This window comes from Streptomyces sp. NPDC049541, from assembly GCF_044465725.1.
Taxonomy (GTDB): domain Bacteria; phylum Actinomycetota; class Actinomycetes; order Streptomycetales; family Streptomycetaceae; genus Streptomyces.
The window spans coordinates 465,747-522,459 of the sequence record NZ_JBITLY010000007.1; the positions used below are offsets into that span (position 1 = coordinate 465,747).

Genomic DNA, 56,713 nt, shown 5'->3' on the forward strand with positions numbered 1-56,713 from the left:
CCGCGAGGCCCGCGAGGCCGTAGTACACGGCGATCTGCAGTCCGATCGCCGAGATCGCGTCGGAGAGGATCTCACCCACGGAGCCCAGTGCGTTGGAGGCGATGAACATCGCGAGCGCCACCGCGCCGACCACCGTGATCGCCACCCACGGCGTGTTCCAGGTACGGTGCACCCGGCCGAGCGCGGAGGGCATCGTACGGTCCCGGCCCATCGCGAACAGCGAGCGCGTGACCTGGATGAGGGTGGTCTCCAGGGTGGCGATGGTGGACAGCATCACCGCCACGATCAGCACCTTGCCGCCCCAGCCCGGCCAGATCTCCGCACCGAGCGCACCCAGCACGTTCGCGTCGTTCGCCTCGATCTGCTTCGAGGTCAGGATGACGTTCACCGCGATGGTGAACACCTCGAAGAGCAGGAAGACGATGCCCACCCCGATCAGCCCGGCGAGCCCCGTCGTACGGCGGCTGTTGCGGGTCTCCTCGCTCAGGTTGCTGGTGACGTCCCAGCCCCAGTAGTAGAAGGCGGCCACCAGCGCGCCGGACGCGAAGCCCGACACCCCGTCGAAGTGGGAGAAGCCGAGCCAGGACCAGTCGAACACGCGGGCGTTGCCGGTGTGGAAGACGGCGAGCACGGCGAACAGCGCCAGTATCGCCAGCTCCACGCCGGACATGACGAGCTGGGCCCGGACCGTGAGCCGGGCGCCGCCGAGCACCACGAGCAGCATGATGATGAACCAGGCCGCGCCGACCACCGTCGACAGCGCGGTGTTGCCGGCGAGGCCGTCGTCGAACAGGGCCAGTGTCATCGACCCTGCGGGCAGCGAGCCGGCCACCATGAAGATGGTCGCCGAGATGACCAGTGCCCAGCCGCTGATGAACCCGAGAAAGGGATGCAGGGTGCGCCCCACCCAGGAGTAGCTGGCGCCCGCGTTCACGTCGATACGGCCGAGATAGCTGAACGCCAGCGCGATGCCCAGCATGGGTATCGCGCAGTACAGCAGCGCGGCCGGGCTGGCCAGGCCCACCGCGCCGACGAGGACCGCGGTGGTCGCGGCGATCGAGTACGCCGGGGCGCTGCCCGCGACGGCCATCACCACGGTGTCGAACGTACCGAGGGCGTTGGCCTGCAGCCCTCTGCCCCTGCTGTTGCTCATGGTTGCGCTGCTTTCCGTCTTGCACGACGCGAGGGCGACCCGCCCCGACGGCGTAGGGGGAGGTGGGGGGTGATGAACCCGCCCCGGATCCCCGAGGGTTGGCCTCGGAGCAGATCAAGGGCAGCGAATGGACAAAGGGGTGGTGGAGAGTGCACGGCTGCCTGCGTTGTCGTTCGGTCACACCGTGTGTGCGAGTGATGATAGCCCTACTCCTTGACCTTTCAAGATTGACCAAGAAGTAACCTCCTGCGCCGCCGGGGACTGCCGTGGTTGGACGGCGCCCAACGGGAAACGCGGATCGGGACACCGTACTCAGAACGACCCGCCGCAGCGCGCGAGGGAGGCATTCATGGGCAGCGAACGCACGAGCCCCGAACCGATGGCCGACGACGCCTACCAGCCCACCGGGACGAACGAGGAGCAGGAGGACGCGGCGCCGCTCGACCTGCAGGACGCCGTCGACGAACGCACCTACGACGACACCCTCGACGAGGGCTACTCCCCGCCGGAGAAGCCGCTCGGCGTCACCAAGCACGGCACGACGGCCGCCGAGCAGCGCACCGGCGAGAGCCTCGACGAACGGCTCGCCGAGGAGGTCCCCGACGCTGCCGTGCCCGCCGGTGACGAGGTCGGCGACCTCCCCGGGGGCGAGGGCGAACCCGTCGACCCCGAGGCCGGCACGGAGCGCGCGGGCCGACTGGTCGCTCCGGACGAGGGCGCCCACCCCGACACGACCAAGGAGACGGTCGCCGACGACGTGGGCATCGACGGCGGAGCCGCCGGCGCCGAGGAGGCCGCCGTCCACGTCGTCGAGGACGAGACGCAGCTGCCCGACGCCGAGCAGGACCGCTGACACCGGCCCCTCAGTCGCCGATCCGGTCGATCTGCCGCAGCTTGTTGGTGGCGTCGAGGGCGGCGACCTTGTAGGACTCCGCCAGCGTCGGGTAGTTGAAGACCGCGTCGACCAGGTAGTCGACGGTGCCACCGCAGCCCATCACCGACTGGCCGATGTGGATGAGCTCGGTGGCACCGGTGCCGAAGCAGTGCACCCCGAGCAGGGTGCGGTCCTCGGGGGAGACCAGCAGCTTCAGCATGCCGTGCGAGTCGCCGATGATCTGGCCGCGGGCCAGCTCGCGGTAGCGGGAGATGCCGACCTCGAACGGCACGCAGTCCTCGGTGAGTTGGTCCTCGGTCCGGCCGACGAAGCTGATCTCCGGGATGGTGTAGATGCCGATGGGCTGCAGGTTGTGCATCTGCCCGACCGGCTCGCCGCAGGCATGGTAGGCGGCCGCCCGCCCCTGCTCCATCGAGGTCGCGGCCAGCGCCGGGAAGCCGATCACGTCGCCGACCGCGTAGATGTGCGGCACCTCGGTGCGGTAGTGCTCGTCGACGGTGATCCGCCCGCGCTTGTCCGCGGACAGTCCGGCCTTGTCCAGGTCGAGTTCGTCGGTCAGGCCCTGCCGGCCCGCCGAGTACATCACGGCGTCGGCCGGTATCTTCTTGCCGCTCTCCAGGATGGTCAGCGTGCCCCGCGGATGCCGCTCCACCGCGGCGACGGTCTCCCCGAACCGGAACGTCACGGCGAGGTCCCGCAGGTGGTACTTGAGCGACTCGATGACCTCGACGTCGCACATGTCGAGCATCCCGGCACGCTTCTCGACGACCGTCACCTTGCTGCCGAGCGCCGCGAACATGGACGCGTACTCCATGCCGATCACGCCCGCGCCGACGATGACCATGGAGCGCGGGACGCGTTCCAGCGCCAGCACGTTGTCGGAGTCCATGATCGTACGGCCGTCGAACTCGACACTGTCGGGCCGGGCCGGACGGGTACCGGTGGCGATGACGATGTGCTCCGCGCTGAGCAGCCGTTCGTTGCCGGTGACCTCGCGCAGCGCGATCGTGTGCGGGTCGACGAAACTGCCGGTGCCGGCGAAGAGGGAGACGTGATTGCGGGAGAGCTGGTTGCGGATGACGTCGACCTCCCGGCCGACCACGTGCTGGGTGCGCGAGGTCAGGTCGGAGACGGTGATGTCCTCCTTCAGCCGGTAGCTCTGCCCGTACAGATCCCGCTGGGTGAGACCGGTCAGATAGAGGACCGCCTCGCGAAGGGTCTTGGAGGGGATGGTGCCGGTATGGATGGAGACCCCGCCGACCATGTCGGGGCGGTCGACGACGGCGACCCGGCGGCCGAGCTTGGCCGCGGCGATGGCGGCCTTCTGGCCGCCCGGGCCGGATCCGATGACAAGCATGTCGAAGTCGGGCACCCTCCGGAGTCTGTCAGCCCGGGGCCCCGCTTCGAAAGACTGAACGGACAACGATCGCCCACGAAGTGACGGGGCGTCCCCGGCAGTTGCCGAGCCCTGTAAGGGGCGCGGGGCTGCATCGATATGCGGCTCCGCCGCGTGGGCGCGATCAACCACGACGAACCGGCAGACAACCGACGGCACATCGCGGCACACCCCATCGCCGCACAACCCGGCGGAGCGATAATGCCGACATGGGCCACCGACTCGCCGACGCGAGCACACCCGCCCGGCTGGCCGCCCCCGACGAGGGCATCGGCCGGGACGAACTGGCGCTCGCCACCCGCAACCACGGCCTCCCGCTCGAGGCGCTGCGCTACGACGTCACCCCGCCGGGCCTGCACTACCTGCTCACGCACTACGACATCCCGTACGTCCCTGACGACACGCCCTGGCCGCTGAGCGTCGGGGGCCGGGTCCGCCGGCCGCTCCAGCTGGACCTGGCCGAACTGCGCACCCTCCCTCAGGTCACCACGCGCGTCACCATGGAGTGCGCGGGCAACGGCCGCGCCCTGCTGACGCCCCGTCCGGTCAGCCAGCCCTGGCTCGTCGAGGCGGTCGGCACCGCCGAGTGGACCGGCGTACCGCTGCGGCTGCTGCTCGCCGAGGCCGGCGTGGCACCCGATGCCGTCGACGTGGTCTTCACCGGCGCCGACCACGGCGTGGAACGCGGCGTCGAGCAGGACTACCAGCGCTCCCTGCCGGTGGACGCGGCCATGTCCACCGAGCCCGAGGTCCTGGTGGCGTACGCGATGAACGGCGCCCCGCTGCTGCCCCAGCACGGCCGCCCGCTGCGTCTGATCGTGCCCGGCTGGTACGGCATGGCCCAGGTGAAGTGGCTGCGCGAGATCACCGTCACCGACGCGCCGTTCACCGGTTTCCAGCAGGCCGTTGCCTACCGGCTGCGGCAGGACCCCGCCGACGAGGGCAGGCCGGTCACCCGCATCGAGCCGCGCGCCCTGCTGATCCCGCCCGGCTTCCCGGACTTCATGTCCCGCTCCCGCGTGCTGCGGCCCGGCCCGGTGACCCTCGAGGGCCGCGCCTGGTCGGGGCGGGCACCGCTCGTACGGGCCGAGGTGAGCACGGACGGCGGGCGCAGCTGGCACGAGGCCGCACTGGAGCCCGACGGCGGGCACCGGTGGGCGTGGCGCCGCTGGCACCTCGACTGGACGGCGACCCCCGGCGAGCATGTGCTGAGCGCGCGGGCCACCGATGCCGAAGGACACACCCAGCCGCTGGAGCAGCACTGGAACCGCGGCGGCTTCACCAACAACCTCGTCCAGCGGGTGCCGGTGCTGTGCCTGGAGCCCGTCGAGGCGGACTGAACCGCGCCGGCTACGGCAGCAGTTTTTCCATGGCGGCGGGGCCTTCCGTCTCCAGCTTGCGCCGGGCCCACTCGAGGTTGTGGGGGGTGATGTCCCTGCCCGTCGCGAGGACGAGGTCCTCCGGGGACACCTCGGTCCCGGTACGGGTGTGGAGCAGGTCGTCCGGGGTGACGCGGTCCTCGGACGGCCTGGACGCGTCGGGCTGCAACGTCGGCATGATCTCTGCTCCCTCGGGTCAGGATCGCTACTGCTAACACCATTCATCGCGGGAGCGCTGCGTGCATCCGGAAGCGCACACAAGTGCCACGAGATGCCGGAGTGACAGGACGGGCGTCTAATGAGAGACGTGTCACCTGCCCGCACCGACGAGGGGGGCGCGGGGGCCGTCACCGGAGGGGTACTGCGGCGGCTGGGGGAGTGGTGCGCCAGGCACTTCGTGATCGTCATCCTGGCCTGGCTGGTGGCGCTCGTGGCGCTGCAGACCCTCAACCGGTCCTTCGGCGGGGAGTACTCCGACAACTTCTCCCTGCCGGGCGTGCAGTCCCAGCAGGGCCTGGACGTCCTGAAGAAGCACGACCCGGCGGCGGGCGGCTACAGCAGCCAGATCGTCCTGCACGACGGGCAGAAGTCCCTCAGCGCGCTGAGTTCGCAGATGTCCACCGCGATCGGCGACGTGCAGAAACTGCCGCACGTCCTGTCGGCCCAGAACCCGCTGTCCGCCCCGGCCTCGAAGGTCGGCCCCCTCGCCTCCGACGGGAGGACCGGCTACATCACCGTCCGCTTCGACGTCCAGCCCTCCACCCTGGGCGACAACTACCTGAGCGGCGTGGACAAGGCGGTGCAGCCGCTGCGTTCGGCCGGCGCCCAGGTCGAGTACGGCGGACCGCTCGGCGAACTGGGCCGGCCCGCCGCCGACGACCGGGTGAGCGAACTGATCGGCTTCGCTGTCGCGATCGTCGTCCTGCTGATCGGCTTCGGCAGCGTGATCGCCGCCGGGCTGCCCCTGTTCACGGCACTGGTCAGCGTCGTCGGCGGCCTCGCGATCCTCGGACTGCTCGCGGCGGCGTTCACGTTCGCGACCGTCTCGCCGACCCTGGCGACCATGATCGGGCTCGGTGTCGGCATCGACTACGCCCTGTTCCAGCTCACGCGGCACCGCCAGGACCTCATGAACGGGGTGCATCCGGTCCATGCCGCGGGCCATGCCACGTCCACCAGCGGGCGGGCCGTGCTCGTCTCCGGCTGCACGGTGATCATCGCACTCGCGGGCCTCTACGCGTCCGGGGTGAGCTTCATCGGCAAACTCGGCCTGGCCGCCGCCATGACGGTCGTCTCGGCGGTCGTCGGCGCCCTGACGCTGCTCCCGGCCGTGCTCGGCCTGATCGGCAGACGCATCGACCGCTACCGCGTACGGCGACCCGTCGCCGAGACCGACGCCGAGCCGGGAACCGAGCCGACCGGCACCTGGCACCGCTACGCCCAACGTGTGGAGCGCAGACCCTGGCAGTTCCTGGCGGCAGGCATCACGACCGTCGTCGTCCTCGCCATCCCGCTGCTCTCCATCCAGCTCGGCCACATCGGAGACGGCGCCGACCCCACCTCCTTCACCGACCGCCGCGCCTACGACCTGATGACCGACGCGTTCGGCCCCGGCTCCAACGGCCCGCTCACCGTCGTCATCGACCAGACCTCCGTACCGTCCTCCCAGCGCTCGGCCCTCTCCTCCCAGGCCCAGAAGACCCTGAACGCGGTGGCCGGCGCCTCCACCGTCACGCCCCTGACACCCACCAAGGACGGCGACGTCCTGGTCGGCACGGTCTACTCGAAGCAGTCCCCGCAGAGCGCCTCCACCACCGCCCTGACCAACCGCCTGATCCACCACACCCTCCCCGACGGGGTCTCCGGAACGAAGGCCCACGGGTACGTCACCGGCACCACCGCGGCCCAGGTCGACTTCCGCGACATCGTCGCCGGCCGGCTGCCCCTGATCATCGGCGTCGTGGTCGGCCTCGCGTTCCTGATCATCCTGGCGGTCTTCCGCGGCCTGCTCGTCGCGGTCAAGGCGGCCGTGCTCAACGTGCTGTCGATCGGTGCCTCGTACGGCGTGGTGGTGGCCGTCTTCCAGTGGGGCTGGGGCGGGCCCGCGCTCGGCGTGCACGGCAAGGTGCCCATCGAGAGCTATGTGCCGATGATGATGTTCGCGATCATCTTCGGCCTGAGCATGGACTACGAGATCTTCCTGCTCTCCCGCGTCCACGAGGCCTGGCTGCGCACCGGCGACGCCAAGGCCTCGGTCGCCCACGCCCTGGAGATCACCGCCCGGGTCATCACCTGCGCCGCCCTGATCATGGTGAGCGTCTTCGCGGCCTTCATCGTCAGCGACAACATCGTCGTCAAGATGCTCGGTCTGGGGCTCGCGGTGAGCGTGCTGATCGACGCGACCGTCGTACGGCTGCTGATGGTTCCGGCCGTGATGACGCTGCTGGGGCCGAACGCCTGGTGGACGCCCCGCTGGCTGGACCGGATCATGCCGCACATCGACGCCGAGGGCGACCAGATGGCAGGCCCCGCGTCCGAGGTCAGCCGCCGTCCGGCGACGCGGGCGTGAGGACGAGCATCGTCACGTCGTCGTCGACGGCAGGGCAGTACCGCAGGAGATCCGCCCACACCCGGTCCGCGAGTACGGCCGGGTCGTCGACGGCCAGTGCGGAAAGGCGGGCGGTCAGCGGGTAGAAGGTGCCGGAGGGGTCACGGGCCTCGCTCACCCCGTCCGAGGCCAGGAACAAGCTGTTGCCGGGCTCCAGCCGCACCGTGAGCGCGGCGTTCGGACCGCCGTCGGACAGGCCGAGACCGAGCGGCGTCCACGCGGCGAGCTCGATCTCGGTGGCCTGCCGGCCGCGCAGCAGCACAGGCGCCGGATGCCCGCAGGACACCATCCGCACCGACCTGGCGTCGGGCGAGAACTCCAGCAGCACGGCGGTCGCGAACAGCTCGGCGTACCGGGACGACGCCGAGTCCAGCTCCAGCCTGCGGTCGAGCCGGGCGGCGACCGACTCCAGGTCCGGCTGGTCCAGCACCGCCTCCCGGAAGGCCCCCAGCAGGGAGGCGACGGTGGAGACCGCCGCCAGCCCGTGCCCCTGGACGTCGCCCATCACCGCCCGTACCCCGTGCGGTCCCTCGCGTACGTCGAAGAAGTCCCCGCCGACCAGCGTGCCGCGCTGCGCGGCCCGGTACAGGCCCACGCAGCGGACCGGGCCGACCCGCTCGGGCAGCGGGGGGACGACGGCGCGCTGCGCGGCCTCCGCGACGGTGCGCTCCAGATCCAGCTGGGCGTCGCGGCGGCTGCGCACATAGGACACGAACACGCTCAGCACGGCCACGAAGGAGATGGTCAACAGGTCCGTGTTTCCGGGGTGGTTGAGCTGGAAGGCCGGGATGTTGAGCACGGCGACGACGGCACCGCCGAGGAGCGCGGTCGCCAGCGGCCCGTACGAGAGGACGGCAAGCGGTGGGATGGCGCCCAGCAGAAAACCGATGTCGAGGGGTTCGTGGCTGGCCAGGGTGGCCGCGCAGATGCCCCCGATCAGGACGAGCGGGAGCATCCGCACCAGCCGGGGCGGTGGCGCGCCCCGCAGCCAGCCCCGCCGGTCGTGGTCCTGCCGGCGCGCTGACAGGAGGTGCACCTTTCCCACACCACCACGCTCCTACGGCGGGACGCGGCCCGCACGCCGGACCCGTTGTCAGTGCCGGGTGGCATGCTGATCAATGGCGTCATCGGTGGCTGACAAGGGGGAGGCGGCATGGGGTTCCTGGGCGAGGTCTGGCGGGTGCGCAGCGGCGCGGAACCGGTCGGGGAGATCCTGATCGACGACGCCGACTTTCCATGGCTGTCCGGCCGTTTCACCGCCGGTCCGGCCTTTGAATCAGTCCGGGATCTGTTCGCCCGGGAACTCGCTCTGATGGACCAGGACCATGAGGAGCACTGGCAGGAGTGGGAAACGACCTATGACGAGATCACCAGACGGGTGTCCCTGTCGTCGCCGGACGGACCCGTTGCCGAGTTCCTGCTGCACATCGAGGGCGACCGGGCCTGGTTCCGCTGGAGCGACGAACCGTTCGCGCATGCGTAGGGACGCGGAGGCGCGTGGCGTGCGGGTGGTGCTGATCGGGGGACGTGCCGGCCGGTCGCGCCGAGCGGCCCTGGAGAACCCCGGAGCGGGAGGTGCCCGCGCATGTCGCCGAGCACTCTGCGTCCCTGACGGCCGACGAAGCCGTGCTGCGCGCCCGTGTGCAGGCCCGGGCCTTGCTGTGATGCCGGGGGCGCTGGTCGACTTGGTCTCGCTGTGGTCGAAGAGCCTGCGGCGGAGGAGCCGTGACATCGCGTCACCCGACCGCGTCCTCCAACAGGGCCCTGGGACGGTGCGCCCGTCCGCCGTATCCTCGCGGACTGTGTGCGCGCCGCTCGCGGCGAGGACGACGGGGCCGTCCTCGGCGACCGCGAGCCGGTCTCGGCTCGGTGGTGGAGGCGGGCGCCGAGCTCCTGCGCTCGACGGGGCCACGCCCTATGCAGGGGGTTGAAGGCCAGCCCTCGAGGACCGTGCCGGGGCGCGGGGCGGGTCTGCGGCTAGTCGCACGACTCGATCCTCGCCGTGGCCAAACAGGCCGCGTCGAAGGGATCGTGACGCCGCATCAGCCCGTGGCGCCGTCCAGCAGCGCCTGGGCCTCGACCAGGATCTCGGTGACCCGCTGGCCGAAGGCGGCGTCGCATGCGTGTGGTCGGCCGGTGCGGGCGGCGGCGAGGAGTGCGTCGGCGGCGTGTCCGAGCGCGGTGACGGCTCCCCCGGCGCTCTGCGGCAGCACCGACACCCCTGCCGCGCCCCGGAGTTCGGCCGCGGCGCACGAGGCCGCGGACGGGGCCGACAGACTGAGCGTCAGGGTGCTCGAGGCGCCGCCGGCGTGGTCGAGGACCAGATGGACCGTGTCGCCGGGACCGGGCGCCGCGGCCACCACCCGCCGGGCGTCACCGAGGACCGGCAGCAGCACGGACAGGGCATGCGGGCCCACGTCCCACAGCGCACCCTTCTCCCGCCGCCACGGCGAGTTGGCGAACGGGCTGTCGCTGTCACCGCCGAACAGCGCCCCCAGCCACTGGGCGTGAGCCGTGAACCAGCCCCCCACCTCCGCCTGTTCGGTGATCCACGCCTCGGTCTCGGGCAGGAAGCGGCTGGTGAAGAAGACGACCGAGGCGACACCGGCCTCCTGGACGGCGTCGACCACGGCCTGCCCCTGCCCGACCGTCGTGGCGAGGGGCTTGTCCAGCAGCAGATGGCACCCCGCCCGTGCCGCCCGCACCGCCAGCTCCGCCTGCACGGCCGGCGGCAGGGCGACCGCGATGGCGTCCACGTCGGCGAACAGTGCGTCGACGTCGTCGTAGGCACGCGTGCCGAACCGGTCGGCGAGCTGCTTCGCGGCCTCCGTACGGCGGCCCCACACCCCCACGAACTCCAGCTCCGCATGTGCGTGCAGGGCGGGGGCGTGCGCCATCTCCGCCCAGGGGCCGGTACCGAGCAGTCCTGTGCGCATGCCGCCGCCTCTCCACTCCGTCGCCCGTTGCGGCGACCGGTCGCCAGTGAGCCTCGCACACCGACCGGCCGGCCGCGCAAGCAGATCCGGCGGAGGCGGCGATTCAGCGGTGCGGCTGCTGAATGCGTTCACTTTCCTCTATTGGACTGCGGCCCGTGGGCGGGCCAGGCTGGAATGCGGTTGGGCTTTGCCGCGCCCCATGTGCGGTGGGCCGAACGCCATTCGGTACCGTGCAACAACCGGAAGAGGTCACGAGCACATGCAGACCCGCCGCATCGGTGACGTCGAAGTCAGCGCGATCGGCCTGGGCGGGATGCCCATGTCGATCGAGGGACGGCCGGACGAGGCACGCTCCCTCGCCACGATCCACGCCGCCCTCGACGCCGGCGTCACCCTGATCGACACTGCTGACGCCTACCACCGGGATGCCCACGAGGTCGGTCACAACGAGACCCTGATCGCCAAGGCCCTCTCCTCCCACGACCGCGGCCGGGACGTCCTGGTCGCCACCAAGGGCGGCCATCTGCGTCCCGGCGACGGCAGCTGGACCCTGGACGGCAGCCCCCGCCACCTCAAGGAGGCCTGCGAGGCGTCCCTGCGCCGGCTCGGCGTGGAGGCCATCGGGCTCTACCAGTTCCACCGCCCCGACCCGAGGGTGCCGTACGCCGAGTCCGTCGGTGCGATCCGGGACCTGCTGGACGAGGGCAAGATCCAGCTGGCGGGCATCTCGAACGCCGACCCCGGCCAGATCAGGCAGGCGAACGACATCCTCGGCGGCCGGCTGGTCTCCGTGCAGAACCAGTTCTCCCCGGCCTTCCGCTCCAGCGAGCCGGAACTCGAACTGTGCGACGAGCTCGGCATCGCCTTCCTGCCCTGGAGCCCGCTCGGCGGCATCTCCCGGGCGCGTGAACTGGGCTCCGCCTACGCGCCGTTCGCACGGATCGCCGAGGCTCACGGGGTCAGCCCGCAGCGCGTGTGTCTGGCCTGGATGCTCGCCAAGTCGCCGGTGGTCGTCCCCATCCCCGGCGCCAGCCGCCCGGAGACCATCCTGGACTCCCTCGCCGCGACCGAACTCACCCTGGACGCCGGGGAACTCGCACAGCTCGACGCCGTCTGACCCGGTCCGCACCCTCGGGTACCCGTTCCGCGCCGACCGCCGCAACCTGATCGCGGCGGTCGGCGTGTTCACGTCCTGCCCCAGGGCCTGCGCCTGCTGCTCGGGCCGGCTGGCCACGGCGGCGGGGCGTGCACACAGTTGCACGGCGGACAGGTCGCATGAGCCGTCGTGCGTGCGCCCCGCGGCTGCCTCCTCAGGCGGCGCTGCTGCGGCGCATACCGTGCGGGCAGGTCGAGTCGTGGTGGATGCCGAGGCTCGTCCACCACCGTTCACAGCACGCGGCGTCCAGCTCACCGCGCACGATCTCGTCGGTGGCCGTGCGCGCGGGGTGGCGTGCCACGACCGCGGCCCTGCGCAGGTCGCGGATCAGGGTCTCGCGGACGACGGCGATGACCGGGACCAGGCTTGCCGCGGCGAACAGACATGCGGCCCACCGGGGGCCGTGGAGGAATTCCAGGACCGTGACCCAGGTGAGTTCGGCGCTGGTGGTGAGGTAGAGGGTGCAGAGGAGGCGGCCGGAGCGGTTCATGAGCTTCACCGTTCGTGCTGAGGGGGTTACCCTCTGTTCAACGCCTCGCAGCGCGCTGGGAATCGGGTCGGACGGCGGTTTTGCGTCAATTGAGGCCCGGGGCACGGAAGATGCGATTGGTCCGGGCCTGACCGGGAAGGCGAGGCGCAACCAAAGAGAGGGGCACTTCGTGCTCGTTGCGGACCCGAAGGTCGTCAGAACGTTGCTCACCAGATACGCGTCGCTGCGCATCGCGCAGGCGGAGCGTGAGAAGCCGCAGGTCGCACAGGAGTTGGCGGACGTCAGCCGCGCCCTGTGCGCCGCCATGGGAGCCGCGAGCGTCGAGGACGCGATCGCGAAGGCGGACGCCCTGCTCATCGCCTCACGAGGGGCCGCAGGCGGGGACGGCGGCCTGTCACTGGCCGTCTGACGCGACGACAGCTTCGTATGAGGTACATCCGGACAGTCACAACCGCCGTGTCGGCGTCAAGTGCTCCTGGAGAATTCACACCCTGGTATCCCGGGGCGCATACACTCGACAGCCGTGCCCATGCGCATGGGCCACCACACGAAAGGCGCGTCGGTGTTCCAGGATTCCCCGATCTACGACCGACTCGTCGCCGAGCGCGGCGACGTCCCCACTCAGGCTCGCCGGGAGGCCGAGCGCGTGAGCCGGGAACTGGAGTACGCCATGCGGCCGCTGCAGTCCTTCGGCTCCGTACCCGTCGCCCCCGAGCGCCACTCCTCCCCGGGGGCCGGATGGCAGCGGACCGCGCTGCTGCCCGGCTCGCTGCCCCACTGACCACCGCCCTCAACACACCGTGGTGCTGGAGCCGTTGACTCGTGTCTGCGGCTCCGGCCCGGGACGGGCCAGCCACTCCGCTATGGTCCGGGCGATCGGCAGCCCCGTTTCCACCTCGACGAAGCCGAACTGCCCCGACTGATTGCACTCCAGGAACCACCAGGTCCCGTCGGCGTCCTCGGCGAAGTCGAAGGCGCCGTAGGCAAGTTCGGCCTCACGCAGATAGGAGCGGACGGCGTCGGCGATGCGGGGCGGAACGTCGGCCGCACGCCACGGTGTGTCGGCCGAGGCGAAGCGCACGTCCACCGTGCCGGGATCGTCCGGATCCGCGTCGTCGGCAACCGCCTTGCGGGCCGCCAGCAGCTGCTCGCCCACCACGGTCAGCCGGATGTCGGCCCGCTTGCCGACCCGCCGCTGCAGCAGCGTCGGCCCGAACGCCACGGCGGAGAAGTCCGTGTCCGGGGCCACCCTGCTGGTCGGCACCGCCCGCGGCGGATCCTGCGGATGCGCCCCGGAGACCGGCTTGACCACCAGATCCGGATAGCGGTCGGCGAACTCCCGGGCCGCCTGCGGAAATGTCGTGATCAGCGTGGCCGGCACGGGCAGTCCGCAGCGCTGGGCGAGCCGCAGCTGCCACGGCTTGTGCCGGGCCCGGCGGGCCGCGTCGGGATGGTTCATCCAGCGGGCGTCCGAGCCCCGCAGCATGCCGTACAACGCCTGGGCGGACTCCTCGGTCAGCCACGCGGAGGGCTGGGCCGCTCGCGCGGCCGCGTCCCCCGGCCTGCGCACCCAGACCGACCGCAGCCCGGCGATGCTCACCAGGCGGCCCGCGGACTGGAGGTGGCCGCGGAAACGGCCGTGCACGTACTCACCGGACAACGCGACACCGCCGGGCAGGTCGGCGGGGTCCAGGCGGACCACCGGGACCCCGGACGCGTTCAGGTGCACGACCACCATGTCGGCGGTCACGTCCTCTTCACAGGTCAGGATCAGCACGGTCATAGTGGGCGGTTCCGCGTTCAGTCGTCGAAGTGTGTCTTGGAACCCGCGGTGGACGTGGTGGTCCCCAACTCCCGGAGCAGCGCGAGGTCACCGGCGGCGACCCGGCCGTCACTGAGCACGTTCAACTGCAGCCCGGAGTCGTAGACGTACGGAGTCGTGGCTTCCAACTCCACCGCCGGACGTGCGTAGTTGAGCGCGAACGGTTGCATCGTGTCTCCCTCGTCAGTGCAGCACCGACCCGGCGGTCCGCTCCCCGCGGCGCCGCCCGGCCCGCCGACTGCATTGCCCTTCCAGTCACTTATACGAATCGAACGAGTGATTGGTTTCCTTACTCTGCGTAGTCACAGGGAGGATTCATGACGATTCGGCCCGTCCAGAGGGCCGCGCAGGCTGCGCAGAGCAAGGAGAAGGACGCCGATGTCGTCCAGGTAGACAGGGTCGGGCAGCAGGTCGGTCGGCAGCAGGAAGTACAGGACGGCACCCCAGAAGACCCAGCGCCGGCCGGTCGGAAGGCCGGCACGCATCAGATCGCGCCGCGTCCGCACCAGCCGCACCAGCAGGGCGACGGCCACCGCGAGGGCGAGCGCCGCGAGCGCAACGGCGACCACGATCACCGTTGTGGTCCATTTCACGGTCCTCCTCCATCCGGCGTGCCGAACGGCGCGCCCCTTGTCCCGGATTCCCCCTTCCGGCGTTCGTACGTCCTCCGTCACCCCGTCAGAAGCGCGATGGGGCCTCACACCTGTGGCCCATCCCGACTGGCACGGGCCGGAAGCGGCACCTAGTAATGGCACTGCATCGCAACGTCGTGAAAACGCGCCGGGAGATGCGAGAGCAGGTGAACCGTTCCGTCTATTCCATGGAGGAGAGTCATGAGCATCCGCTCTTCATCACCCCGTCCCTACGACCCCTCCATAGTCGGCGCGCACGACGACCCGGCCAGCGCCCTGGTGCATGCCGCCATCGCGGACCGGCCACTGGAGGAAGTCGCCAACCTGATCACCATGCTGGAGCAGTCCCCGGAGTATGCGAAGGCCACCGTCGACGCGCTGCGTGCGGTGGGCACGGACCGCTCCGTGGAGGACGTCACCCGTCTGGTCACTCTGCTGACCCAACCACCGCGGGACCCTTCCAGTGCGGACGAGGTGATCCGTGCGGCGGCCGAGAACCGTCCGGTGGAGGAAGTGACCCGGCTGATGGCGCTGCTGCACCTGCCGTCGACGGAGCGCCGCTTCGGACAGGAGGCCGCAAAGGCGGTCGCCGCGGCGCGGTCCGTGGAGGACCTCGTGGAACTCATCGGCCGGCTGAGCACGGAACGCGGTGCCCACCCCGCCCCGCCGAAGGCGGAGCCGTCGCTTCCGCAGGCAGGCGAGGCGGAATGGCGCCCGGAAGGCACCGGCACCGGTCTTCCGCCGTTCCCGACGGTCCTGCCTTCCTACGCTGGCGACACCATGCCGAGGCAGCCCGTCGGCGCGCCGCGCCGCGCCGCCGAGCGCCCGCCGTGGGCGGGTCTGCTCGTCGCAGCCGCACTCTTCCTGTGCGCGCTGCTCTGGTTCCCGATGTACAAGTCGGGCACGTCCGTCGACGTGTACGCCTCCGGCATCGCGGTGTCGATCCTGTACGCCCTGTTGGCCGTCCTGGTGACCCTGCGTCCCGTCCGGGCCGTGCTCGTGGTCGCGGCCGTGCTGCCGGCGCTGCTGGCCGGGGCCGAGCTGTACCGCGGGTTCCGCTCGCGGTCGCTGTTCCGGGCGCTCGACCTCACGCTCGCTCCGGGCTGGCTCGCCGGCCTGGTCGCCGTGATCGCGGCACTGACGGCAGTGACGGCCCTGGTCCTGCGCGCAGCAGCGCGCCCTCCCGCTCTGGGGGGTGCTCCTGCTCGTCCTCTGGCCACGGCACGGCGTCTGGACTGATGCGCCGCGTCCCCGACGCCCGCACGGCGTCGCGGCCCCGCGCCCGCGGTTCTCCGGACCGCGGGCGCTTCGACGCCCGGTGGACACACCCCGCGCAGGGGTGGTCCCTGCGCCCAGGTGCTCAGCGGCCGGAGGAGTCCGACCGCTCGACTGCGCCGTCCGCCTCCCGCCCGCTGTCCGGGGCGGATGTGGGACGCAACGCCTTGGCGGTGTCCTTCAGCCGCTCCAGCCTCCGGGTCAGCTGCTGGAAGGGCGATCCCTGGAGCGGAGCAGGCGGCTGCGGCCGGGCGGGCAGCCCGTCGCCGTTCTCGCGGTAGACGGCCAGCGCCTCGTGCGCGCGCTCGGCGGCCTCGCGGTACAGATCCCGGGACTTGGTCATGGCCTCGAGCGCCTCGGCGTACATGGCCACGAGCCCCCGTGCGTGGGCGAGTTCCTCCTCGAGCGTCCTCAGCCGCCAGTCGTCCCGCAGGGCGGTGACGGCCTCCTCGGCGCCGTCCGGCAGCGGAAGCGGCAGTGCGGCGAAACGGGTCAGGGCGTCGACGAGTTGCGCGGGCCGTGAGCCGTCGAGGAAGACGGTGCGTACGGAGAAGTCGTCCGCGTCGAAGCCTTCGGGGGCCGGCGTGGTGGGCAGCAGGACGGCACCGCCGCGCGGGACCTGCACCCCGAACTCGCGCAGGACCCGGTTGACGATGCGCAGCTGGTCCGGTGCGGCACGGTGCTCCAGCACGCGATGCCGCAGGCTCGGCGGCAGCAGCGGGCCGAGCGGCCGCCGGCCGCGCGCGTCGGGCGTCATCGCCTCGTGCACGACGAGGTTGATGTTCCAGCCTCCGCGCACGGAGTTGCGGAGCAGCCGCCGGATGTCCTTGTCGTCCGCGGGCAGGCGGTTGGCCTCCCGCAGGCGCAATCCCGTGCCGGGCTGGTGGTCCCAGGGTGCATCCGGCTCCGCGGGCCAGAACATGGTGGCGGGGGAGGGCCACCCCTGCTCCCAGGGGCGTTCCGCCTCCGCCGCCAGCACCCATGCCACGCCGGGTTCGTCATCGCGCGTCAGGGTCAGCCGGGCCCGCACGGTCACCGACTCGGCGACCGTCCACCGCGCCTCGAGGACGCAGTCCGGACTGCTCGCGGAGGTCTCGGAGACGGCCACCTCGAGATGGTCGTCGATGGTCCCCTCGTCCTTGAGCCGGTGCAGCGTCCGGCGTACGACGTCTTCGGCATCGGGCCCGGTATGGCGGCCGCGGGCCAGCCACAGGGTGGGGGACGGGGTCGGTCGGACGGAGGGCGAAGTACGCATGAGTCCATCTGAGGGCGGGGGCACGTGTTATCCACCAGTATCGTCGCCGCGCGCCGGCGGGGTGCCCCCGGGGGGTGCCCGCACGGGAGGCGCGCGGTGCACTCGGGGTGCGAGGAGCGCACTCCAGGACACCCGGTTCACCCGTATCCCCGGCGGACCGGGACCGCCACAATGGCGCCCGCGAACAGGGCCCGCCCACCATCCGCTTAGGGGCGGGTCCTGTTCGTGTCCCACCACGCCGCATGACTCGCCCTTGCGTTATATATCGGAAGCCGAGATATCATGGCGGCATGGCATCGAGGAGCATGACTCAGGCGGCGTTCTTCGTCCTCACCGCCCTGGCCGACCGGCCCCGGCACGGCTACGGGATTCTGCGGGAGGTCGAGGAAGTCTCCGACGGCGCCGTGCAGTTGCGCGTCGGCACCTTGTACGGCGTCCTGGACCGGCTCACCGCGGACGGGCTGATCGTCCTGGACCGCGAGGAGGTGCACGAGGGCCGGCTGCGGCGCTACTACCGCCTGACCGACGAAGGGACGCGGGCCCTCGCCGCGGAGGCGGAGCGCATGGCGGCCGGCGCCAGCGCCGCCAAGTCGCGCATCGCCGAAGGACGCAAGACCCCCGGCGCGGTCGCGAAACCGTCCGCAGGCCCCGGACTCGCCGGTGGTGTGGCATGACGACGCTGCTCGAGACGCGCTACCGCACGGTGCTGCGCCTGCTGCCCGCCTACTACCGGCGGGCCCGGGAGGAGGAGATGGTCGAGGTCTTCCTGTGGGAGGTCGACCAGGAACTGCAGGACCAGAGCAGGCCCACCCTGGGCGAGGTGGCGAGCATCGCCGCCCTCGCCGTGCGCAGCAGGCTCGCCGCCACCGGGGCGCCCCGGCCGTATGTCCTGCTCGGGTCGGCCGTCCGCAATTTCGCCCTGTTCGCCGTGCTGCTGCAGGCCGCCGCCGCGGTCGTCGACCGGGCCCTTGAGCTGACCTGGGCGACCACGCACGGAGCACGCGAGTGGGACATGTTCCTGACGGGATTCACCGGCCGCGGGCCCCTCATCAGCGTCGTCGAGGCCGCCCGGTGGACGCTGCCGCTGCTGTGGACGGTCGGATACTTCGCCCTCCTGCACGACCGCCGGAGCCTTGCCCGGACGTCGGTGCTGCTCGCCGCGCTGCCCACGCTGTGGCCGTTCGCCGGTCCGCTGGTGAGCGGACTGGAGCCGTGGGACCCGTGGTTCGCCACGGCCGGCGCGCTCTTCGCCTGGCTGCCGGCGCTCGCCCTGTGCGCGGCCCACCACCGGGACGCCCCCGCGGCCGTGCTACCCCTCGGCACACCCGGCCTCGTCTTCGCGGCCTGCGGTGTGGTGATGGGCGCGTCCGAGGTGGTGCTGCCCGCCGTGCCCGACGCGGTCTGGGCGCCGGCCACCTGCTTCGTCCTCGGGGCGCTCGGCTGGCTGCTGCTGCGCCGTCGCCGCCAGGACATGAGCCCTGCCTGCGGCGCCATGGCCCTGGCCGCGCTGGGCCTGCTGCTCCTGGCGGTGCGGATCGCCGCGCTGTATCCGTGGCTGCGCCTTCCGGTGCCCGCCGCCTTCGTCGGCGCCGCACTGGGCCAGACGGCCGCGCTCGCGCTGCTGACCCTGGCGCTGACGGTGGTGGCCGGGCGGGACCTCGCCGGGCGCACTGACCGCCCTTGATCTTCAGCGCTTGCGCCCGTCCGTGGTCAGTGCGGGTAGGCGCGCGGGGGCCGCTGGCGCATCGGCCCGGCGCGGAAGTCCTCGATGAGGGAGCTGATCTGGCGCATCAGCGCGGTGTTCTCCAGCCGGTCCAGGTAGAGGTTGTGGCGGGCGAGGCCGGATGCGTCCACGCAGAAGTACAGGGACATCAGCGGGTTGATGAACAGTTCGCTGCCCTTTGTGCGCCGCGTGAAGCGGACGTCGCCGAAGTCACCGCGTACGGCTGCCGCCACGGAGCCGTTGACGATGCTCGGGTGCTCGGGCGTGCTGCGCTGGGCGTGGGCGACCGCGTCGAGGTAGAGGGAGCCTTCCCGGCTCTCGCGCGGCAGCGAGAACGCGCCCAGGTAGGCGCCGTCCCGGTCCAGCGCGGCCAGGTTCTCCAGCACCAGGGAGTGGCTGACCCCGTGATGGGCGTCCACGCCGAACCCCAGGCAGGCGACGAGCCGTTGGGGTATCTCGTCCAGCCCGTTCACGGCGGCCAGGCTCGCCATGTCCTCCTCCGGTGTGCCCAGGCCGTGCTCGTCACCCCGCATGAGGATGTCGGTCCCGCCGTCCACCAGCACCAGGGCGTCCACACCGCCGAGATGCTCGACGAGCGCGCGGTACGCGGCGCGCAACGGTCGCACACCGGTCTGCGGGAACGCGTACACCGTGGCCGGCAGGCCCTGTCCTTGCAGCCACCGGGCGAGCGTGCGCTCCGGGAAGTAGTCACCGCGCGCCGCGGTGTCCGGCCCGATGGCCGCGACGTCCGCCTCCAGCCACACGTCCAGGTCCAGCCCGTACAGGTCGGCGAAGGACAGGTTGGCCAGATGGACCTCCTTGCCCGCCGAGCGCAGCGCGAGGGCCAGCGGTAGGCCGGCGTACACGTCGAAGCCGCCGCCCGCCCCGGCGACGAGGACCCGCCGGGCATCGCGCAGACGGGTGAAGAAAGGGGGCTCGGTGAGGGAGAACACCGGGCGACGGTAACAGGCTGAGGCCGTGTCAGGGCCGTGCCTTTTCCGGCCGCCGGCCGGTGCCCGGCACGCTCACACGGTCCCGGCCGCCTGTTCTTCCAGGATGTCGGATTCCCACTCCAGCAGACGTATCAGTCCGTCCTCCCCGGGCCGCGCGGGAGTCGTACCCCGAGGGCCGGCGGGAGACGGGGCGTGCGTGCCCCGGGAGATGTTCCCGCTCACGGTGATGTTGTGTTCGACGCGTGGGCGGCGCAGCTCCTCGTACAGGCTGAGCGCCGTGTCGGTGTCGGGTGCGTCGCGCAGGCACTTCGCGAGGATCACCGCGTCCTCCAGCGCCATGGACGCGCCCTGACCGGTCGCCGGGGAGGCGGCGTGGGCCGCGTCGCCGATGAGCAGGAGGCGACCGGAGCGCCAGGGCGTGCCGGCGGGTATCTCGGTGGCGTTGGTGACCATGACCTCGTCACCGGCGGCCGCGACGATGTCCGCGGCCGGAGTGGCGTCCTTGCGCAGAAGCGGAACGAGCAGTTCACGCCAGTCGGCGGGCGAACCGTCCGCGATCTCGTCGGCCTCCAGCGGCTCACCGCCCACGCGCGCGAACCAGTACGCCTCCCCGTCCGGCGAGACGGCGTAGCCGAAAGCCGCCGTACTGCCGCGCACCATGGTGATGCGCGCCTGCGGTCCCGTCCGCTCCGTGGCGCCGGTGTAGCCGTAGAAGACCCGCTGACCGGCGTAGCACGGCACCGTCTCGGGACTGATGTGCCGGCGGACCGTGGAATTCAGGCCGTCGGCGCCGATCAGCAGGTCGCCGGTCGCGGTGCTGCCGTCGGTGAAGTGTGCGGTCACGCCGTCGGCGCCGTCCTGGACGGAGGCGAGGCGGGCGCCGTGCCGGATGACGATGCCCCGGTGTGCCGCCTCCGCCTGCAGGGCCGCGGTGAGGTCGCCGCGGCGCAGGCAGCGGTACTGCAGGAGAGGGTCGGCGGCTTCACCGAGGGGTACTTGTGCCAGCTCGGCGCCCGAGTCGTCCAGTACCCGCATCGAGGTCAGCGGGAAGCCGAGCGCCGTGACCACGGCGGAGGCGTCGAGCTGCGCGAGGGCGCGCATGCCGTTGCTCGCGAGGGTCAGGAACGCCCCCAGGTCCTCGGCCGAGCCGGGATGCGCCTCGTGCACGGTCACCTCGAAGCCCGCCTTGCGCAGGGCCAGAGCCGCCGCCGTGCCGGCTGTGCCGCCGCCGATGACCAGTACGCGTGCCACGCCCCACCCCGCTCGTCTCCGCACGGCCCCCGCGGTCGTACGCACACAGGGAGGAACGCATGAGCGACAGCAGGGGTTCCGTGCGAAACCGACGCCGGTCGTGCCGTGCTCCTGCGGGGCGTGGCACGACCGGCGTTCGTCCGCGTCAGGCGCCGCTCGCGCCGAGCATGTCCTCACGCTCGACGATCTTCACGCGCTCCCGGCCCTGCGGCTCGCCCAGCGCCTTCTCCGCGGCGTCCAGCTTGTACCAGCCCTCCCAGGTGGTGAAGCGGACGCCACGCTCGGCGAGGAACGCGTCCACGGCCTCGGGCTCCGGTGAACCCGGCGTCTGCAGACGGCCGTTCGCGTGGTCGTCCAGCAGGTTCGCCACCGTCTCGTTGGCGTCGCCCTTGGTGTGCCCGATCAGGCCCACCGGACCGCGCCGGATCCAGCCGGTGACATACGTCGACTGCAGGTGCTCGCCGGACTCCTGGACGACCCGTCCGCCCTCGTCCGGGACGGTGCCGGAGTCGAGGTCCCAGGGCAGCTTGGGCAGCTTGTCCGAGAGGTAGCCGACCGCGCGGTAGACCGCGCTGACGTCCCAGTCCTTGAACTCGCCGGTGCCCTTGACGTTGCCGGTGCCGTCCAGGGCGGTGCGCTCGGTGCGCAGGCCCACGACCTTGCCGTCCTCGCCGAGGATCTCGGTGGGCGACTCGAAGAAGTGCAGGAACAGTTTGTGGGGGCGGTCGCCGACGTCGCGGATCGCCCAGTTCTCCAGGGTCTTGGCGACCATGTCGGCCTGCTTGTTGCCACGCCGGGTCTCGATCGAGCCGGCGTCGTAGTCGATGTCCTCGGGGTCGACGATGACCTCGATGTTGGGGGAGTGGTCCAGCTCCCGCAGCTCCATCGGGGAGAACTTCGCCTGCGCCGGGCCGCGCCGGCCGAAGACGTGGACCTCCAGCGCCTTGTTGGCCTTCAGGCCGTCGTAGACGTTCGGCGGGATCTCCGTCGGCAGCAGCTCGTCCGCCGTCTTGGCGAGGATGCGGGCCACGTCGAGCGCGACGTTCCCGACGCCGAGCACGGCGACCCTCTCCGCCTCCAGCGGCCAGGTGCGCGGCACGTCCGGGTGGCCGTCGTACCAGGACACGAAGTCGGCGGCGCCGTACGAGCCGTCGAGGTCGATCCCGGGGATCGGCAGGGCACGGTCGGCCGTCGCACCCGTGGAGAAGATCACGGCGTCGTAGAAGGCGCGCAGGTCGTCCAGGCTGATGTCGGTCGGGTAGTCGACGTTGCCGAAGAGGCGTATCTGGGGCTTGTCGAGCACCTGGTGCAGGGCCGTGATGATGCCCTTGATACGCGGGTGGTCGGGGGCGACGCCGTAGCGGATCAGGCCGAACGGGGCGGGCATCCGCTCGAAGAGGTCGATGGACACACCGGGGTCGGCGGCCACCTCTGACTTGAGCAGGGCGTCGGCGGCGTAGATCCCGGCGGGGCCGGCTCCGACGATGGCTACCCGCAGGGGGCGCGGCATGATCAGGTTCCCTTCGAGCGATGACAGGCGACTCGAACGGGAAGCCTAAGCTAAGGCAAGCCTAAGTCGGTACGCGGGTCCGCTCTATGAACTCATAAATCAATTTTATGAGCGGGGAACGGGAACTCGAACACGGGCATCGGCGCACAGGAGTCGACCATGCCCGCGCCTCGGCCCGCCCGACGACTCCGACTCCGGCGCCTGAACGGCGGCAGCGCGAAGAAGATCGACGGAGAGCGGCAGCACGGGCTGCCGTACCGGGGGACGGTACGGCAGCCCGGCGCACCGCTCAGCCGATGTGGTAACTGTCGCCGTACACCTTCCAGTTGAGCGGCGTGTCGAGACACAGGTTCCCGTTGCGCAGGAAGACCCGCTGCTCCGTGTCGACGCGGCTGGTGTCGCTGTGCGCCTCCTCCTGCTTCATGGCCCACACCCGGGCATCCAGGAACGCGTTCAGGTAGGCCACTTCGTCGCCGCCCTGCGCCGGCGGCTTGGCCTTGTTCAGGGCCCGCTTGCGTATGTTGCGGAAGCTGGTGGGGTCGTCGCCGTCGCCGTGCATGACGATGGCGTCGTAGTACGCGAACTGCCCCAGCGTCCCGATCCGGTCCGCCTTGCCCTGCCGGACGGCCGGGTTGAAGTACACGCGGTCGCGCTCGTCGTTCTGCGCCTGCTGGAACGCGGTGTCCTGGGCCGCCTTGCGCCAGTCGCGGGGGAAGTCGGGGTCCAGCCCCTCGTGCGAGTCGGAACCGTTCACCGCACGCAGCGCAGGAAGGTATTTGGCAAGAACGTTGCCGGGCTTGCGGTCGGTGTAGAGCTGGACGAGGTCGAGCATGTCGCCGGTGCCGGAGCAGAAGCCGATGATCCCTGCGGTGTAGCCGCGGCCGTCGCCGATGTCCTCGATGTACTTGTACTGCGCCTTCCAGTCGAGCGAGGAGTTCTCCGCGCTCGACACCAGCTTCATGGCGATCTCCTTCTTCGCCGGGTCGTCGAGGCCCACGCAGGCCGCCGCGGACGGGGTGGCCGAGGCGTGGGAAGGCCGCAGGAAGGGCGCTGCGGCCAGGGACGCGCCGGCCGCCACGAGGACGGTGCGGCGTGCGATGCGGGCTGGACGTGCCGGGTCGCTGGAGGGGTGCGTCACGGGGGCTCCAAGTGGTGGTGGGGGGTGGGGAGTTGGCCTGCCTGACACTGATAGGAAGGTTTCCTATCAGAGCGGCGACGTGACGCACACCCGTCGCGGAACAAGTTCGTAGGGACGTACGAACCAGGTACGGACCAAAAGGGGGTGAGTCAGGGCAGTGGCTGTTCCGCCCAGATGACCTTGCCCTCGGGGGTGTACCGGGTGCCCCAGCGGTCGGCGAGCTGGGCCACCAGGAACAGCCCGCGGCCCCCCTCGTCCGTCATCGCCGCATATCGAAGGTGCGGCGAGGTGTTGCTGCTGTCGAAGACCTCGCAGATCAGGGTGCGGTCGAACAGCACGCGCACCTGGATGGGGTCGGCGCCGTAGCGGATCGCGTTGGTGACCAGCTCGCTCAGGATCAGCTCCGTGGTGAACGTCAGCTCGTCGAGTCCCCATTCGGTGAGCCTGCGGCTGACGGACGCCCGTACCTCCCCGACGGCCGCCGGGTCGTTGCGCACCTGCCACTCGGCGATCCGGTCGGCGTCGAGTCCGCGGGTACGGGCCACGATCAGGGCGACGTCGTCGCTCGGCCGGGCCGGCAGCTGTGATTCGAGCACCACCCGGCAGGTGTCCTCCGGCGACTCACCCGCGCGCTCCAGTGCCCCCCGCAGGAGCGCGAGCCCCTCGTCGATGTCCCGCTCCCGGTCCTCGACCAGCCCGTCCGTGTAGAGCACGAGACGGCTGCCCTCCTCCAGCACGAGATCGGCCGTCTCGAACGGCAGGCCGCCGAGGCCGAGCGGAGGACCGGCGGGCACGTCGGGGAACTCGACCTCGCCGTCGGGCCGGACGAGGGCCGGCGGTGGATGGCCCGCCCGGGCGATGGTGCACGTGCGCGACACCGGGTCGTAGATCGCGTACAGACAGGTGGCGCCGGTGACCGGGGCGTTGCCGCCGTCCGCCGTCTCGTCCTGGTCGATGCGGCCGACCAACTCGTCGAGCAGCGCGAGAAGTTCGTCGGGCGGCAGGTCCAGGGCGGAGAAGTTGTGGACCGCCGTGCGCAGCCGCCCCATGGTGGCCGCGGCGTGCAGCCCGTGCCCGACGACGTCGCCGACCACGAGGGCGACCCGGGCACCCGACAACGGCAGTACGTCGAACCAGTCCCCGCCCACTCCCGCCTGCGCCGGCAGATACCGGTAGGCGATGTCCAGCGCGGTCTGCTCGGGCAGGCGGCGGGGCAGCAGGCTGCGCTGCAGCGTCACAGCCATGCTGTGCTCACGCGTGTAGCGCCGGGCGTTGTCGATGGAGACCGCGGCGCGGGCCACCAGCTCCTCCGCCAGGGCCAGTTCGTCCGCGTCGAAGGGCTCGGGCTTCTCGGAGCGCCAGAAGCTGACCACCCCGAGCACCAGCGAGCCGGCGCGCAGCGGCACGGTGATCAGCGAGTGGATCCCGTACTCGACGACCTGCGCGGTGCGCTCCAGATCCTGCGCGTGCCAGCCCGGCGCCGCACCGAGGTCCGGCTCCAGCACGGCCTGCCCGGAGTGCAGGCTGCGGGCATGCGGCGAGGAGTCGACGAACTTGATCTGCCGGCCCACCTTGTACAGCGGGGCGTCCTCACGGATCCCGCTCGACGCGGTACGGCGCAAGGAGGCCGTCGCCTCCGGCTGGCCCCCGCCCAGCACCGCGTCGAACAGGTCCACCGTGGCGAAATCGGCGAACCGCGGCACGGCGAGCTCCGCCAGCTCCTCCGCGGTACGGGCGACGTCCAGGCTGGTGCCGATGCCCACCCCGGCGTCGTACAGCATGTTGAGGCGTTCCCGTGCCGTCTCCGCGCGGCCGGACAAGGCGCGCAGTTCGGTCGAGTCGCGCAGCGTGGCGACGCTGCCCGGCGGGCCGCCCTGGACGTCCGTGGGCCGCTGGTTGACCGCGAGGAGCCGGTCCTTGACCAGGTGCACCTCGTCGGTGGCGACACGCCCGGAGGCCAGCAGCTCCGCCGTGTCCGGGGCGAGGCCCAGGTCGAGGGCGTGCCGGCCCTCGGCGTCCGCGGGCAGGTCGAGCAGGCGGTGCGCCTCGTCGTTGGCGAGCAGCAGCCGGCCCTCGCCGCTGACGATGAGCACGCCCTCGCGCACGGCGTGCAGCACCGCGTCGTGGTGCTCGTACATGCGGGTCATCTCGTGCGGGCCCAGGCCGTGGGTCTGGCGCAGCAGCCGTCTGCTGACCAGCGCGGTGCCCCCGGTGGCCAGGGCGAGTCCGCCGGCCGCGGCGAACAGCACGAGGGGCAGCTGCCGGTCGGCGGTGCCACCCACGGTTGCCGTCGTGATGCCCGCCGACACCAGGCCGACGACCTTGCCGTCGGGATCCTTGATCGGCACGACCGCCTGCACCAGCCGTCCGATCGTCCCGTTGATCTCCTCGGTCACCGTCCCGCCGGCCAGCGCGGGTGCGATCGTCCCGACGAACTTCTTTCCGATGCGGTCCGGCTTGGGGTGGGTGTAGCGGATGCCGTCGGTGTTCATGACGACGATGAAGTCCACGCCGGTCGCCTTGCGGGCGGCCTCCGCCCGCGGCTGCAGAATCTTCGTCGGCTCGGGGCTGCTGAGCGCCTCACGGGTGCCCGGCGCATTGGCGAACGCCTGCGCGACGGCCACCGACCGGTTGCGGGCCTCCTGCGTGCTGTCGTGCCGGACCTGCAGATACAGCGCCACCACCGCGGCGACCACCAGCAGCAGCACGATCACCACCTGCAGGACGAACACCTGCCGGGCGATGCTGCGCCCGGTCAGCGCCGACCGCAGTGCGCTGATGCGGCCCGGTTCCGGCTCGGCCGGGTGTCCACTCGGGCGGGTGGCCGCACTGTGCGGCGTCCGCGTCGTGCGCCGCCCGTGCGCTGCGTGGGCGCGATCGCTCGCGCGGCGGGCACGGGGACCGCCGGGACGGCGGTGCGACCGGGTCCCGGAACGGTCCGGAAGTCGGACCATGTGCCCATGTCTACACTGCCGGGCCGCGTGAGGCGAGAGGCGTCACAGCGGGTGACGAAGATCGCCCTCTGTCCGGGTGCCGGTCACGGGCGGTGGACGGTTTCACTGCTGGTTCCCGTGCGCCGCACGGCGCGTGGCGAGCAGCAGCGCGATGTCGTCGGGGCGGTCCGCGGAGTGCCGGGCCGTCGCGGTGAGGCGGTCGGCGACCCCGGCCAGCGGACGGCGGCCCGGGCGGGCGGCAGGCGCACCGACCTTGGCCAGGGCCACCCGCAGGGCGGTGATGCCCTCGTCGATGTCGACACCGGGCCGCTCCACCAGCCCGTCCGTGTACAGCGCGAGGACGGCGCCGGGCTCGATGCGCAGCTCGGCGACGGGGTACTGGGCGTGCGGATCCACGCCGAGCACGACCCCGCCGGGCAGGTCCAGCACCTCGGTGTGGCCGTCCGGGTGCCGCAGCAGCGGCGGCGGATGCCCGGCGCGGGCCGCTCGCGCCAGGCCCGAGGCCGGGTCCAGCCGGATGTAGCAGCAGCTCGCGAACTGTCCGGGGTCGAGGTCGATCAGCAGATGGTTCGTGCCGCTCATCACCTCGTCGGGCGGTCGGTCACCGAGCGCGAACGCCCTTACGGCACTGCGCAGTTGCCCCATGGTGGCCGCCGCCTGCACGCCGTGTCCCTGCACATCGCCGATGACCAGCGCCAGACCGTCCCCGGCCTCCACGACGTCGTACCAGTCGCCGCCCACCTCCATGCCCTGCGTGCCGGGCAGATAGCGGCCGGTGGTCTCCACCTGCGGATGGGCCGAGAGCCGGCGGGGGAGCAGGGCCTGCTGCAGTCCGCGGGCGAGCGCCGCCTCGCTCTCGTAGCGCTTGGCCTTCTCCATGGCGTGGGCGATCAGCCCGGCAAGCGCGGTGAGGGCGGTGCGCTCCTCGGTGCTGAAACTGCGCGAACCGTCGAAGCCCAGGATGCAGGAGCCCACCGGACGCCCGGAGGCGATCAGCGGCAGGAAGGCGCGGGCCCCCTCGTCCGCGTCCAGCGGAATGCCCGGATAGGCGGCGGCCAACTGCTCCATCGAGTCGAAGAAGATCGGCCGGCCGCTGGTCAGCGTCTCGACCCCGGGCAGATGGGCGTCCAGGCCCACGCCCTCGAAGGGGCTGAGGAACCCTTTGGGGAAGCCGTTTTCCCAGGCCAGGTACAGGTGCCGGTCCTGGAGCAGATAGATGGCGAGGCGGCGGCCGCCGAACGCGGGCAGCAGTTCCCGCATGACCACGGCTGCCACCTGCCGTGCGGTGACCGCCTCCGTCAGCGCGATGGCGAGCACGATGGGGCGGTACAGCGGCGCCATCGACGGGACCCCCGCCGAGGTGGCGGTGGCCGGGTCCCGGGTGAGTTCGGCGGCAGCGTCGGCCACCCGGTTCGCCGGGCAGAAGGTGCAGGTCAGCACGTCCGGTCCGGGGTATACACAGACGTCGAGCCAGGCGCCCTCGTACGAAGGGTCCTCGTCCTGCGCACCGTCCGTGGCGGGCCGCGCGACATGGAAGCGCACCGGGTCCGGGGACAGAAGTGCGCTGCGCAGGTGGTCCTCGAAGGCGGGCTGGTTGTTCAGCCACGGCACGCTCTCCCAGAGGGGACGGCTGAGCAGCTGGGTCCGGGAGCAGTGCAGCAGCTGTCCGGCGCGCGGGTTGGCGTAGAGGACCAGCCCCAGCCGGTCCAGGCAGAGCACCCCGTCGGGCAGCAGATCGGCGGCGTCGGCCGCCGCGCCGGGCCCGGGATCGACGATGAAACCACGGACCGGATGCGCGCCGGACGGAGTGCCGGGCGGGGCCGGGGCGGCGTACGGGCTCCACAGCTCCACCAGGCGCAGTGCGCCGTCCTCGGCCCGCACGTACAGCGGCAGCGGCGGCGGTCTGCCCGCGGCCGTCTCCCGCAGGGCGGCCAGGACCCGCTGGGCCTCGGCCGGGGCCACGGCGTCCGCGAGCGCCTCCACGGACGTGGCGAACGCGTCGATCGGCACGCCCAGCAGGGCGGGCAGGCGTTCGTCCACGGTCACGACGTCCGTCACCGGGTCCCAGGCGAAACCCCCGGCACGCCCCGCGGGCGGGCGCGCGCCGGGCGGCCGTACGGACACGGGCTCCCCGTCCCAGGCGACCGACGACCTGCCGCCGTCCTCAAGTCGCCACAGGGCCGTGCCCAGGTCGTCGGCCAGCCGCACCATGCGGTCGCGGTGGTGGAGCAGTTCGGTGGCGTCCGTGGTGGAGGGCCGCAGCACGCTCAGCACCCCGAAGGTCGTCGAACCGCAGCCGATCGGTACGTGCATGGACCCGAACTGGAACGGCAGGCCGGCCGCGAACTGGGGATAGCGGCGCATCGTCTCCGCGGCGTTCGGCAGGACCACCTGCACGCCCAGCCGGTAGGCGTCGGCCACCGGGAACGGGCGGTCCACATGCAGTCGCCACCAGGGCCGGAACAGCGGGCCGGGCAGCCCCGCGAGCACCGCCAGCCGCAGCAGCCCGGGCGTGCCGGAGCGCAGATAGACCGCGCCCGAGTGCCCGCCGGCCGCGCCGATCGCCTCCGTCGAGGCGTCGATCAGCAGTGCGGCCAGCTGTCCGGGCGTCCGGTGTGCGTACTCCGCGCGAGTCATCGGCCCTACCTCGTCCGTACGCCGTCCAGCGGGCGACACAGCAAGAATGCGCCACTACGGGCGTGTGGCGCACCTGGGCGGAGGGAAACGCCGGACAGACCGGGATGTGACGTGAAGATCTCCGGTCCGGTCATCGGGCGGAACTGTAATGGGCATGTATCCGGGCGTTCGTCCCCGCGCCCACGAGGAGTGATCACTTGCTGAGCACCCTCACCGGCGCCCTCACCGGCACCCTCAGTGTCCAGCAGGCCGTCGCCGCCGGGCCGCCCGAGAGCGGTTCGCTGCATCAGTATGACGACTTGCCCGTCGGACGCCGCGAACACCGTCGCGCCGGGCGCCGTACCGCTGGACGACGTGGGCCCCTCCGGGCGACCGGCATCTGCTGGAAGGCCGATCCGCAGGACCACGGCTGCCGGACCGCCTTCATCCTCAACTATGACGAGGACGACCCCTGCGGGGCCAGGTGGCCCGCAGACCACCGGCACACCGGACGAGTGCAACCAGGGCCGGCCCGTCGGCGCCGGCTCCCGGGTTCCGACTGGCGGCGGGTTGTGGGAGCGCTCCCAGTTGTGGAGGATGGCCCGGTGACCGCGCCCCCCGCCATCCGCCCCTACCGCCCAGAGGACCGCGAAGCCCTCGACGACATCTGCATCCGCACGGCACACAACGGCCAGGACAGCCGTCCCGTCTATGCGGACCCCACCATCTTCCCTACGATCTTCGCGGCGCCCTACGTCGTGCTGGTGCCGGAACTGGCCTTCGTCCTGGACGACGGGCACGGCCGGGCGGTCGGCTACATCCTCGGCACCGCGGACACGCACCGCTTCGTAGCGGAGTTCCGCACGAAGTGGCTGCCCGTGGTCGCGGACCGCTACCCGGAGCCGACCGGACCGGCGACGATCCCGGACGAGGAGATGATCCCCCTCCTGCACCACCCGGAGCGGATGCTCGTCCCCGAGGTCGCCGCGTACCCGGCCCATCTGCACATCGATCTGCTCCCCGCATGGCAGGGCCAGGGGCACGGGCGCGGGCTGATGCGGGCCTTCCTGCGGGCGCTGTACGACCAGGGCGTCGACGCCGTGCACCTGTCCATGGTCACGGCGAACACCCCGGCCAGAGCCTTCTACGACCGGCTGGGCTTTCACCGCATCGACGTTCCGGACCCGGGGCCCGTCACGTATCTCGGCCGCTCGACAGGGGAGTTGGACACCCTGTGACGCCCCGGGAACGTCAACTCCGGCCTCATATCCAGGTGTCCAGCCACATCCGGGCCCGCCAGTCACCGTACGGGATCGTCGTGCCCGTGTAGAGCGGGTAGAAGTAGATGAAGTTCCAGGCGATGAGCAGCACCAGCACGCCCGCGCTCACCGCGCCGACCAGCCGCCGCCGCTCGTCGGCCCCCGACGGCCCCAGCAGGGCCCCGGCCGTCATCGCCACGGCCAGGCACAGGTAGGGCACGAACACGACGGCGTAGAAGGAGAAGACCGTACGGTCCTGGTAGTTGAACCACGGGAGGTACCCGGCGCCGACCGCGCACAGGACCGCGCCCGCGCGCCAGTCGCGGCGCAAGGCCCACCGGAACAGCAGGTAGAGCAGTGCGCCGCAGGCCGCCCACCACAGCAGCGGCGTGCCCAGGCCCAGGATCTCCTGCGAGCAGCCGGTGGCGGCGTGGCAGCCCTGCTGCCCGGCCTTCGGCGACTGGTAGTAGAACGCCACGGGGCGCCCCTGGACCAGCCAGCTCCAAGGGTTGGACTGGTAGCGGTGCGGGGCGTGGAGGCCGATGTTGAACTGGTAGACGGCGTGTTCGTAGTGCCACAGGCTGCGCAGCGGAGCCGGAACCCAGGACCAGGTGCCGCCTCGGCCGTCCGCCCAGTGCCGGTTGTAGCCGTTGTCGGACAGGAACCAGCCGGTCCAGGTCGCCAGATACGTCAGCACGGCGACCGGCACCAGGGAGAGCGCCGACCAGCCGAGATCCTTGCGCAGCACCGCCCGGTACGGGTGGCCCGCCCCGGCCACGCGGCGTGAGCCGACGTCCCACAGGAGCGTCAGGGCCGTGAAGAAGACCAGGAAGTAGAGGCCGTTCCACTTGCTCGCGGCGGCGAGCCCGAGGAGGACACCGGCCGCGAGCCGCCACGGACGCGCGCCCATGCCGACCTGTTCGCCGGTGTACGCATCGGGACGCGCGAAGCCGTCGTCGCCGATGGGCAGGGCCGCTGCCAGCCGGGCACGCGCCTTGTCCCGGTCGACCAGCAGGCAGCCGAACGCCGCCAGCGCGAAGAACATCACGATGAGGTCGAGCAGGGCGGTCCGGCTCATCACGAAGTGCAGGCCGTCCACCGCCAGCAGTGCTCCGGCGAGACAGCCGAGCAGCGTCGAACGGAACAGTCGGCGCCCTATTCGGCACAGCATGAGCACCGACAGGGTGCCCAGCGCCGCCGTCATGAACCGCCAGCCGAACGGGTCGAGTCCGAACACCCCCTCCCCGAGGGCGATCACCCACTTGCCCATCGGCGGGTGCGCGACGAAGCTGCCGGTGTCGGAGAGCGGGATCACCTGGGGGTGCGCCAGGATCTGCGGGTCGGCGATCTTGCGGTCCGGCCAGCTGCCCTCGTAGCCCAGCCGCAGCATCGCCCAGGCGTCCTTGGCGTAGTACGTCTCGTCGAAGACGACGGCCCGCGGTTGCCCCAGCCGCCAGAACCGGAGCGCGCCGGCCAGCATGGCGACGAGGACCGGCCCCAGCCAGCCCATGGAGCGCGCGAGGCGGCGGGCCGTCCGAGGGCCGAGGCCGATCAACTCCCAGACTGTCGTGGCCGGTTGGGGAAAGGGCGGCACCAGCCGGGCACGGACGTCGGTCCGGGGGGCTGCCGTGTACCCGAACCGCCGCAGCCGCAGCGCCCAGGGGGTCGCCTCGGGTGCGGTGGTCGCGCGGGCGTCTTCGTCGACGTCGGCCCGTGTGGGGGTGTCACTCGTCACCGGGTCATCGTAGGGAACGCCAGTACGGTTCGATTCGGCGCCCGTGGGTGCGGCCTGCGTCTTGCTCGCGAACGTCGACGACAGGGTGGTGTCGGTGGTGCGGGTGCCTAGGGAATCCGAGTGCGACCGGGGGACCGGTTCGCCCATCATGAGCGGATGACTTCGCTGACCTTCGACCGCTGCTGTCGCGAGATCGTCACCCAGACCGACCTGCTCAGAGCGCTGGTCAAAGGAGCTAACACCAGTACCCCGGTCTCCACTTGCCCCGGCTGGGATCTCGGCCGGCTGCTGCGGCACGTGGGCGGGGATCACCGCTGGGCGGAGGAGGCGGTCCGGACGCGAGCCGTCGAACCCGTTCCCGGCGACCCCGTCGACGACCCGGCCGCATACGCTCGACTGGACGACCGCGCACTGGACGACTGGCTCGCCGAGGGAGCCGCACGACTCGGTGCCACCCTGCGCGATGCCGGCCCCGATGCACGGGTGTGGACCCCGGCCCACGATCGGAACACATCCTTCTTCTGGGCCAGGAGGATGACGCACGAGACCGTCGTGCACCGTGCCGATGCCGCGCTGGCGACGGGCGCCGCATTCACGCTCGACGACGACACAGCCGTGGACGCGGTGCAGGAGTGGATGGAGTTCGCGACGGTCCCGGAGGCGTACGAGCCACGGCCGGGAGCGCCCGGCCTCCTCGGCCCCGGTCGTACGCTGCAGTTCGAGGCGACCGGCGCCGGACAGTGGCACGTCGACCTCGGCGGTGACCGGCCCGTGTGGCACAGCGGGCGCGCGGCGGCCGCCACGACCGTACGCGGACCGGTCACTGACCTGCTGCTGTTCCTCTACCGGCGCCCCGCTCCCGCGGTCGAGACCCGAGGCGACACGGCACTGCTCGAACTCTGGCTGACCCGTACGGGGTTCTGGCTGGAGGCGTAAGGGACGGGACGGGAGCGCGAGGCGGTTCGCGGCCGGTGAGACGGTACAACTGCGGACTGGCCGTCCACCCTTCCCACGCCCGAACGCGCATTGCGCGTGTTCCCGGTCCGCCGTCGTGGCATGGGTTCTTCGGGTTTCCGCAGGGCCGCCGGGTGCAGGTCACCGAGCCGCGGCGGCGAAGAGCGGTCTTACGGGCGACCGTCAGTTGTCGCGGCCTCCTGCTCTCCGGCCCCGCACGCCCCAGGCGCGTGCCCGGAGCGGGATCGAGCCGTCCGCCCGAGTCGGCACCCGCTCCCGCAGTGCTTCCCGAAGTCGTTTTCTGGCCGCCGGTGCGAGCGAGGCGACATAACCGGGGGCAGGTCCCTGACCGGCGAGGAACGGATCCCACAGATCGGCGAAGTCGTCGAAACGGGTGGGGACTTCGAGGGGCGCGACCTCCACCTCGACCAGCGCGGCCTCGCTCCACAGCCGCCGCAGTGGGGTCGGCGCGCACAGCGGGAACCGGCGGCCCTCGTCCAGCTCCGCCGCCGAGCTGGGATCGACCGAGGCCACGGCGTCCCAGAAGTGCCGTAGAAGCCCCATGCCTTCTGCGTAGTCCCACACATACGCGGCGACCAGCCCGCCCGGCGTCACCACCCGCGCGGCTTCGGCGACCGCGGCACCGGGCTCGGCGAGGAAGTTGAGGACCAGTCCGCTGACGGCCACGTCCACCGCTGCGTCGCCCACGGGAAGGGCCTGTGCGTCGGCTCTGGCGAAGAGCGCGGGAGGGGATCCGTGCGCCCGGGCCGCGGCCACGAACCCGGCGGACCGTTCCACCCCGAGCAGCGTCCGGGGCCGGCACCGGCGCGCCACGGCCGACGTCAAGGCCCCCGGGCCGCAGCCGACGTCCAGCCACCGGGCGCCGGGCGCACACGCCAGCCAGGCCACGAACGCGTCGGCCACCAGGCGGCTCCAGCGTCCCATGTACCGCTCGTACGCGTCTCCGGCGCTCCACACGTCGAAGTCCTGCCCAGCCACGCTTCCACTGTGCCGTGCTGTCCCGGTTTGCGCCACGTGTGGGGATGTGGGGGCACGCGCTTTCTAAGAGGTTCGTATGAATCTGTGGGGTGCTTGAACACGCTGGTTCCGCCGTCCGTATGTGGCGAGGGATTTCCATGCCTGACCGCCGTGATCCGTAGGAGAACTCTCGTGGGACGCAACACGCGCAGACGCCCAACAGGCCCGCGCCGCGCAACCTTTGCGGCATTCGCGCTGATGCTGGGCGGAGGCGGGCTGGTGGCGGTCAATGTCTACGCCTCCGCGACGGAAGGCGGTTCGGGCACGGACGCGCAGACGCGCAGTGCCGCGGCCGGCACGATCGACTGCCCGGACGTCGGCAGCAGGTTGACGCAGGTGCCGGAGCAGGCGCGGGGCGAGGTCGACAAGGAACTCGCCTCGATGGACCAGCAGATAGCCGAGGCCTACCAGCGGCTGCAGGCGGCGACGCCGGAACAGCGCCAGGACGGCGGCTACACCGACGACCAGGTCATGAAGCCGCTGAAGGAGAAGCGCAGCGAGTCGCTCGACCGCATCGGCAACGCCATGGACCAGGCCGGCCGGCGTCCCGACGGTCTCGGATCCATGGCGGACTGCTCGATGCGCACCTGGAACGACCAGAACGGCGGCCAGGATTCGCAGGGCGGCCAGCAGCAGGGGCAGGGAGACCAGCAGAACGGCGGCCAGCAGAACGGCGGCGGTCAGCAGGCCGGCAACGGAGGCCAGGCCGGCAACGGGCCGGTCGCCGGGGACTACCAGGACATCAACTCGGTTCAGCCCAATGCCCCGGCGCCGGACCTCAAGTCCTTCGTCTCCAAGGGCACCTTCACCACCAGTTGCGGTGTGAACGCGAACGGCCTGCGCAACTCCGACAACGTGATCGTCGCCCCGGGTGTCACCAACGGCGCCCACCACTTCCACGACTACGTGGGCAACCAGTCCAACAACGCCTTCGCCAGCGACGACGACCTCGCGAACGCGCAGACCAGCTGCGAGAACCCGGGCGACAAGTCCACCTACTACTGGCCGGTGCTGCGGCTGCAGAACGGCACCCAGGACAAGGACGCCAACTCGCCCGGCGGCGGCATCGAGGGCAACGCGGGCCAGATCGTGACGCCCAAGCAGGTCACGATGACGTTCATCGGCAGCCCGCGCAGCCAGGTCACGGAGATGCCCCGCCTGCTGCGCATCATCACCGGCGACGCCAAGGCGTTCGTGAACGGCCCGGCCAACGCCAACGCCTCCTGGAGCTGCACCGGCTTCGAGGACCGGCAGCTGAAGGACAAGTACCCGCTGTGCCCGCAGGGCAGCGACGTGGTCCGCACCTTCAGGTTCCAGAGCTGCTGGGACGGCCGCAACATCGACAGCGCCAACCACCGCACCCACGTGGCGTTCGCCGACGCCTCCGGAAACTGCGCGAACGGCTTCAAGGCCATTCCGCAGCTGGTGCAGCGCATCGTCTACGACGTGCAGGCGCCGAGCCTGCAGGACGGCGGGCGTACGACCCCGCTGTTCGCGGTGGACTCCTTCCCCGAGCAGCTGCACAAGCCGGTCACCGACCACGGCGACTTCATCAACGTCTTCGACGAGGGCCTGATGAAGGAGGTCGTGTCCTGCATCAACGGTGGCCGTGAGTGCGGCGCCGGCACCGGCGAGGACCCGGGCTCCGGCGGGGGCGCGACCCAGCAGCCGACCGACCAGCCCAGCGAGCAGCCCACCGACCAGCCCACGGCCACGGACCAGCCGACGGCCACGGCCGAGCCGACGGCCACGGATCAGCCCACCCAGGAGCCGACCGCCGAGCCCACCGACGAACCGACCACGCCTCCCGCCGGCGACCACAACGGCAACTCGGGTGACGGGTCCGGCCAGGGGAACTCCGGCAGCGGATCCGGCGACCAGAACACGCAGCCCGTGACCACCGCTCCGGAGACCGGGCAGCCCGCCGACGACGGCACGCCCACGATCTCCAGCACGTCGGAACCGAGGGTCTACGCATCGGCCAAGGCCTCCCGGAGCGCCGCGGCCGCACCGGCGAACGGCGGCACCGACGCGGGCGACAACTCCGCCCAGCCTCAGGCCACGGGCGGGAACGTCCCCGCAGCCGGCAACCAGACCGAACCGCAGGCGGCCCAGAGCGGCGCACTGGCCGAGACCGGCACCACATTGTGGCCGGCAACGGTCGGCACCGTGCTGCTCCTCGCGGGGCTGTTCCTGCTCACCCGTACACGGCGCAGTTACCTGCGCTGACGCCTCGGGGCCCCTGCAGCCGCTGCAGGGGCCCCGGCACCGCTGTTACGCCGCTGCCCGTACCCGCCCGCGCACCCGGACACTCCAGACCAGCACGGCCGCCAGGGCGATCGACGCGACGGCCGTCGACATCCCGGCCTGAACGCCGACCCGCACGGTGAGGGTGCCGGCCACCAGGGCGCCGAGTGGAACACCCAGGCCCGAGGAGAGCATCCGGCGCGTGGTGTTGACCCGGCCCTGCAGCTCGGGCGGCGTCACCTCCTGGGAGTACGTCATCGTGTTCACCAGGACGACGAGGTAGGCCGACCCCCATACGGTCAGGGCGACCAGCGTGATCCGCCAGTCCGAGCTGAGGACGACCGCCAGGCCGAGCAGGGCTCCGACGGGGAGCACTCCCAGGAGGAGGGGGAACGCCTCGAAGCGGCGCCGCAGCCGGGGCAGCAGGAAGGACCCGCCGATGCCTCCGGCACTCCACGCCATGTACAGCAGGCCGATCCGCCCGTCGGCGCCGTGGATGCCCAGCACGCGGTCGGCGAAGACGACGAGCTGGCCGATGACGGCCCCGCCGGAGAAGGACTGCAGGGTGCCGACCACCGTCATCAGGCGCAGCGTCGAGTGCCGACGCAGGAAACGGAGCCCTTCCCGGACGGACTCCCTGAACCCCGGCCGCTGCTCCGCCGTCCTGCCGGAGGGGGCGGTGTGTGTGACCGCCTTGAGCAGCAGGGCGGAGGCGGCGAAGGACAGGGCGTCCAGTGCCAGGGTGCCGGCCGGGCGGAACAGGACGATCAGGCCTCCCGCCACCGCGTTCCCGGCGATGCGTACGACCGTCTGCGCACCGTAGACGGCACTGTTGGCCTCGGTGAGCTTTTCCTTGCCGACGATGTCGGGGACGAAGCCGTACACGCCCGCGTCGAAGAAGAGGCCGAGAGCGGCCGAGGCGAAGGCCACGACGAGAACCTGGCCGCCGGTCAGGACGCCCAGAGCGGAGGCGGCCGGTACGGAGGCGATGCAGACGGCGTTGAACCAGTCGGTGAGGATCATCAGGCGGCGCCGGTCGGTGCGGTCCGCCACCGTGCCCGCGATCAGTCCGAAGACCACGTAGGGCAGGGTCGCCGAAGCCGCCACCAGGGAGACCATCAGCGGCGAGCCGGTCTCCTGGAAGGTCAGCACGGGCAGGGCCACCGTGGTGACGGCGGTTCCCAGCCCGGAGACCACGCGCGAGAGCCAGAACCAGCGGAAGTCGGGGACGCGGCGCAGTGGGATGTCCGCTGCTTCAGGTGTTGGAGCGCCTGTTTCCTTGCGGGGCAGGGAGGTCATCGCGGTCGGTGGGTCCCTTCGTTGAGGTGTCGTCCGGCGCCTCCAACGGGAACCGGGCGCACAACGCGTGACACCCCATCAGCAGATTGCTGATGGGGTGTCAGTTGGAGCGCGGTGTGTTTCGAGACGGAACCGGCCGCACCGATGGCGGCCCGCGACGCCCGCGGTGGCGGAGCGTGAGCGAGGGGGTTCCGGAAACCCGCAAGATCATAGCAGGCGGCGGCCGGTCAGCTCCGTTGCTCGGACTGCCGCACCGCCTGCTCGACCTCCGCCTCGACCTCGTTGCGGGACCTGCCGGACTCCTTCGCATACTCGGTGACCGACGTCCGCGCCTCGCGGGCCAGGTCGCGCCAGGCGCGGCGGGCGGTCTCGTACGTGTCGGCCTGCTGTCCGCTCCAGCCACCGGGCTGGGTCACCGGGCCGTACGAGTGCTGCAGCTCCTCGACCCGGAGGTGCGCCTCGTCGGCTGCGCGCTGTTTCTCGACCAGCTCGTCGAAGGTATGTGTCACGCAAATGGAGCATAAGCGCACATGTGGCATTTCGCGCGGCGAGCAGGCTCTCAGCCCTTCCGGGACAAGGCCTCGCCGAGCAGTTCCCGCGCGGTCTCCAGCGCCGCGGCGCGGTCTGCCGGCACCATGCCGATCCGGGTGCGGCGGTCGAGGACGTCGGACTCGTCGAGGGCTCCCTCGTGGCGCACCGCCCACAGCAGTTCGGCGGCCGTGACCGGATGGCCCGGCAGCACCCGCTCGCCCAGCCGTGGGTCGTCAGCGCCGAGTGCGAGGACGGCCGGTGCCTCGGTGCCGTAGCGCCGTACCAGATGGCGAGGCGCCTGCACCGCGTCGAGAGTCCGGGGGGATGCGGCGCCGACGAGCGGGAGGGAGGCCGTGGGGGAGGAGCCGGAGGGGAGGCGGCGGGCGGCGACGGCGGTGTCCACGGCGTCCTCGGCCATGCGCCGGTAGGTGGTGAGCTTGCCGCCGACCACGGTGATGACGCCCTCGGGCGAGGTGAGCACCGCGTGCCGGCGGGAGATGTCGGCGGTTCTGGACACGGCGCCGGAGCCGGCCCTGGGTGCGGTGTCCAGCAGGGGGCGCAGTCCCGCGAAGGCCCCGACGACGTCCTCGCGCCGGACCGGGACGTCGAGGACCGAGCCCAGGACGTCGAGGAGGAAGCCGATGTCCGTCTCGGGCGCCTCGGGTACGTCGGGGATCTCGCCCTCGACGGGTTCGTCGGTGAGGCCGACGTAGACGCGGCCGTCGCCCTGGGGCAGGACGAGGACGAAGCGGTTCGTCTCCCCGGGGACGGGGATGTGCAGGCCGGCCGGGAGCGGGCCGAGGTGGTCCGAGCGCAGGATCAGGTGGGTGCCGCGGGAGGGGCGGATGCGGATGCCGTCCACCAGGCCGCCCGCCCAGACACCGGAGGCGTTGATCACCGCGCGGGCCCTGATCTCGCCCTCCTCGCCGGTGAGTTCGTCGCGGACGCGGGCACCGGAGGCGGTCAGCTCCAGCGCCCTGAGGCGGGTCAGGATGCGTGCCCCATGGGCGGCGGCGGTGCGGGCGACGGCGGTCACCAGGCGGGCGTCGTCGACGAGGCGGCCGTCCCAGGACAGCAGGCCGCCGCGCAGCCCGTCGGTGCGCAGGGCGGGGGCCAGATGGCGGGTCTCCAGAGCGGAGAGCCTGCGCGGCGCGGGCAGGGTGGCCCGGGCGGTGCGGGCCGTCAGGCGCAGGGTGTCTCCGGCCCGGAAGCCGGCCCAGGCGAGCGCCGCCTGACCACGGGAGACCAGCGGGGTCAGCGGCAGGACGAACGGTTGCGCGCGGACCAGGTGGGGTGCCGTGCGCTCCATCAGCACACCCCGCTCGACCGCGCTCTCATGGGCGACGTCGAGCTGCCCGGAAGCGAGATAGCGCAGCCCGCCGTGGATGAGCTTGCTGCTCCAGCGGGAGGTGCCGAAGGCCAGGTCGTGGGCGTCGACGGCGGCGACGCTGAGGCCGCGCGCCGCGGCGTCCAGGGCGGCTCCGGCACCGGTGGCGCCGAGCCCGACGACGAGGACGTCCACGGTGGGGCCGCCGACGGTCTCGGCCAGTTCGCGCGACCGCCGGCCGGCGGACAGGGACGATCCGGGGGCGGCAGGGCTGGGGCTCATGGCGTCAGGGTCCTCTCCAGGATGGAGCGCAGCTCCGTGAGGAAGGCCGCGGAGGACAGCTCGGCGTCGTCCTCGTCGGTCATGGTCCGCAGGGACAGGGTGAACGATTGGGCGATCAGCAGCAGGGAGCGGGCCTGACGCTCGGGATGGCCGACGCGGACCGACCCGTCGGCGTGCCCCTGCTTCAGGCCGTCGGCCAGCAGTTCCAGCAGCGCGATCTGGCTGGCTCCGCGACGGTCCAGCACATAGGGCAGGAGCAGCTCGGGATCGACGTCGACGATCTTGCGGAAGAGGGGATGGGCGCGGAAGGACTCCACTCCGGCCACCAGTCCCTCCACCAGCAGGCTGCGCGCGTCCGCCTCCGCTCTTTGCTCGGGTATCGCCCGCGTGGCCACGTCGACCCACTCACGGGTCATCAGGTCTCCGACCAGTGAGCGCACATCGGGCCAACGCCGGTACAGCGTCATCCGGGAGACGCCCGCGCGGCGGGCCACGTCGGTGAGTGTCGTGCGGCGGACCCCGACGGCCAGTACGCAGTCCCGCACCGCGTCGAGCACCGCATCACTGTCCGAGCTGTTGTGACGAATAGGCGTCATGTGTCACAGTGTAACGCCTCGATGCCCCGCAGGGGGCCCGAGGACGGAACAGCTCGAACGGAATCGCTCGAATCGACCGGTGAGGACGACAGTCATGGACATGCTGTGGAGCGGCTGGGGCGACCCGGCCAGGGCGACGCCGCTGCCCGACACGGTGATCGGGCTGTTGCGCGATCTGCTCGGCGTCAAGCCCCGCAGCGCCGAGCCGGTCGGCCTGGCGGACATCGCCGTCCCAAAGGGGCAGTTGGAGCCCGCGGTGCATCAGGCGCTCGTGGCGGCCGTGGGCGGCGAGGAGTACGTACGTACCGACGCGGAGACCCGCATCCGGCACACCCGCGGCAAGTCCACCCCCGATCTGCTCCGCATCCGGCAGGGCGACGTCGAGGACACCCCGGCGGCGGTGCTGCTCCCGGCCGGCCACGACGAGGTCCTCGCAGTGCTGCGCGCATGTGCCGAACACGGCCTGGCGCTCGTCCCGTTCGGCGGCGGCACCTCCGTCGTCGGCGGACTCGCCCCCGGCCGGCGGGGCATCTTCGTAGCCCTGGACCTGCGGCGCATGGACGGCCTGCTCGCCCTCGACCCGGTCTCCCGCACCGCCACCCTGCAACCGGGTCTGCGCGCCCCGCAGGCCGAGGCGCTGCTCGCCGAACACGGCTTCACCCTCGGCCACTTCCCGCAGTCCTACGAGTGGGCCACCATCGGCGGTTTCGCCGCCACCCGCTCCAGCGGCCAGGCCTCGGCAGGCTACGGCCGCTTCGACGAGATGGTCCTCGGCCTCACCCTGGCCACCCCCGAAGGCACCATCGACACGGGCCGCGCACCGCGCTCCGCGGCCGGACCCGACCTGCGCCAGCTCGTCCTCGGCTCGGAGGGCGCGTTCGGCGTGATCACGTCCGTGACGGTCCGCATCCGACCGGTCCCGCAAACCCGCGTCTACGAGGGCTGGCGCTTCCCCTCCTTCGAGGAGGGCGCCGCCGCACTGCGCCACCTCGCCCAGGACGGGCCGCGCCCGACGGTGCTGCGCCTGTCCGACGAGACCGAGACCCTCATCGGCCTGGCCCAGCCGGACGCGATCGGCTCCTCCGACGCCCAGGCGGCCGCCGGATGCACGGCGATCGCCGGCTACGAAGGCACGGAGGACGACGTCGCGTACCGCCGCGGGCGCGCCGCCGCCGTGCTGCGCGAGTGCGGCGGCACACCGCTCGGCGGGGAGCCCGGCGAGCGCTGGGCGCACGGCCGCTACTCGGCCCCCTATCTGCGCGACGCCCTGCTCGACGCGGGTGCCTTCGCCGAGACGCTCGAGACGGCGACCTTCTGGTCCCGTATCCCCGAGCTGTACTCGGCCGTACGCGACGCGCTCACCACCACACTCGCCGAGGCCGGTACGCCGCCCCTGGTCATGTGCCACATCTCGCACGTCTACGAGAACGGCGCCTCGCTGTACTTCACCGTCGTCTCCGCCCAGGGCGAGGACCCCCTCGCGCACTGGACCCGGGCCAAGCACGCCGCCAACGAGGCGATCCTCGCCGCCGGCGGCACCATCACCCACCACCACGGCGTGGGCACCGACCACCGGGACTGGTACGTCCGTGAGGCAGGCGCGCTGGCCGTCGAGGCCCTGCGCGCCGTGAAGCGGCGACTGGACCCGGCCGGACTCCTCAACCCCGGGGTCCTGCTGCCCCTCGACGACTGACCGCCACCCCCTGTCCGGCAGCACCGACCCGTCCGCCCTCGGAGGCACACCGATGCGACAGTTCACCGCCGTCGTCAACCCCACCGCGGGCGGATCCACCTCGGCCGCCGCACTGCTCGCCGTGGCCGGGCCGCTGCGGGAGGCGGGTGCCGAGCTGCAGACCGAGTACAGCCGCAGCCTGGCCCACGCCCAGGAACTCGCCCGGCGGGCGGGCAGCCGGGGCCGGGTGGTGCTCGCCGTCGGCGGGGACGGCATGGCCGGCGGCATCGGCGGCGCCCTCAGCGGCACCGGAGCCGTACTCGGCCTGGTCCCGGCCGGCCGCGGCAACGACTTCGCCCGCGCCCTCGAACTCCCCACGGAACCCGCTGAGCTGGCCGAAGTCCTGCTCCACAACGAACCGCGCGCCGTGGACACCATCGAGGTCGAATCCGCCGCCCACGACCGCACCGTCGTCCTCGGCAGTGTGTACGCGGGCGTCGACGCCCTCGCCAACCGCCACGCCAACCACGCCAAACTCCTGCGGGGCGCGGCCTCCTACTACGCCGGCGGCCTCCGGGCCGTCACCACCTGGCGGCCGGCCCACTACCGGGTCACCGTCGACGGCGAGGAGCACCACCACACCGGCTACACCGTGGTGGCCGCCAACTCCGGCTACTACGGCTCCGGCCGCCTCATCGCCCCCGACGCCCGGGTGGACGACGGCCTCCTGGACGTGGTGATGATCAGCGAGGCACCCCGGCGGCTCTTCTTCGCGATGATGAACGAACTCAAGACGGGCGCCCACGTGAACCGGCCGCAGGTGCGCATCCTGCGCGGCAGGGAGATCACCATCTCCGCCGACCGCGATGTGCCGTTCGGCGCCGACGGCGAGGTCGAGGCCGTTGTGCCCGTCACGGCCAGAGTGCTGCCGGGAGCGCTGCGGGTGCTGTGCTGAGCGGTCCCGGGGCGATCCCATGCCGCCTCGCGAGGCAGTACCGGCCCTGAACCAGTGCCGCATCAGTCAACGTTCGCCCTGTTGAGGAACCAAGCCAACACGGCCACGCCGATGGGTAACGCAACAAGGTAGCCGACGAGGATGCCGACGCCCGGATCAGCGAGCGCAGGAAAGGCCCAGTTCACTGCCGCGGCCACGAGCAGTCTCACCGTTGCCAGCACAAGGAGAGCGGCGACAACAGCAAGCCGACGCGGCGGGTCCGCCCCGCGGTACAACTCAGCCGCAGGTCCGATCGCGATCAGGCCCGTCACGAGGCCGACGAGACTGGTGTCGGGCAGCCACCCGAACGGCCACCCCGCCAGAGCGACCAACCCGGAGAAAGCAAGGCCGACCAGTTCCAGCTCCACGGTGGACACTACCGGGTCCCACGAGCGGCGTCGGATCGAGCCGCTCCCACCGTCCTTTTCATCGGCCACGTCGTCAGAGTAGCCATCGACAGGGCGAACGTTGCCTGATGCGGCACTAGGGTGCGGGATGTGCCCACCTTGCTGATCGTGCATCACACGCCCTCGCCCAACTGCCAGATGATGCTGGAGGCCGTCCTCTCCGGCGCCACCGCGCCCGAGATCGAGGGCGTCGAGGTCGTGCGGCGGGCGGCGCTCGCGGCCACGGCGTCCGACGTGCTGGCGGCCGACGCCTTTGTGCTCGGCACCCCGGCCAACATCGGCTACATGTCCGGGGCGCTCAAGCATTTCTTCGACCAGATCTACTACCCGTGCCTGGATGCCACGCAGGGCAGGCCCTTCAGCTATTACGTGCACGGCGGGAGCGACGTCACCGGTGCGGTGCGCGGGATCGAGGCGATCACGACCGGCCTTGGCTGGCGCCGCACCGCGAAACCCGTCACCGTCACCGGCGAGCCCACCAAATCAGACGTCGAGGCCTGCTGGGAGCTGGGCGCGACGCTCGCCGCGGGACTGCTCTGAGACGCAGGTCACATTCTGGCGTGTCACAACCCGCCGGGCCGTGCCGTCGAAGAGGTGTAACCACCGACAACGGCACAGGAGCACACCATGGAAGCTCGTCTCAACCTCTTCGAGAACCCGGTCGCGGCCAAGCTCTTCCGGCACCTCAACGCGGCGGGCAGGATCGTCTCGGAGTCGCCGCTGCCGCTCGCGACGCAGGAGCTGGTGAAGCTCCGCGCCAGTCAGATCAACGGCTGCGGCATGTGCACCGACATGCACGTCAAGGACGCCCTGGCCGCGGGGGAGGATCCCCAGCGTCTCCATCTCGTGGCGGCCTGGCGGGAGGCCAAGGTGTTCACCGACGCCGAGCGCGCTGCCCTGGAGCTGGCCGAGCAGGGCACCCGCATCGCGGATGCGGCCGGCGGGGTCACGGACGAGGCCTGGGCGAACGCGGCCAAGTACTTCGACGAGGACCAGCTCGCCGCCCTGGTCGCCACCATCGCCGTGATCAACATGTACAACCGCTTCAACGTCATCGTCCAGCAGCCCGCCGGCGACTACCAGCCGGGCATGTTCGGATGACGCCGAGCAGCTGACGCGGCCGGCAACGGCGGACGGCCCGGGCGCTCCCGCCCGGGCCGTCGTTGTGCGCCGCACTGTGCGGAGGCGGATTTCGCGTACCTTATGCTCCTCGCCATGAACGACGGGGACACCGGCAGACGGGTCGTCGACGGCCGCTTCGAGCTGGAGTCCCGGCTCGGTGGCGGCGGGATGGGCACGGTGTGGCGCGCCCGCGATCTGCTGCTGCACCGCAGCGTGGCCGTCAAGGAGGTCCGGCCCGCCGACCCGGACCTCGCCGAGTACGACCCGGACTCCGCGCGGATGCTGCGCGAACGGGTCCTGCGCGAGGGCCGTGCGCTGGCCCGGGTGCAGCACCCGAACGTCGTGACGATCCATCACATCGTCGACGGCGGCGAGGGCACCTACCCGTGGATCGTCATGGAACTGGTCGAGGGCGGTTCCCTCGCCGACCGGCTGGCCCGCGCACCGATGACGCCCGCCGAAGCGGCCCGCCTGGGCCGCGACGTGCTCGACGCCCTGCGCGCCGCGCATGGCGCGGGCGTCCAGCACCGCGACGTGAAGCCCGCCAACGTGCTGCTGCGCACCGACGGCAGGCCCGTCCTCACAGACTTCGGGATCGCCGCGATCCGTGACTCCACCGCGCTGACCGCCACCGGATCGATCATCGGCACCGCCGACTACATGGCCCCGGAGCGGGTGACGGGCGGCGAGGGCGGGCCCGCGGCGGACCTGTGGTCGCTCGCGATGATGCTGTACGTCGCCGTCGAGGGCCACCATCCGCTGCGGCGCGGAACGACCCTGGCCACGCTGGCCGCCGTACTGCACGAGGAAGTGCCACCGCCGAAGCAGGCCGGGGCGCTGGCTCCCGTGCTCGCCGCGGTGCTGGTCCGCGACGCCGGGGCGCGGCCGGAGGCGGAGGCGGTCGAGCACATGCTGGCCGCCGCGGAGGAGACCGAACACGGGCTTACGGCCACCTCGTACCCCCTGGCGCCCCCGCACAACGCCGTCCCGCCGCCGGTGCCGACCCCCTCCGAGACCGTCGTGCCCCGCCCCGACAGCCGGGGCCGGATGCGCCGGGCCGCGCTCGCGTCCGTCGCGGCCGGAGCCGTGCTGGTGGGAGGGATCACCTGGACGGCGTGGCCGGACGGCGGCAACAAGGCGTCGGCGTCCCCGACGACCGGCGGCCGGCACACCGCCTCCGCCACGACACCGGCGGACACACCGCTGCCCAGTCCCACGACGAAGCTCGCCACCGGCATGCTCACCCCCGACGGCATCCGCAAGGCGCTCAGGGCCATCGAGGACAAGACCGGCCGGGACACCTTCGGCGATCTCGCGGTCTACCCCGAGTACGTGTCGGTCAAGGCCATGGTCCCCGGCAGCCGGACCCGCTACGACAGCTACACCTACCGGCCCGGCAAGGGTGTGGAGAAGGGCACCGTCCCCGGCACCCTGATGGGCAAGCTCCCGGTCAGCCTGAAGAACTACCGCTGGGACAAGCTGCCCGCTCTCCTCACTCTCGCCGAGCAGAAGCTGGGCGTCGGCAAGCCGGCGAGCCCCTATCTGCTCCTGCAGCCGCCGAGCGAGTTCAACGATGACCCCGAGGCCTTCGAGGTCTGCCTCGCCGACGAGTACGCCACCGGCTATGTGCTGGCCAGCCCCCAGGGAAAGGTGCTCAAGGTGGTCCCGGCCGACGGGTGAACCGTGCGGCCGTATGCAGCAGCCGGAAGAGCCTCCCCACGGGCACGGGGACAGGCTTGGCCTGCAACTACGGCCCGCCCCGGGAGACCTGATGCCCCTTCGCTCCACTCCGGCCCGTCCCGTCCCGCTCCGGACCCGGCTGCGGGCGACCGGTGTCGCAGCGGTCTGCCTGGCAGCGCTCTGCCAGACCCCCGCGAGCACCGCCGCCGCTCCCGCAGCACGCGGCGGCGAGCTGCAGAACCAGCTGGAACAGCTGGTCCGCGCCCCCGGCGGACCCCCCGGCGCCATCGCCGTGCTGCGCACGGACGGGCGCACCCAGGTCGTACGGGCGGGCGTCGCTGACCTCGCCACCGGCCGTCGCCCGAGCCAGTACGACCACATGCGCATCGCCAGCACCGCGAAGGCCTTCAGCGGAGCCGTGGCCCTGTCCCTGGTCGACCGGCACACCCTGCGCCTGGACGAGACCATCGGCGAACGGCTGCCACAACTGCCCAAGGCCTGGCACCGCGTCACGCTCCGGCAACTGCTCAACCACACCAGCGGACTGCCGGACTTCAGCGCGGCCCCCGAGTTCCGCAGCATCCTCGCCGCCGACCCGCACCACCACTTCGACTCCCGGCGCCTGCTCGACTTCGTCGCCGACCAGCCCCTCAACTTCCGCCCGGGCAGCCAGTACCGCTACTCCAACTCCGACAACATCGCCGTCGCCCTGATGGCGGAGGCGGCGACCGGAGCCCGGTACGAGCTGCTGCTCCGGAAGCTGGTCTACCGGCCGCTGGGCCTGCACGACACGACCCTTCCCCAGGGCTACCTGATGTTCGAGCCCTATCTGCACGGCTACGACGTGACCCCACCGCCCCCGCAGGACGTCAGCGAGCTCCTCGGCGCGTCCGGCTCCTGGGCCTCGGGCGGCATCGTCTCCACGCCCGCTGACATGACCCGCTTCATCCGCGGCTACGCGGGCGGCGCCCTCTACGGCAAGAACGTGGTGCGCGAGCAACGGCGCTGGATCGCCGGCGCCTCCGAACCCGCGGGCCCCGGCCGGAACACGGCGGGCCTCGCCATCTTCCGCTACGCGACCCGCTGCGGCGTCGTCCTCGGGCACACCGGCAACTTCCCCGGCTACACCCAGCTCATCGCCGCCACCCCCGACGGCCGCCGCTCCTTGACCTTCTCCGTCACCACGCAGATCAACAAGTCCCAGACCCCGGCGCTGCTCAGCCGACTGCGCGCCGTCCAGGAGAACTTCGTCTGCGCGCTGCTGGCACGTTCCCAGCACTGACCCGCTCTCGTCGGCCGCCGCCAAGACGGGGGAAGATGGGGCGGCAAGCGTTTTGGTCAACCGATGTGGAGGAGCGGGCACATGCAGCACGAGCGAGCGGGCAGCCCGGCACGCCCCGAGGACCTCGTCGACGTCGCCCGGCTGGTCACCGCGTACTACGCGCTGCACCCGGACCCGGCCGACCCGGGGCAGCGAGTGGCGTTCGGCACGTCAGGACACCGCGGATCGTCCCTGGCGACCGCGTTCAACGACGACCACATCGCCGCCACCAGCCAGGCGATCTGCGAGTACCGCGCCGAGCAGGGCACCGACGGCCCGCTCTTCCTCGGCGCCGACACCCACGCCCTGTCCGAGCCGGCCCGGGTCACCGCCCTCGAGGTGTTCGCGGCCAACGAGGTGACCGTGCTCATCGACAGCGCGGACGGCTACACGCCCACCCCCGCGGTCTCGCACGCCATCCTCACCCACAACCGCGGCCGCACCTCCGGCCTCGCCGACGGCGTGGTCGTCACCCCCTCGCACAACCCGCCCGCCGATGGCGGCTTCAAGTACAACCCGCCCAGCGGCGGGCCCGCGGGCTCCGAGGCGACCTCCTGGATCCAGGACCGGGCCAACGAGATCATCGCGGCCGGGCTGAAGGACGTACGGCGCATCCCGTACACCCGGGCGCTCGCCGCCGAGACCACCCGCCGCCACGACTTCCTCGGCGCCTACGTCGCCGACCTGCCGCACGTGCTCGACCTGGACGCCGTGCGCGCCGCGGGCGTGCGCATCGGCGCCGACCCGCTCGGCGGCGCCTCGGTCGCCTACTGGGGCCGGATCGCCGAACAGCACCGTCTCGACCTGACCGTGGTCAACCCCCTCGCCGACCCCACCTGGCGCTTCATGACGCTGGACTGGGACGGCAAGATCCGTATGGACTGCTCCTCGCCGTACGCGATGGCCTCGCTCATCGAACAGCGCGACCGCTTCCAGGTCGCCACGGGCAACGACGCGGACGCCGACCGGCACGGCATCGTCACCCCCGACGCCGGCCTGATGAACCCCAACCACTACCTGGCCACGGCCATCTCCTACCTCTACGCCCACCGCAAGGAGTGGCCGGCCGACGCGGGCATCGGCAAGACCCTGGTGTCCTCCGGCATGATCGACCGGGTCGCCGCGGACCTGGGACGCCGCCTGGTCGAGGTGCCGGTCGGGTTCAAGTGGTTCGTGGACGGCCTGGTCGGCGGCTCGATCGGCTTCGGCGGGGAGGAGTCGGCCGGGGCGTCCTTCCTGCGCCGGGACGGCTCGGTGTGGACCACCGACAAGGACGGCATCATCCTGGCGCTGCTCGCCTCCGAGATCATCGCGGTCACCGGCAAGAGCCCCTCGGAGCACTACGCCGCCCTCACCGCCCGCTTCGGCGAGCCCGCCTACGCACGCATCGACGCACCCGCGACCCGAGAGGAGAAGGCACTGCTCGCCAAGCTCTCACCCGCGCAGGTCACCGCGGACACCCTGGCCGGGGAGGCGGTCACCGGGGTGCTCACCGAGGCCCCGGGCAACGGCGCCGCCATCGGCGGCATCAAGGTGTCCACCGAGAACGCCTGGTTCGCTGCCCGCCCCTCGGGCACCGAGGACGTGTACAAGATCTACGCCGAGTCGTTCCGCGGCCCCGACCATCTGCGCCAGGTGCAGGAGGAGGCCAAGGACGTGGTCATGGCGGCCCTCGGCGGCTGACCCGGACGCCACGGCCAGGAGTGCCGGAACGTGGCAGGGCGGGTCGGCGAAGCGACACGGCGGACGTCGACGGCCGCCGTGTCGCGAACATCCCGTTAAACGCATAATCTGGGGTTTTGCCCCGAAGGGGCCACGCCCACGGTCCCGCCGGAGTGATCAATGTCCCTCGAGCGTCCGACAGAGGACGGTGACGAACTGCTTGCCCGACTCGGGTCGCTGACCGCCCAGGCACGCGAACTCGCGGAGCTGCAGCGCTCCCGCGTGGAGCTGGCCCTTGCCCTCCAGCGCGGCATGCTGCCCCGCGACTTGCCCGCCGGCTGCCGCTACCACCTGGCCGTCCGCTACGCACCGGCCTGCCAGGGCCTCAACGTGGGCGGCGACTGGTACGACGCCTTCACTATGCCCGACGGACGCATCGGACTGTCCATCGGTGACGTCCAGGGCCACAACACCGAGGCTGCCGCCTTCATGGGGCAGGTCCGGGTCGGCCTGCGCGCGCTCGCCTCCGTCACCGGCGAGCCCGGCGAACTCCTCACCCGCACCAACGACCTGCTTCTGTCCCTGGGCACCGACCTCTTCGCCACCTGCACGTTCATACGGCTCGACCCGGCCACCGGCCTCATGGAGAGCGCACGCGCCGGACACATCCCGCACATCTGGGCCACGGCCGACGGACAGTGCGGCATCGCCGAGGACGAGGGCGGACCACCCCTGGGCATCGCGGCGGGCATGCGCTACCCGGTGACCCGCCACCGGCTCACCACCGGCGGTGTGCTGGTCCTGCTCACGGACGGCGTGGTGGAAGGGCCCTCGCTGAGCGTCGACGAGGGCCTCGCCCGGGTGGTGCAGCTCGCGGGCAGCGCCGCAGTGGCCGGCATGGAGGCCGACGTCCTCGCCGCGGGCGTGATGAAGATCGCCGAGCGGGTCGGCCACGAGGACGACGCGGCCGTACTCGTCGTCACCCACGACGGTCCCGGCATTCAGCCATAGGGCCCGACCCGGTGCCTTTCGCCTCGCCGTGCGGGCGGCACCGGTGTCTGATGTCAGCTGTGCTGGGTATCCCCGATCTGCGCCGACCGGCTGTCCGCGCCCTCCAGACACTGGCGGTCGCCGCCTGCTACTTCGCCGCCGGGCGACTGGGACTTCTGCGGCAGCTGGTCGTGGAGGGCGCCGTCGTCACACCCATCTGGCCGCCCACCGGCGTCGCGATGGCCTGTCTGCTGCTCTTCGGCCTGCGCATCTGGCCCGGCATCGCGCTCGGCGCGCTCCTCGTGGTCATCTCCATCAGCTCGGTCCAGCCCGCCGTGACCGGCACCCTCGTGGGCAACACAGCCGCCCCCGTCTGCGCTTACTACCTGCTGCGCAAGGTCGGCTTCCGCACCGACCTCGCCCGGTTGCGGGACGGCTTCGCGCTGGTGTTCCTGGCCGCGCTCACCGCCACGCTGGTCAGCGCGACCGCCGGCGCCGGGCTGCTCGTCCTGACCGGCAAACTCGCCACGGACGGCTTCTGGCTGGTCTGGTCGGCGTGGTGGGCCGGCGATGCCATGGGCGTCCTGATCGTCACCCCGGTCTTGCTGGTGCTGTACGGCGCGCCCCGCCGTCGTTGCGCGCAGCGCTGGAAGGAGGCCGTGGCCCTGACCCTCCTCAGCTGCGTCCTCGTCCCCTTCGCCATGCACAGCTCCGTGGGCCTGCTCTTCCTGGTCTACCCACTCCTGATCTGGGCGGCCCTGCGCTTCCAGCTCGCGGGCAGCATGCTGTGCGCCCTCTTCGCCTCCGTGCTGGCCACCGTCGCGGCGACGGACCGGGCCGGGCCCTTCGCCCGGCTGACCGGCGTCGAAGTGATGATCAAACTGCAGGCCTTCAACGGCGCGATGGCGCTGACCGCCCTGCTCCTGTCAGCCGTGATCACCGAGCAGCTGAACACCAGGCGGTCGGTGGAACAGGCCTGCCAGGAACTGGTCGAGGTCCTGGAACACCTCACCGCGGGGGAGAACCCGCAGAGCCTGCCGCCCATGGAGCTGGACGACCGGCACTGACCTCAGTTCCACAGCGGATACGTCACCGTCGGCGTGAAGGTGTCCGGCCTGCCGGCGGGGTATTCGAGGGTCATCCGGCTGTAGTGCCGCAGATGCGGGTGCTTCTTCCAGGGCTGCGCCCGGTCGAGCCGGACGACGACCGGGTAGGAGTGGAACTTGCCCGCCGCGCAGTACGGCTTGCAGTCGTTGACGATGTTGACGCCCTCGGCCGTTGCCGAGCCCGCGCCCCACTTGGACCAGTGCAGCGCGGCCAGGCGGCTGTTGCCGTCACCGCAGGCGAGGATGAAGTCGGTGGGGCGCACTTCGGGGTGGAAGAGACAGTCGACGAGCACGGGCACCCTGGCCTGCTGCCGTGCGCTCTGCGAGGCCGGCGGGGACGCAGGCCGCGCTTCGGAGGGCGCGCTTGCGGCTGCCGCGAGCGAGGCCGCGAAACAGAGCGTGACCGCCGTACTCAGTGTGTGCCTGCGCATGTCCGCTCCCCGCTGCCGTCTCCTACCGCTGTGACGCTGTGACGCCAGGACTCGTTCCGACGCTACGACTGCGGGCAGGAATACACCACTCGGATGGACCAACGACAGGGCTCGCGATGCGTCACTCCCGATGGCTGAGGGCGAACGTGGTGAGGACAGCCGCGTGGTCCGAGGGCCAGTCGTTGCCCGCGACGTCCGGCCACGTGCGTGGGACGCCGGTGACGACGGTGCGGGAGTCGACGACTGCCAGGCCGTGGCCGTTGTGGAGGACGTAGTCGATGCGGTCCTGCGGTTCGAGGCGGGTGCTGTCGTCCTCGTTGCGGCTGTGGACCGGCGACCAGGTGTGGCCCGGTGCGCGGACCGGATCGGGATGGGCCTCTCGGTAGGAGTCGCGCAGCCCGGCCTCCTCGGCCGCCCTCGTCACCGGCCAGGCCACGTCGGGCCAGTCCAGATGGGAGGGGCAGTTGAAATCACCGGTCAGGATCACGGGAGTCGTCTCGTCCGCCGACTCCGCGATCCGGCGCAGGGTCTCCCGCATCTGGGCCAGCCGTACGTCTTCGTGGGCGATCAGCTCGGCCGGCCCCAGCCCGTCGAAGGCCGCTTCGTACGGGCCGTACGGTGTGTAGTGCAGATGCGCCGTCCACACGTCCACCTCATGGGCGCGGCCGATGCGGATGCGGGCGCCGGCCGCCCCGTAGAAGCCGACGTCGGGGTCGCCGAGGGGGGCCGTGATGGGGTGGCGGCTGATGATGCCGAGGTTCTCACCGGCCTGGTGGTGGTGCCAGCCCAGCGCCTCGGCGAGTTCCCGGGCCGCCGTACCGGCCGTCTCCTGCAGTCCCACCACATCGGCCTCGGTGTCCAGGATGACCTTGAGCTGTTTGGCGCGGTGGTCGTCGACCTTCGCACCGCCGAGCCAGAGGTTCCAGCTCAGCACCCGCAGCCGGGGGGCCACCAGGGCACGCAGCCGGTCCGGGGTCACCTCCTCCAGGCTGGTCACGACCGTCCGCCCGGGAGCCGCGTCGATCGGTGCCAGCGACGGCACCGCCACCACCGTGCACCCGGCGGCCTCCGCGGAGCTGACCCCCGTCGGGGTGTCCTCGACGGCCACACAGCGCGCCGGGTCGACGCCGAGGGCACGGCAGGCCGCGAGGTAGGGGTCGGGGGCGGGCTTGGTGTGTTCGGTGTCGTCCGCGGTCACGGAGACATGGAAGCGGTCGGCGCCGAGGACGGCCAGGACGCTGTCGGCCACCGCGCGGGGCGAGGCCGTGACCAGGGCCGTGGGCACGCCCTCGCGGGCGAGGGCGTCGAGGAGGCCGAGCGCGCCGGGACGCGGCACGATGCCGGTGCGCACGCGGTCGGCGAACTCGGAGTGCAGCCGGTCGGCGAGATCCGGTGTCCCGGTGAGTGCGCACAGCCAGGCGGCGGTGTGCTCGACCGGCCTGCCGAGCACCTCCGGCTGGTCGGCCTCGGTCAGCGGCCGGCCGAGGCCGGTGGCCACGTACTGCACCGCCTCCCACCACAGCCGCTCGGTGTCGACGAGCGTGCCGTCCATGTCGAACAGGACGGCCTGGAGCGGAGGTTGGGTCACGGTCTCTTCTTTCATGTGGGGGGATGTCCCGGATGTCCTACGGGGCAATGTCCGGCGTCTCACGCCGCCCGCTCGGCGACCAGCACCGGGCGCTCGGGCAGCGAGACCCGTACGGTCGCCCCCGCTCCCAGCGCGGCGGCCTCTTGGGTGGGCAGGTCGGCCTTGACCTCGGTGCCGTCGGCCATGCGTACGGTGATGCGGGTGGCGGCGCCGAGGAACGCGGTGGCGATCACCCGGGCGTCACCGGTGGCGTCCGCGGTGACGTGCACGGCCTCGGGCCGCACCAGCACGTCCACCTCCGTCGCCGCGGGAAGGGTGCCCTCCGCGGGCAGCCGCAGGCCCAGGACGTCCACGGTCGTCCCGGACAGGTGCCCGGGAATCCGGCTCATCGTGCCGACGAACTCGGCGACGAAGGCGGTGGCCGGACGCCCGTACAACTCGGCCGGTTCCGCGCACTGTTCGAGCCGTCCGGCCCGCATCACGGCGACCCGGTCGGCCACGGACAGGGCCTCCTCCTGGTCGTGCGTCACGAACAGGGTGGTGATGCCGAGCTCCTGCTGGAGGCGCCGGATCTCCTCGCGCAGCGTCAGCCGCACCTTGGCGTCCAGCGCGGACAGCGGCTCGTCGAGCAGCAGCACCCGGGGGCGCAGCGCGAGGGCGCGGGCCAGCGCGATGCGCTGCTGCTGGCCGCCGGAGAGCTGGTGCGGAAACCGGTCGCCCTTGTCGGCGAGACCTACCAGCTCCAGCAACTCGGCGGCACGGGAGCGGCGTTCAGCCGTACGCACCTTGCGCATCCGCAGCCCGAAGGCCACGTTGTCGAGCGCGCTGAGATGGGGGAAGAGGCTGTACGACTGGAAGACCATCCCGGCGTCCCGGCGGTGGGCCGGCACATGGGTGACGTCCTCGCCGTCGACCAGTACCTCACCGGAGTCGGGGTGTTCGAACCCGGCGAGCATGCGCAGCGCGGTGGTCTTGCCGCAGCCGGACGGGCCCAGCAGCGCCAGGAACTCTCCCGGCTGCACGGTCAGGTCGAGCCCGTCCAGGGCGACGGTCGTCCCGAACTCGCGGCGCAGCCCACGGAATTCGACCGTGGCGGCCTTTTCGACGGCTGTCTTCTCAAGCGTGGTGGCGGTCATGGTTCAACCCCGGGAGGAAGAGGTACGGGTCCGCCCGCCGACACCGGCGAGCGCGAGCAGCAGGGCCCAGGTGACGAGCAGGCTGAGCACGGAGACGGCAACGGACAGCTGGGCCTGCGAGCCGCCGACGCTGTAGATCCACACGGCGAAGGGCTGGAAGCCGAGCAGCTGGGCCACGGTGAACTCGCCGAGCACCAGCGCGAGCGTGAGGAAGGAGGCGTTGAGCAAGGCCCCGCGCAGGTTGGGCAGCACGGTCCGCACGAGGGCCTGCGGCCAGTTCGCGCCGCAGCTGCGGGCGGCCTCGACGAGGGTGCGCACATCGATGGCGCGCAACCCGGAATCCAGCGCCCGGTACACGAACGGCAAGGCCATCACGACGTATGCGAGGACGAGCACGAACGGGAAACCGGGGTTCTGCACGGCCACGAAGGTCTTGAACAGCGGGGTGCGCGAGAGGTATTCGGGACCCCACTTCAGCACCGTGGCGATACCGGCGACGAACGCGATCGGCGGCACGACCAGCGGTAGCGAACACACCACTTCGACGACCGGCCGCAGCCGGGGCGCGGCCAGCCTGAGCGCGACCATGGCCGGGACCATGAGCAGCAGGACGATCGCGATGGTGGCACCCGCCAGTTCCAGCGAGAGCAGCAGGCTGGAGGTGAAGCCGTCGGTGGAGACGATCTGGCTGTAGGCGTCGAAGGTGACGCCCTGGCCCGGCACATCGACCGTGAAGATCACGGACGCGGCGAGCGGGACGAGGAAGTACAGGGCGGCGAGGCCGAGGATGACCCACCGCCACGGGTTCAGGCGTCGAGCCATCGCGCGCTCCGTCGTTGCAGGGGCAGGTACACGGCCATGACGAGCCCTGCGACCAGGACCATGTCGAGGCTGAGGGCGAGGGCCACGTTCTCCTGGCCGACGAGTACGTTGCCGGAGATGGCGTCGGCGATCTGCAGGGTGACCAGCGGGACCGAACTGCCCACCATGGCCGCTGCGGTGGCGTACGCGGCGAACGCGCTGCCGAAGAGCAGCACGAACCCGCCGAGCAGCGACGGCAGCAGCACGGGCAGGGCGACGTGCCGCCAGTACTGCACGGCGGTGGCGCCGTTGTTCTGTGCCGCCTCCCGCCACTGGGAGCGCAGGCCCTCCAGGGCGGGGGTGATGGTGAGGACCATCAACGGGATCAGGAAGTACAGGTAGACGATCACCAGGCCCCAGAAGCTGTAGAGGTCCCAGCCTCTGTCCGCGAGGTGCAGGTGTTTGGTCAGCACACCCGCGTTGCCCAGGGTGGCGACGAACGCGAAGGCCAGCGGGACACCGCCGAAGTTGGCGAGCACCCCGGACGCGGTGAGCACGGCCTCGCGCAGCGCTCGGAACCGCGAGGTCACCACGACCTGCGCGAGCGGCAGCCCGAGGACGGTTCCGATGGCGGCCGAGACGGCGGACAGCTTGACGCTGCCGAGCAGGGCCGTCAGATAGGCGCCCTGCAGAGAGGCCGTGAGGTTCTCGGTGCTGTACGAACTGACGCCCGTGGCCTGGTCCTTGACGCTGAACGCGCCGTTCAGCATGGCGATCGCGGGCACCCCGAAGGCGACCGCGACGAACACGAGCAGCGGGACGACGGCGAGCCAGCCGGGGACCCGGCGCCGCCGCTTCACCGAAGCGACCGGCGGCGCCACGTCCACGCCCGTGAGGGTGGCCGTCATCCGGAGACGGCCTTCGCCCAGCCCTGCGCGATGACCGTCTTGGCCTTGCTCTGCTGGGCCTCGGTCGGGAAGGAGGGCGTACCGGAGACATCGGGCAGCTTGGCCGCGGCCGTCTTGTCGAGCGTGCCGGCCTTCTCCATGGCCGTCATCAGCGCCGGACGGGCATAGCCCTTGAGCCACAGGTTCTGGCCCTCGGTGCTGTACAGGTACTCCTGCCACAGGCGGGCGGCCGCCGGGTGGGGGGCGTCCTTGTTGATGGCCTGCGAGTAGTACTGGGAGAACTGGCCGTCGGACGGGACGGACACCTTCCAGTTGACGCCCTTGGACTTGAACTCGTCCGCGTAACCGGCGTTGAGGTAGTCCCAGTCGATGCTGATCGGCGTCTCGCCCTTCTCGACGGTCGCCGGGGTCGATTCGACGGGCGTGTAGTTGCCGTTCTTCTTCAGCTTGGCGAAGAAGTCCAGGCCGGGCTGGATGTTGTCGAA

Annotated in this window: 51 protein-coding genes (2 of these 51 only partly in view); 22 read left to right on the top strand and 29 right to left on the bottom strand. The window is 71.7% G+C overall.

The features are described from left to right. On the bottom strand, positions 1 to 1,153 hold the 5' portion of the coding sequence (locus tag ACIBW9_RS27690; protein WP_398959490.1) for an APC family permease. It extends 320 nt beyond the left edge of the window; only the first 1,153 of its 1,473 coding nucleotides appear in the window; it begins with the start codon at positions 1,151 to 1,153; the stop codon falls past the left edge of the window. Positions 1,154 to 1,502: 349 nt separating this feature from the next. On the opposite strand from ACIBW9_RS27690, the gene ACIBW9_RS27695 reads away from it, so the two are divergent. Continuing rightward, positions 1,503 to 2,006 carry a DUF5709 domain-containing protein gene (locus tag ACIBW9_RS27695; RefSeq protein ID WP_398959492.1) on the top strand — a complete coding sequence of 168 codons (504 nt, stop codon included), beginning with the start codon at positions 1,503 to 1,505 and terminating at the stop codon, positions 2,004 to 2,006. A 10-nt stretch (positions 2,007 to 2,016) separates the two neighbouring features. Here the strand turns inward: ACIBW9_RS27695 and sthA are convergent, their stop codons facing one another. Further along, a complete protein-coding gene (sthA, locus tag ACIBW9_RS27700; protein WP_351482573.1) occupies positions 2,017 to 3,420 on the bottom strand; it encodes a Si-specific NAD(P)(+) transhydrogenase in 1,404 nt (467 codons plus the stop codon). Between the two features lie 233 nt (positions 3,421 to 3,653). Between sthA and ACIBW9_RS27705 the strand changes: the two genes are divergently transcribed. Further along, positions 3,654 to 4,784, top strand: a complete 1,131-nt coding sequence (locus ACIBW9_RS27705) for a sulfite oxidase (RefSeq protein ID WP_398959494.1) — start codon at positions 3,654 to 3,656, stop codon at positions 4,782 to 4,784. A gap of 10 nt (positions 4,785 to 4,794) precedes the next feature. Here the strand turns inward: ACIBW9_RS27705 and ACIBW9_RS27710 are convergent, their stop codons facing one another. Further along, complete coding sequence (locus tag ACIBW9_RS27710; protein ID WP_115911539.1) at positions 4,795 to 5,001, bottom strand: hypothetical protein; 207 nt, start codon at positions 4,999 to 5,001, stop codon at positions 4,795 to 4,797. 120 nt (positions 5,002 to 5,121) lie between these two features. Here ACIBW9_RS27710 and ACIBW9_RS27715 point away from each other — a divergent pair, with 120 nt between their 5' ends. Continuing rightward, positions 5,122 to 7,392, top strand: a complete 2,271-nt coding sequence (locus ACIBW9_RS27715; RefSeq protein ID WP_398959497.1) for an MMPL family transporter — start codon at positions 5,122 to 5,124, stop codon at positions 7,390 to 7,392. On the opposite strand, the gene ACIBW9_RS27720 is transcribed toward ACIBW9_RS27715, so the two are convergent. Then, the gene (locus ACIBW9_RS27720; protein WP_398959705.1) at positions 7,364 to 8,386 is read right to left on the bottom strand and encodes a PP2C family protein-serine/threonine phosphatase; all 1,023 of its coding nucleotides are present in this window, start codon (positions 8,384 to 8,386) and stop codon (positions 7,364 to 7,366) included. The two genes, ACIBW9_RS27715 and ACIBW9_RS27720, sit on opposite strands and share 29 nt — an antisense overlap. 198 nt (positions 8,387 to 8,584) lie before the next feature. Between ACIBW9_RS27720 and ACIBW9_RS27725 the strand changes: the two genes are divergently transcribed. Next, positions 8,585 to 8,914 (top strand): hypothetical protein, encoded by a 330-nt coding sequence (locus ACIBW9_RS27725; protein ID WP_398959499.1) that lies wholly within the window; start codon positions 8,585 to 8,587, stop codon positions 8,912 to 8,914. A gap of 559 nt (positions 8,915 to 9,473) precedes the next feature. Here the strand turns inward: ACIBW9_RS27725 and ACIBW9_RS27730 are convergent. Then, positions 9,474 to 10,367 carry a Gfo/Idh/MocA family protein gene (locus ACIBW9_RS27730; RefSeq protein WP_398959501.1) on the bottom strand — a complete coding sequence of 298 codons (894 nt, stop codon included), beginning with the start codon at positions 10,365 to 10,367 and terminating at the stop codon, positions 9,474 to 9,476. Positions 10,368 to 10,626: 259 nt separating this feature from the next. Between ACIBW9_RS27730 and ACIBW9_RS27735 the strand changes: the two genes are divergently transcribed. Further along, complete coding sequence (locus ACIBW9_RS27735) at positions 10,627 to 11,484, top strand: aldo/keto reductase (RefSeq protein WP_398959503.1); 858 nt, start codon at positions 10,627 to 10,629, stop codon at positions 11,482 to 11,484. A gap of 193 nt (positions 11,485 to 11,677) precedes the next feature. Here ACIBW9_RS27735 and ACIBW9_RS27740 read toward each other — a convergent pair whose 3' ends face one another. After that, on the bottom strand, positions 11,678 to 12,013 hold the full coding sequence (locus ACIBW9_RS27740) for a hypothetical protein (RefSeq protein WP_398959505.1): 336 nt from the start codon (positions 12,011 to 12,013) through the stop codon (positions 11,678 to 11,680). A gap of 169 nt (positions 12,014 to 12,182) precedes the next feature. Between ACIBW9_RS27740 and ACIBW9_RS27745 the strand changes: the two genes are divergently transcribed. Both ACIBW9_RS27745 and ACIBW9_RS27750 read left to right on the top strand, forming a co-directional pair. Then, the gene (locus ACIBW9_RS27745; protein ID WP_398959507.1) at positions 12,183 to 12,422 is read left to right on the top strand and encodes a DUF5133 domain-containing protein; all 240 of its coding nucleotides are present in this window, start codon (positions 12,183 to 12,185) and stop codon (positions 12,420 to 12,422) included. Positions 12,423 to 12,575: 153 nt separating this feature from the next. Further along, positions 12,576 to 12,794 (top strand): hypothetical protein, encoded by a 219-nt coding sequence (locus tag ACIBW9_RS27750; protein ID WP_398959707.1) that lies wholly within the window; start codon positions 12,576 to 12,578, stop codon positions 12,792 to 12,794. A gap of 9 nt (positions 12,795 to 12,803) precedes the next feature. On the opposite strand, the gene tgmB is transcribed toward ACIBW9_RS27750, so the two are convergent. From tgmB to ACIBW9_RS27765, 3 genes are all read right to left on the bottom strand, one after another. Beyond that, positions 12,804 to 13,796 carry an ATP-grasp ribosomal peptide maturase gene (gene tgmB / locus ACIBW9_RS27755; protein WP_398959509.1) on the bottom strand — a complete coding sequence of 331 codons (993 nt, stop codon included), beginning with the start codon at positions 13,794 to 13,796 and terminating at the stop codon, positions 12,804 to 12,806. A 17-nt stretch (positions 13,797 to 13,813) separates the two neighbouring features. Next, a complete protein-coding gene (tgmA, locus tag ACIBW9_RS27760; protein ID WP_398959510.1) occupies positions 13,814 to 14,005 on the bottom strand; it encodes a putative ATP-grasp-modified RiPP in 192 nt (63 codons plus the stop codon). Between the two features lie 132 nt (positions 14,006 to 14,137). Continuing rightward, positions 14,138 to 14,428, bottom strand: coding sequence for a YkvA family protein (locus tag ACIBW9_RS27765; protein WP_389080102.1), 291 nt, complete (start codon positions 14,426 to 14,428; stop codon positions 14,138 to 14,140). A 240-nt stretch (positions 14,429 to 14,668) separates the two neighbouring features. Here ACIBW9_RS27765 and ACIBW9_RS27770 point away from each other — a divergent pair, with 240 nt between their 5' ends. Then, a complete protein-coding gene (locus ACIBW9_RS27770) occupies positions 14,669 to 15,706 on the top strand; it encodes a hypothetical protein (RefSeq protein WP_398959513.1) in 1,038 nt (345 codons plus the stop codon). A 121-nt stretch (positions 15,707 to 15,827) separates the two neighbouring features. Here the strand turns inward: ACIBW9_RS27770 and ACIBW9_RS27775 are convergent, their stop codons facing one another. Next, positions 15,828 to 16,997, bottom strand: a complete 1,170-nt coding sequence (locus ACIBW9_RS27775; protein WP_398959515.1) for a hypothetical protein — start codon at positions 16,995 to 16,997, stop codon at positions 15,828 to 15,830. 305 nt (positions 16,998 to 17,302) lie between these two features. Here ACIBW9_RS27775 and ACIBW9_RS27780 point away from each other — a divergent pair, with 305 nt between their 5' ends. Both ACIBW9_RS27780 and ACIBW9_RS27785 read left to right on the top strand, forming a co-directional pair. Beyond that, entirely contained in the window at positions 17,303 to 17,671 is a 369-nt protein-coding gene (locus ACIBW9_RS27780; protein ID WP_398959709.1) for a PadR family transcriptional regulator, read from the top strand. After that, entirely contained in the window at positions 17,668 to 18,681 is a 1,014-nt protein-coding gene (locus ACIBW9_RS27785; protein ID WP_398959517.1) for a hypothetical protein, read from the top strand. The genes ACIBW9_RS27780 and ACIBW9_RS27785 overlap by 4 nt, the downstream gene beginning before the upstream one ends. 26 nt (positions 18,682 to 18,707) lie before the next feature. Here the strand turns inward: ACIBW9_RS27785 and ACIBW9_RS27790 are convergent, their stop codons facing one another. From ACIBW9_RS27790 to ACIBW9_RS27815, 6 genes are all read right to left on the bottom strand, one after another. After that, positions 18,708 to 19,673 (bottom strand): DUF1152 domain-containing protein, encoded by a 966-nt coding sequence (locus ACIBW9_RS27790; protein WP_398959519.1) that lies wholly within the window; start codon positions 19,671 to 19,673, stop codon positions 18,708 to 18,710. A gap of 72 nt (positions 19,674 to 19,745) precedes the next feature. Then, the gene (locus tag ACIBW9_RS27795) at positions 19,746 to 20,924 is read right to left on the bottom strand and encodes an FAD-dependent oxidoreductase (RefSeq protein WP_398959521.1); all 1,179 of its coding nucleotides are present in this window, start codon (positions 20,922 to 20,924) and stop codon (positions 19,746 to 19,748) included. A 145-nt stretch (positions 20,925 to 21,069) separates the two neighbouring features. Next, entirely contained in the window at positions 21,070 to 22,434 is a 1,365-nt protein-coding gene (locus tag ACIBW9_RS27800) for an FAD-dependent oxidoreductase (protein ID WP_398959523.1), read from the bottom strand. A gap of 289 nt (positions 22,435 to 22,723) precedes the next feature. Further along, positions 22,724 to 23,572, bottom strand: a complete 849-nt coding sequence (locus ACIBW9_RS27805; RefSeq protein WP_398959525.1) for a chitosanase — start codon at positions 23,570 to 23,572, stop codon at positions 22,724 to 22,726. A gap of 149 nt (positions 23,573 to 23,721) precedes the next feature. Beyond that, positions 23,722 to 26,526: a SpoIIE family protein phosphatase gene (locus ACIBW9_RS27810; protein WP_398959527.1), complete on the bottom strand. Its 2,805-nt coding sequence runs from the start codon at positions 26,524 to 26,526 to the stop codon at positions 23,722 to 23,724. Between the two features lie 102 nt (positions 26,527 to 26,628). After that, a complete protein-coding gene (locus tag ACIBW9_RS27815; RefSeq protein WP_398959529.1) occupies positions 26,629 to 29,163 on the bottom strand; it encodes a SpoIIE family protein phosphatase in 2,535 nt (844 codons plus the stop codon). Between the two features lie 584 nt (positions 29,164 to 29,747). Here ACIBW9_RS27815 and ACIBW9_RS27820 point away from each other — a divergent pair. Next, a complete protein-coding gene (locus ACIBW9_RS27820; RefSeq protein WP_398959531.1) occupies positions 29,748 to 30,380 on the top strand; it encodes a GNAT family N-acetyltransferase in 633 nt (210 codons plus the stop codon). Between the two features lie 25 nt (positions 30,381 to 30,405). Here ACIBW9_RS27820 and ACIBW9_RS27825 read toward each other — a convergent pair whose 3' ends face one another. Further along, positions 30,406 to 32,136, bottom strand: a complete 1,731-nt coding sequence (locus ACIBW9_RS27825; RefSeq protein ID WP_398959533.1) for a dolichyl-phosphate-mannose--protein mannosyltransferase — start codon at positions 32,134 to 32,136, stop codon at positions 30,406 to 30,408. A gap of 156 nt (positions 32,137 to 32,292) precedes the next feature. Here ACIBW9_RS27825 and ACIBW9_RS27830 point away from each other — a divergent pair, with 156 nt between their 5' ends. Further along, positions 32,293 to 33,072 carry a maleylpyruvate isomerase family mycothiol-dependent enzyme gene (locus ACIBW9_RS27830; protein WP_398959535.1) on the top strand — a complete coding sequence of 260 codons (780 nt, stop codon included), beginning with the start codon at positions 32,293 to 32,295 and terminating at the stop codon, positions 33,070 to 33,072. 201 nt (positions 33,073 to 33,273) lie between these two features. On the opposite strand, the gene ACIBW9_RS27835 is transcribed toward ACIBW9_RS27830, so the two are convergent. Beyond that, positions 33,274 to 34,089, bottom strand: coding sequence for a class I SAM-dependent methyltransferase (locus tag ACIBW9_RS27835; protein ID WP_398959536.1), 816 nt, complete (start codon positions 34,087 to 34,089; stop codon positions 33,274 to 33,276). 171 nt (positions 34,090 to 34,260) lie between these two features. On the opposite strand from ACIBW9_RS27835, the gene ACIBW9_RS27840 reads away from it, so the two are divergent. Then, the gene (locus ACIBW9_RS27840; protein ID WP_398959538.1) at positions 34,261 to 36,357 is read left to right on the top strand and encodes a DUF1996 domain-containing protein; all 2,097 of its coding nucleotides are present in this window, start codon (positions 34,261 to 34,263) and stop codon (positions 36,355 to 36,357) included. A gap of 45 nt (positions 36,358 to 36,402) precedes the next feature. On the opposite strand, the gene ACIBW9_RS27845 is transcribed toward ACIBW9_RS27840, so the two are convergent. From ACIBW9_RS27845 to ACIBW9_RS27860, 4 genes are all read right to left on the bottom strand, one after another. Next, positions 36,403 to 37,674: an MFS transporter gene (locus ACIBW9_RS27845; protein ID WP_398959540.1), complete on the bottom strand. Its 1,272-nt coding sequence runs from the start codon at positions 37,672 to 37,674 to the stop codon at positions 36,403 to 36,405. Positions 37,675 to 37,901: 227 nt separating this feature from the next. Continuing rightward, on the bottom strand, positions 37,902 to 38,183 hold the full coding sequence (locus tag ACIBW9_RS27850) for a hypothetical protein (protein WP_398959542.1): 282 nt from the start codon (positions 38,181 to 38,183) through the stop codon (positions 37,902 to 37,904). 50 nt (positions 38,184 to 38,233) lie between these two features. Next, a complete protein-coding gene (locus ACIBW9_RS27855) occupies positions 38,234 to 39,814 on the bottom strand; it encodes a glycerol-3-phosphate dehydrogenase/oxidase (RefSeq protein WP_398959544.1) in 1,581 nt (526 codons plus the stop codon). Next, the gene (locus tag ACIBW9_RS27860; RefSeq protein ID WP_398959546.1) at positions 39,811 to 40,410 is read right to left on the bottom strand and encodes a TetR/AcrR family transcriptional regulator; all 600 of its coding nucleotides are present in this window, start codon (positions 40,408 to 40,410) and stop codon (positions 39,811 to 39,813) included. The genes ACIBW9_RS27855 and ACIBW9_RS27860 overlap by 4 nt, the downstream gene beginning before the upstream one ends. 94 nt (positions 40,411 to 40,504) lie before the next feature. Between ACIBW9_RS27860 and ACIBW9_RS27865 the strand changes: the two genes are divergently transcribed. After that, positions 40,505 to 42,103: an FAD-binding oxidoreductase gene (locus ACIBW9_RS27865; protein WP_398959711.1), complete on the top strand. Its 1,599-nt coding sequence runs from the start codon at positions 40,505 to 40,507 to the stop codon at positions 42,101 to 42,103. 52 nt (positions 42,104 to 42,155) lie between these two features. Then, on the top strand, positions 42,156 to 43,037 hold the full coding sequence (locus tag ACIBW9_RS27870; protein WP_398959548.1) for a YegS/Rv2252/BmrU family lipid kinase: 882 nt from the start codon (positions 42,156 to 42,158) through the stop codon (positions 43,035 to 43,037). 62 nt (positions 43,038 to 43,099) lie between these two features. Here the strand turns inward: ACIBW9_RS27870 and ACIBW9_RS27875 are convergent, their stop codons facing one another. Then, positions 43,100 to 43,513 carry a hypothetical protein gene (locus tag ACIBW9_RS27875; RefSeq protein WP_398959550.1) on the bottom strand — a complete coding sequence of 138 codons (414 nt, stop codon included), beginning with the start codon at positions 43,511 to 43,513 and terminating at the stop codon, positions 43,100 to 43,102. Between the two features lie 60 nt (positions 43,514 to 43,573). On the opposite strand from ACIBW9_RS27875, the gene ACIBW9_RS27880 reads away from it, so the two are divergent. From ACIBW9_RS27880 to ACIBW9_RS27910, 7 genes are all read left to right on the top strand, one after another. Continuing rightward, complete coding sequence (locus ACIBW9_RS27880; RefSeq protein WP_398959552.1) at positions 43,574 to 44,023, top strand: flavodoxin family protein; 450 nt, start codon at positions 43,574 to 43,576, stop codon at positions 44,021 to 44,023. A gap of 87 nt (positions 44,024 to 44,110) precedes the next feature. Further along, a complete protein-coding gene (locus ACIBW9_RS27885) occupies positions 44,111 to 44,584 on the top strand; it encodes a carboxymuconolactone decarboxylase family protein (protein WP_398959554.1) in 474 nt (157 codons plus the stop codon). A gap of 114 nt (positions 44,585 to 44,698) precedes the next feature. Continuing rightward, positions 44,699 to 46,285, top strand: a complete 1,587-nt coding sequence (locus ACIBW9_RS27890; protein WP_398959556.1) for a serine/threonine-protein kinase — start codon at positions 44,699 to 44,701, stop codon at positions 46,283 to 46,285. A 91-nt stretch (positions 46,286 to 46,376) separates the two neighbouring features. Then, positions 46,377 to 47,567, top strand: coding sequence for a serine hydrolase domain-containing protein (locus ACIBW9_RS27895; protein ID WP_398959558.1), 1,191 nt, complete (start codon positions 46,377 to 46,379; stop codon positions 47,565 to 47,567). A gap of 81 nt (positions 47,568 to 47,648) precedes the next feature. Further along, complete coding sequence (gene pgm / locus ACIBW9_RS27900; protein ID WP_398959560.1) at positions 47,649 to 49,289, top strand: phosphoglucomutase (alpha-D-glucose-1,6-bisphosphate-dependent); 1,641 nt, start codon at positions 47,649 to 47,651, stop codon at positions 49,287 to 49,289. Between the two features lie 159 nt (positions 49,290 to 49,448). After that, on the top strand, positions 49,449 to 50,279 hold the full coding sequence (locus tag ACIBW9_RS27905; protein ID WP_398959562.1) for a PP2C family protein-serine/threonine phosphatase: 831 nt from the start codon (positions 49,449 to 49,451) through the stop codon (positions 50,277 to 50,279). 50 nt (positions 50,280 to 50,329) lie between these two features. Beyond that, complete coding sequence (locus ACIBW9_RS27910; RefSeq protein WP_398959565.1) at positions 50,330 to 51,325, top strand: MASE1 domain-containing protein; 996 nt, start codon at positions 50,330 to 50,332, stop codon at positions 51,323 to 51,325. Positions 51,326 to 51,327: 2 nt separating this feature from the next. On the opposite strand, the gene ACIBW9_RS27915 is transcribed toward ACIBW9_RS27910, so the two are convergent. From ACIBW9_RS27915 to ACIBW9_RS27940, 6 genes are all read right to left on the bottom strand, one after another. Beyond that, positions 51,328 to 51,795, bottom strand: coding sequence for a hypothetical protein (locus ACIBW9_RS27915; RefSeq protein WP_398959567.1), 468 nt, complete (start codon positions 51,793 to 51,795; stop codon positions 51,328 to 51,330). A gap of 121 nt (positions 51,796 to 51,916) precedes the next feature. After that, complete coding sequence (locus ACIBW9_RS27920) at positions 51,917 to 53,383, bottom strand: HAD-IA family hydrolase (protein WP_398959569.1); 1,467 nt, start codon at positions 53,381 to 53,383, stop codon at positions 51,917 to 51,919. Between the two features lie 59 nt (positions 53,384 to 53,442). Continuing rightward, positions 53,443 to 54,519, bottom strand: a complete 1,077-nt coding sequence (locus ACIBW9_RS27925; RefSeq protein ID WP_398959571.1) for an ABC transporter ATP-binding protein — start codon at positions 54,517 to 54,519, stop codon at positions 53,443 to 53,445. 3 nt (positions 54,520 to 54,522) lie between these two features. Then, positions 54,523 to 55,341, bottom strand: a complete 819-nt coding sequence (locus tag ACIBW9_RS27930; RefSeq protein WP_398959573.1) for an ABC transporter permease — start codon at positions 55,339 to 55,341, stop codon at positions 54,523 to 54,525. Continuing rightward, on the bottom strand, positions 55,326 to 56,228 hold the full coding sequence (locus ACIBW9_RS27935; protein WP_398959575.1) for an ABC transporter permease: 903 nt from the start codon (positions 56,226 to 56,228) through the stop codon (positions 55,326 to 55,328). The genes ACIBW9_RS27930 and ACIBW9_RS27935 overlap by 16 nt, the downstream gene beginning before the upstream one ends. After that, a protein-coding gene (locus ACIBW9_RS27940; protein WP_398959577.1) for an ABC transporter substrate-binding protein crosses the window boundary here: on the bottom strand, positions 56,225 to 56,713 show its 3' end. Its footprint extends 663 nt past the window's final position; the window shows 489 of its 1,152 coding nt (coding positions 664–1,152); the start codon falls outside the window, past its right edge — the gene reads right to left on this strand; the stop codon is at positions 56,225 to 56,227. The genes ACIBW9_RS27935 and ACIBW9_RS27940 overlap by 4 nt, the downstream gene beginning before the upstream one ends.

Coding starts and splice junctions, on each gene's coding strand:
- ACIBW9_RS27780 (WP_398959709.1), top strand. CDS start 17,303: ATGACTCAGGCGGCGTTCTTCGTCCTCACCGCCCTGGCCGACCGGCCC.
- ACIBW9_RS27890 (WP_398959556.1), top strand. CDS start 44,699: ATGAACGACGGGGACACCGGCAGACGGGTCGTCGACGGCCGCTTCGAG.
- ACIBW9_RS27740 (WP_398959505.1), bottom strand. CDS start 12,013: ATGAACCGCTCCGGCCGCCTCCTCTGCACCCTCTACCTCACCACCAGC.
- ACIBW9_RS27830 (WP_398959535.1), top strand. CDS start 32,293: ATGACTTCGCTGACCTTCGACCGCTGCTGTCGCGAGATCGTCACCCAG.
- ACIBW9_RS27845 (WP_398959540.1), bottom strand. CDS start 37,674: ATGACCTCCCTGCCCCGCAAGGAAACAGGCGCTCCAACACCTGAAGCA.
- tgmB (WP_398959509.1), bottom strand. CDS start 13,796: ATGACCGTGCTGATCCTGACCTGTGAAGAGGACGTGACCGCCGACATG.
- ACIBW9_RS27730 (WP_398959501.1), bottom strand. CDS start 10,367: ATGCGCACAGGACTGCTCGGTACCGGCCCCTGGGCGGAGATGGCGCAC.
- pgm (WP_398959560.1), top strand. CDS start 47,649: ATGCAGCACGAGCGAGCGGGCAGCCCGGCACGCCCCGAGGACCTCGTC.
- ACIBW9_RS27930 (WP_398959573.1), bottom strand. CDS start 55,341: ATGGCTCGACGCCTGAACCCGTGGCGGTGGGTCATCCTCGGCCTCGCC.
- ACIBW9_RS27815 (WP_398959529.1), bottom strand. CDS start 29,163: ATGACTCGCGCGGAGTACGCACACCGGACGCCCGGACAGCTGGCCGCA.
- ACIBW9_RS27775 (WP_398959515.1), bottom strand. CDS start 16,997: ATGCGTACTTCGCCCTCCGTCCGACCGACCCCGTCCCCCACCCTGTGG.
- ACIBW9_RS27715 (WP_398959497.1), top strand. CDS start 5,122: ATGAGAGACGTGTCACCTGCCCGCACCGACGAGGGGGGCGCGGGGGCC.
- ACIBW9_RS27905 (WP_398959562.1), top strand. CDS start 49,449: ATGTCCCTCGAGCGTCCGACAGAGGACGGTGACGAACTGCTTGCCCGA.
- ACIBW9_RS27935 (WP_398959575.1), bottom strand. CDS start 56,228: ATGACGGCCACCCTCACGGGCGTGGACGTGGCGCCGCCGGTCGCTTCG.
- ACIBW9_RS27810 (WP_398959527.1), bottom strand. CDS start 26,526: ATGGTCCGACTTCCGGACCGTTCCGGGACCCGGTCGCACCGCCGTCCC.
- ACIBW9_RS27800 (WP_398959523.1), bottom strand. CDS start 22,434: ATGCCGCGCCCCCTGCGGGTAGCCATCGTCGGAGCCGGCCCCGCCGGG.
- ACIBW9_RS27910 (WP_398959565.1), top strand. CDS start 50,330: ATGTCAGCTGTGCTGGGTATCCCCGATCTGCGCCGACCGGCTGTCCGC.
- ACIBW9_RS27885 (WP_398959554.1), top strand. CDS start 44,111: ATGGAAGCTCGTCTCAACCTCTTCGAGAACCCGGTCGCGGCCAAGCTC.
- ACIBW9_RS27770 (WP_398959513.1), top strand. CDS start 14,669: ATGAGCATCCGCTCTTCATCACCCCGTCCCTACGACCCCTCCATAGTC.
- ACIBW9_RS27785 (WP_398959517.1), top strand. CDS start 17,668: ATGACGACGCTGCTCGAGACGCGCTACCGCACGGTGCTGCGCCTGCTG.
- ACIBW9_RS27870 (WP_398959548.1), top strand. CDS start 42,156: ATGCGACAGTTCACCGCCGTCGTCAACCCCACCGCGGGCGGATCCACC.
- ACIBW9_RS27915 (WP_398959567.1), bottom strand. CDS start 51,795: ATGCGCAGGCACACACTGAGTACGGCGGTCACGCTCTGTTTCGCGGCC.
- ACIBW9_RS27695 (WP_398959492.1), top strand. CDS start 1,503: ATGGGCAGCGAACGCACGAGCCCCGAACCGATGGCCGACGACGCCTAC.
- ACIBW9_RS27925 (WP_398959571.1), bottom strand. CDS start 54,519: ATGACCGCCACCACGCTTGAGAAGACAGCCGTCGAAAAGGCCGCCACG.
- ACIBW9_RS27720 (WP_398959705.1), bottom strand. CDS start 8,386: ATGCTCCCGCTCGTCCTGATCGGGGGCATCTGCGCGGCCACCCTGGCC.
- ACIBW9_RS27855 (WP_398959544.1), bottom strand. CDS start 39,814: ATGAGCCCCAGCCCTGCCGCCCCCGGATCGTCCCTGTCCGCCGGCCGG.
- ACIBW9_RS27860 (WP_398959546.1), bottom strand. CDS start 40,410: ATGACGCCTATTCGTCACAACAGCTCGGACAGTGATGCGGTGCTCGAC.
- ACIBW9_RS27895 (WP_398959558.1), top strand. CDS start 46,377: ATGCCCCTTCGCTCCACTCCGGCCCGTCCCGTCCCGCTCCGGACCCGG.
- ACIBW9_RS27865 (WP_398959711.1), top strand. CDS start 40,505: ATGGACATGCTGTGGAGCGGCTGGGGCGACCCGGCCAGGGCGACGCCG.
- tgmA (WP_398959510.1), bottom strand. CDS start 14,005: ATGCAACCGTTCGCGCTCAACTACGCACGTCCGGCGGTGGAGTTGGAA.
- ACIBW9_RS27725 (WP_398959499.1), top strand. CDS start 8,585: ATGGGGTTCCTGGGCGAGGTCTGGCGGGTGCGCAGCGGCGCGGAACCG.
- ACIBW9_RS27705 (WP_398959494.1), top strand. CDS start 3,654: ATGGGCCACCGACTCGCCGACGCGAGCACACCCGCCCGGCTGGCCGCC.
- ACIBW9_RS27710 (WP_115911539.1), bottom strand. CDS start 5,001: ATGCCGACGTTGCAGCCCGACGCGTCCAGGCCGTCCGAGGACCGCGTC.
- ACIBW9_RS27735 (WP_398959503.1), top strand. CDS start 10,627: ATGCAGACCCGCCGCATCGGTGACGTCGAAGTCAGCGCGATCGGCCTG.